This is a genomic window from Ketobacter sp. GenoA1, from assembly GCF_003671475.1.
In the GTDB taxonomy this organism is placed as follows: domain Bacteria; phylum Pseudomonadota; class Gammaproteobacteria; order Pseudomonadales; family Ketobacteraceae; genus Ketobacter.
In genome coordinates, this window is sequence record NZ_RCHM01000046.1 from 115,343 (window position 1) to 173,013 (window position 57,671).

Sequence of the window (57,671 nt, forward strand, 5' to 3'; positions counted from 1 at the left end):
CGGACTGGGTTTGTCCGCTGACAAATCCACCGATCCGGTTTCTTTGCCGGTGTAGAAGTAATTCACCGGTGAAACGGATTCTTCCCCGGGGAAGAGCGGGTTCTCAATGGAAACCACTGCTTCACCGAACGCACCAGCCGGTGCACGTACTCGAATATGGTTGCTGGAAATGACTCGCAGATCACCTGCGGTGGAACCAGCGAATTTTACTTTGGCCGCATAGGTAAAGCCGCGGCCATAAATGTCGACGCGGTTACCGCCTTGAGGCGGGCCAGTTTGCGGCGCTATATCGTCAATTTCAATTTGCGGCAGAATGGTGATTGCACCGTAACGGATGTAACTCAGATTCTGATCCGTGCGTACCACAGTAAGTGGCAGAGAAACCGCTGCATCCCCAAACAACATGGAGGGCATATTAATCTGAATCTCAGTATCGGACACCGAGATAATGTCAGCGTCGGACACCACCGAATCGCCAACAATAATCTGCAGCAGACTGCTGTCTACACCAAAATTACGCCCGTAGATGGCTGCCTGCTCGGTACCATCCCCATGGAAGAAGTGGCCTTGCAACCCTTGCTCGGTTACCCGCGCTATGGAAGTAATCTCGGGCTTGAATCCGGTTTGCAATGTAAAGGCATACTCTGCGGACTGAAGCAGCCCTTTACCCGCCAGATCAGTCAGGCCGGCGCCGATTTGCAGACGGATTTGCCCTGTATAAGCCAATTGGTCGGTAAAGGTCAGATCTATGTACGACCCATTCACCGCATTAATGCCTTCCAATTCAAACGCTGCTGCCGGTAATTCCGCATCATCATCCATTATGACTTTGATGTGAGTGCTCAGGTAGGCGGGATCTGTATTGATCAGATTATTGAACATCACCCGTACCCGGTCACTGCCGGACAAGATACTGCCGGCACCCGGCGAGACATCGCTGATGACCAGTTTGGAGCTGGTACGGGAGCGAATACCGTCATCATCACCGTAGAAGAGATAGCCTCCGTTGTGGAAGATCTCAGCTTCAGCCACTGAGTTTTCCTGCCAGTAAACGGTATCCCAGCTGTCGCCCCCTGCAGCGTATTCAAGCACCAGAATTTCCTGGGCGGTGGACAGCGTAATCTGGCCTTCCTGTACCAGGAAGGAGGCACCACTTATATCACTGTTACTGGCAGACACTATACCCCGGGCAACCGGGTAGACCGTATAGGCTGGAGTAGCACCAAAGCTGCTGATGGTCACCACCAGCAATTGATCGTCCCGTTTCAACAATACATACAACTGATCACCTTGCCACTGCACATCCAGTGGCTGGCCAAGCAATGCGTCTTCCGCACTGCTGTCCTCATTGAAATAGAGGGTGTTGTAGCCCGCTACCGCCTCGTATTCCTCGCCATCCAGGGCAAAGAAGCGAACAAACCCGGTACCCAAGCCGTTGGCAGCGGAGACTGCCAACACCCGGTTCACCGGATGGATGCTCACATCCGTTGCCTGATGGCCGGACAGCGGCAGGTTGGATACGGTCAGGGGGCGCGTGAGATCCGAGATATCCACTTTGACCACGCCGTTACCACCGTTCGCCAGGAAGGCCAGATCGTCGATCACATCCAGGCCGGTTACCGGCTGGTCAGACGGCAATTGCGACAAACGAACCGGGCGTTCCCAGATGCTGATGTCGTAAATCTCGAGCCCGCCTTCCATCAGGAAACGGTTACTGGAAGTGGGTTTGCTGCCTTTCTTAACCCCAACAAACAAATAAGGATCGATGGTTTTCGCCGCGCCGATTTCCATGGGCGGATAGTTCGGCAAATTGATGCCAAGGCCATCTTCAAGCGTATATGAGAAATCACCAATGTAGAGCTCTTCAATACCATCGGCGACTGGCACGCTGATATAAATACTGTAGAGATCCGGTGTTATCACGCCCGGCAGAATAAACGCGAATTTGGTCAGGGAAATCACGTTGTCTTTCAGGTCAATGGTGGGGCTCAGCGTACCCTCTAAATCACCGATACCTGTCTCAATGACCGTGTCACCGTTTCTGGCACGCAGCGAAACCCTGGAGCCAGGCAGGAACACCGCATCGGTACTGGTTACGCTGATCGGGTAACCACCGGACGCATCTCCGTTATCCGGCTGCAGCTGGAACGTTATCTCATCTCTGGCACGATCGGTGCCGGCCACCAGGGCGCCCATCCAGGTCGCGGTTATACCATCGTTGTCCACTTTAATATGATGCTGGCCAACCGCCATGGGGATCATTTCCAGCGCATTGGCGGGAATTCGCAGGGTATTGCTGTCGACAAATTCAGTGCTGACCGCAAACTGATCCACATAGATCTGGGAATCCACACTGAACCCGCTGCCCACGATGGTGATGACATCCTGTTCACCGAGGTAGAACACCCCATTCTGCACCTGCTCAATGGCCGGTACCGGTACGCTCTGCTCACTGACGCTGAAGTCGCGGACAAATGGCGTCCACAATCCCAAGCCGCGCTGATTACGGGCATCCAGCACGCTTAAGCGAATGTCTGCTCCCGGTGTGCGCTCGAACAGTACGCGGAAACGGGTAGCGGCTTCCGTTACTTCACCTTCCAGTATCGGTTCCACGGTCGCCGCCAGAGTTGTACTGGTGAGCGTATTGGGATCCAACTCTTCTACCAGTATCGCGTTGGCCTGCTGTAAGGATTCAACCGTCATCAACTCATTGAATTCAATTTCCAGCGCTTGATTGGTATCGGCGGACAGGATGCCATGTTGCGGAACCGTAGCCGATATGACCAGCGCAGCGGGCAGCGTAAACACCTGCAAGCCATCCTTGCGTCCGCCGGCAATCAGGCGATCACGATAAATATCGAGGGATTTAACCGTTTCGATATTACCCGCCGATACCACCCTGGGTTGCGCCAGATTACTGATATCAACCACCACAACCCCTTTATCCGCTGCAATGAACAGGGTGCTGCCATAGATGCGCAGCTGCCTGGCATCGCCGGCAAGTTGTTGCAGGGAGGCATCGATACTTATGCTGAAGCGCTCTTCCGGCCGTTCCACATGGAAATACTCCACTCCGGATCGGGCTACCGCTGCAAACAGGTAATCGCCATAGGTGACAACATCCGTCACAGTATTTTCGAACGCAAACTGACGGGTCAACGTCGGATCGAAAATATTCACCGCGGTCACCGTCGAGCTGTCCGCGCCGTTGATGGGTTCATCGTAGCCGTATTTAGGGAACTGTAAGCAGCCATAGGTGGAGACCATGCCGGCAGCAAAACCACCGCTGAACAGCCACTCCCCATCCACGTGCAGGGTTGCCGCGCCTTTCATGTTGTCCAACTGACCAAACGAGACCGGATCAAATGGATCGATATAGTTCAGAAGTTCTACACTGCCTGCACCGCCGTTGTTGGCAGCGACAATATCGCACTTCGGTTCTTCCGGCTCTTGTGCCTGTGGATCGCGCAAGCCACCGGGCTGATAACGGGTCGCGTACAGGGAATGCCCTTGTTTGACCACATCGGCTACCACCTGATCCTGGCCGAAGTTCACTTCATTGATGAACTGCAGACCATTCTGTTCGTCCAGGTTTAAGCGGCCGACACCACGGGCACCGGATGCTACGTACAGGCGTTTACGCCATACCCCTTCTTCCAGCTCCACCTGGGGCCATATGCGCACAGAATCACCGGTGTAGGTTGCCATACCAAACTGGGCAAACGCATCAGCTCCGGTATCGCCACCGTACAACAATTGCGAGGTGGCACGGGCTTCATCACCACTGGGCTGGAACCAATTACCACCCACATACAGGGGCTGATTCGGATCCTGAATATCAAAACTGGCGGCGCGTACCGTGTCGGCTGTGGAATCAACCAGTTTGCTGCCGCTATTGCCGTCCTGATCAATGGTTTCAAACAATTCGCCTTGGCCCTGAACCAATCCGACCTGAGCACTGCCATCCAGAATGAACCCGCCATTAGTTAACGCGACACCGGTTTCCTGGTCAATCCACACATCAGTTGGTTGCACCAGATCCGGACGCACCTGGGCCAGCCGCTTCAAGCCATAGCCGAAGCCATCGTCGCCGCTTAATTGAGTTTCATTGCCATAACGATCTTCACCATACAATGTGGCTTTGCCGGAACTGCCCCGGGGTGTCACCAGTCGCAATCGAGTGGTGGACAGTACTTCGATCTCACGCACGGGCAGCGAACCGATCTGTATCGACAATCCATCCATGACGGTATTGCCAGGCTCAAAACCGATACCGCTGACGTCCACCACCGTGCCGCCACTGATAGGCCCCCACTTGGGACTGATTGCATCAAAGCGTATGGGTTCATCCACAACCAGAGCACCCGCCAGTACCGCCTGTTGCCATACTCCGGACTGATTCACTTCAACCACGACATCATACTGCCCCGCCGCGGCGATGGCCGGTACTGAAAATTCCACAATTGCAGTCCGCGATTCATCATCACTGACCGTAATGCTTTCCAGCTCGGTATAGATGCCGCCGACCTGAATGCGCAGATTCTCAATCTCCGCCGGCAAACCCAATCCAGACAGCGTGAGAATAGCGGAGGTGTTCACCGGGACCCGGCGCGGCACCAATGCTTCCAGAATAATCTCGTCGGGACGGATACCCCGATAGGTAAAGTCAAAGCGTTGACCCTGCGCCAGGGTGTAAAGGCTGATCAGCTCATCGTTCTGCAGAGGTTTCACAGATTGCACACCGGCATCCACCTCCAGAGTGACCTGATCACCGACCGCAAGAGAGGAAACGGCAGACGGACTGAGGGTGACGATCGCATCATTATTGACGATCACCACATTACTGCTCAGATTTGATCCCTGCGCACCAACCAGGCGGAAGAGATTCAGGTTAGCGTCGTAAAGGTCAATAGCTTTATTGAACCTGACCCGGACCTTGACGTTACCATCCACATCCGTATCCAGAATGCCATTGATCGGATCTACCCGGAATATCTTCAGTACCACATCAGGAATAACCTGTACCACACTTTGCCCGTTCACCTGTGTACCCGAGCCCAGTGCGGAATAAGCGCTGGCCACGACAACATCGATATGATTGCCGGCATAGGCTTCCATTCCCGCCGACACAATCGGCAGTTCTGGATTGGTGATATCAACGGTGACAATGCCCTTGTCGCCCAAAGCCAGATAGGCGATATGCCCACTGACATCCACATCGTAGACATGACCAACATCGGATATGCGGGACACAATTTGCGGTGCGCGAACATCGCTGATATCAACGATTACCATGCCACCCATGCCAGCTGCCAGATAGGCGTACTGACCCTGCACCACTACACGACTGGCAGGAATATCCAATTGACTCAGTAAGGTGAGCCCTGCTTCGGGATTCATTTCGGCAAGATAGAATCCACCGCTACCCACGTACTCGGGCTGCACCAGTTTGAGCATGTCAAAGTCATAGGCACCACCCACGAATGCATACTGATCCGGTGTGGCTGTTTTAGCTGGTAATTGCGTTACGTCCAACAGCGGCAGATTTTCTTCAACTGCCAATTCGTTTGCCAGATATAACTTGCTGTGCAGGTAGGCATCAACAATACCGAGGCCACCATCGCCCATTGCAATGACCGCTTTGTTATTACGTACTTCAATACCCCGCGAGAAATCCGCCGGTAACTTCAGGCTGTTCACAATGGTTGAATTGGTAATATCGATACTGTCAAATGAAATGATAAACAGTTTGGCAGATACCGGATCGGCACCTGAGAACGTTGCGGCGGTCACAAATACCCGGTCAGCGCCATCTTCAAAGTAGGTGGCCACACCCAGTGCCTGATATCCATTGGGCAACGCAACGGTGGTTTCAATCCGGTCATCACGTCCGTTTCGATCCAGGTCAATCAACTGGCGCAGATCATCCGGGTTCAAAGGATTGGTTTGATCCCCGGTGTAGGTGGAAGCCGCCACATTGTAAATCACAACCCCTTCACTACCGGCGGCCGCAATGGCCCAGGTACCGGTGGGATCCAGCACCATGTCGTGAATACGACCTTCACCACTGATGTTGGCCTGAATTGGCTGTTGGTAGTCATACGCCGCGGCCAATGTGCCACTCTGACCATCCGCCAGATTAACCGTTACATCCACCTGACCGATGCTGCCCGGTGGTGTAATCACCTCCAGAGTGGTGGGATCCAACAGTTTGACACTGTCCTGCGGCGCCAGCACGTCGCCGAAATACACCTGTATTTCGGTATTGTTACCGCGGAACCCTTCACCTTTGATTCGCACCACGGTACCGCCGTTGACGCTGCCGGTTTGTGGCGACAAGTCACTCAACACCAGGGGCTCCACATAGTACAAGGCACCCAACAGGCGGTCCCGTGTGCCGTTACCGCTGATCACTTCCACGGGTGCAGGCCCGGGATTATTAACCGGCGCCTGTATCTGATAGCGAATGGTATTTTCATCAATCACTTCGGAGCCGAGCACCGGCGCATTGGTGCCCGCCACCAGGAATTGCGGAGAACCCGTTACTTGAGTGAGGGTCACCCATACCGGTGAGCCGGCCACATCCGCCGTTGCCGGTGTTACGCTTTCAATTTCAACGCCGGCGCCCGTGCCGCTGCCCGTAATGAAACGGATGGCATGATTCATCAGGCCGATCGTGCGGCGGCTGGACAAAACACCACTCAATTGAATTCGATAGTTGGTATTGGCTTTCAGTGCCGCACCCGGTTGCAGGGTGATGGTGCGTTGATCATCAGACAAGGTCAGTACCGCAGCCTGAATCAGACCGGCACTACTGCCGTCTTCTTCTATCAACTGCACGTAATCTGCCAGTTCCGCAACGGACAGGTTCAGTGCCTGGCTGAACGTCAGTACCAGGGGAGTATCCAGGGTGATATAGCGGCTGCCGTTACGGGGAGCACTGCGCACCAGCTCCGGCATCAGTGTGTCAACCAGATTAAAGGTGGACACCAGAACATTGGCCCCGGAGGGCTTGCGGTTAATCGCGAAAGCAATCAGGCCATCATCGCTGTACAGCACCGGATCGCGTCGAATGACATCGTAACCGGACATTTTCATGCAGCCCTGCTCAATGGATACCGCGTCCAGCAGGAGGATCTCATCATTGCGGCTCAGATCATACAAAGACAGATACGCACCTGCACTGCCCGGACGTTCAGGGTCCTTCGAACTGCCAGGATGATCCAGGTAATGGCCATGGGATGGTTCATAATAGCCTTCGCAATCCAATTGCCCGAAGCTGGCGGACCCACCTCGGGTCAGGTTGGCACTGACGGTGGACATGGCGGCAATACCGGACAAAGGCCCCGGCACACCAAAACCGTTGCCTTCGAACTGGCCGATATTTCTCAAGTACGCCGGCCGGCTGCTATCCAGCACCGTGGACACGTTAACACTGCCCTGTTTATTGGCGGTCGCCAGCTGGCCATCAGCATCCAGTGTTGCGCTATCCTGCCCCAGCTGGCTGGCGCCGATTTGCGGCAATGACGGTTTACTGAGATCAAATATGGCGCGCGCCAATGTCTCATCATAGGTGCCCGCTTTGGCCGCTTTGGTAACGAAGCTGACGTGTAACTGGTCACCCACCACATCCAGGTCCCGCACCTTCATGGTAACTTCAGAGCCGCTGCTTAAGCGTGCTTTCTTCAGCTGACTGATTACCGTGGGTCGCGTTGGATTGGACAGGCTTAACAATACAACACCCGACTCATCACCCCCTACGACCAACAGGTTATCTTTGCTGACGATTTTTCTCGGCGCATCACTGAACGGCAGCGGCAGCGCATAAAGGTAATTTCGATCCTCACCCTCCGGTTGCTCCGTGATGTCATCCGGCAGGGTTTTGTCACGTTCATAGACCAGCACCACGGACTGATTGTCAAAGGCAGTGGACACAAACGGGAAGCGGTAACCCTGCGCCGTGACATAGACATAATCCCGGGTCAGGGTCAGGTCCATGGCCACCAGATCCTGAGGCAGGTTGTAATAGCCCAACCCATGCATCGGAGCCGCATTACCGATATCGTCACGCTCGTATTTCACCAGCGCCAACCATCCGGGGGCGTAGTAATCTTTGATATAACTGTAATCCAGGACTTTATCGGGCTGGGTTACCCCCGGGCCCAACAGGCCCCGCCCCAGCACATAGAACATTTCCAGGTCGGGATCATGGGCCAGCGAGGTAATTTCACCGGGCGGTAATTTCAGGGCGTCCGGAACGTAGTTCGTGAACGGCCTTTCCCCTTCCAAGGCACTGATCTGATCTTTTATAAAGCTGGAGCCAAACACGTACTCCGTTTCCAGCGTTCGGTTCACCGCCAGGCGGCCATAGAACAGAGCGTTTGGCAGTACGAAACGTCTTCCCAGTTCATCGCTGATCTCAACATCGACGAATCCACGATAGGGCTGCCCGGTACCACCACTGAAATCGGGAACAACCCATTCCATCTGCTCAGGGCTAAGCAGCTTCAAGCGCCGTTGATCGATGGTGTCGGTAATAAACTCCTGGGGCTGGCCGTGTTTATACGCTTTCAGGGTGAGTCCGTTATGGAAACCCAGACCCACGATATTGACCTTGTCATTCTGGCCGGCCTGCAACGTGTTCACTACCGCCGGATCAATGAAGCTGATCTGCAGTGTATCCACATAGGTGAAACCGCCGATGACGGTGTCTTCCAATCCTGCTTTATTGATGACGGTCACCGCCGCGGGGCCTGGATAATTCGGTACGGTGGTGGCCAGAATGCGGTCATATTCGTCCACGGTTCCGGCCAGATCCACCTGCTCCACCACCAACGGTTGTCCACCCAGGATTAATTCCGGATCATCGGAGAAGTTAAAGCCGCGAATCAGGATTTCGGTGCCACCTTCAATACCACCGGTGGCGCTGCAGGTCCCTGGCTCCTGCCCATCCACCAGGGCGCAGATGGAAACAATATCCGGAGAATCCGCGCTGCCCGACACAGCCGTGGTGAAACCGAACAGGTAATCACTGCCCAGCGGATTACCGGTCAACGGCGGCAAGCCGGCCTTAAGTTTCACAAAGTAACGGGTATTGGCCAACAGCACCTGGCCATCCAGCAGTTCCAGCCGGATAACCCGGCGGTTGTCTTCAGCATTACGCTGCTCATAACCAATGCTGAAGCGGTCTGTTACCGGCGCTCCGATAAGCTCATCCCCTTCCAGCACTTCCACGTAGTCCGACAGCACCACGCCGTCAGCCAGCACTGCGGAAAGCTCAATGCGTATATCGGTCACATTGGTTTTTACATCGATTTCATCATAGGCGGGGCGATGCCCCAGCACGGTCAGTTCCGGCATATCTATGCGATTGATACCGGAGCGGCTGCCTGCTACCTGGATCGCGCCTCGCGCCAGTGTTACGCCACGGGCGGCAAAGTTATCTTCCTGGGCATCGCGATGAATCATGACCGGAACAGTGGCATCCAGCTTGGGCTGTTTCACTTTTATCAGGTCAACGACCTCAACCACGGATTGTGCCGGAACATCTTCCTGATCCGAATAATGCACCGTCGCATACGCCAGGTTACCGGAGACGAAGACATCGTACACGCCGTCAGACACCAGGTCAGGGCGCGCCGGGTTAAGGGACACAACATCAATGAGCTGCGGACGATAGGGGTCACGAATGTCGATCACATTAAACTGCGATGTCTGGCCATCACCGGACATATCCGCAACATAGGCTTTATCGCCAACAATGTGCAATCGATTGGCAACACCCAGGGTATCCAGTACCGCCACTATCGGTAAGGAAGGATCGGTTATGTCTGCAACCACCAATCCCTCATGAGAGGCAGCGATAAAGGCGTATTTACCTTTGATCTTCACATCACGGGCAAACCCATTGGGCTTGATATAACCTATCTTGTACGGAGCATAGAAGTTGCTGATATCAACAACTTGAACACCGCCGTTTCCATTTGCCACCAACGCCAGATCATCTTTACGGTCGATACCGTAGACATCCGGGTAAGGCAGATCCAGGCGCCCGGCCAACAGGTAAGGAATACCAAATTGGCCATCACCATTCTGGATGGTAAACAAGAGTAATTCACCGGCGGTGTTATCCAGATAAAGATTGCCGGTACCGGCCGTTGCATCCGCACCCTCGCCCCAATCGGAGGTTATTTCCTCCCGCAACTGGTTAACAAATCCGTTCTCGATGGATCCAATTTTTCCGGAGCCCGATTTAGCGGCAAGCACGACATTGGCATCCGCTTTGACTTCACCAATACGCCCGGCGAAGATTTCAGCAGCGCTGTTGAGCAATGACGAATACATAAAGTAGTCGCCATCCTCGTTGGTGCGGGTTTCATCCACGGCATCAAAAATCATCAAGCCGGAATACACAGGCTCATTACCCGGATCGCCCTGTAAAGAGCCGGGAACACCCAGCCCCTGCTCCAGTTGCATCGGATCACCGGAAGACCAGGCAGCAATCAAGGCACCATCGCGCAATTCTGACTGGAACTGATCCACTGCGGTGTAATGCACGTCATAAGGTAACGTTGATCCGGCTCCACAGCTTGCATCGCTGGCACAGGGCTGGATAAAGCGGCGTTCGCTGATCGGCAAGCCGATTTCATATACCGCCTCTTGGGTGGGCTGGTGACTTTCCGTTACAACCGTTGTTACCACTCTGACCCGTTCATTACGATCACCGCTCCTGCGCAGGATATTACCGGCGGTGAAGTCGGCCCAGTAGATGTAGTAGTAATTATCAGGGTCGCTCACCGGCGTGGCATCGCCTTCTTCACGGGTATCGTCGCGGAACAGATTCAGAGGCTGTGAATCCAGCACTACCCAGGCGCCACTTTCATCCTGGTATTCACGATACCAGTCCATGGTTACCGCTTCGATGGGGTCACCCCGGTCCACTACGCTGACAACGGCGCGTACCGTCTCTGCTGTGGTGAGTATCTCGCCATTCAAAGGCTGAATGATACTCAGCTTCGGCTCAATGGTATCCCGAATTCGCCCAATCAATACTTCTTGAGAGGCTCCGGACTGCCCCAGAACATCGTATGCGATCGCCTGAACATAAAAACCATCCACCCCTTGTGGCGCCGATAGTTCTGCCCGGTAGAGTTGCTCCTGCGCGAAGTTCCCTGTTTGCGAACCGTAGTTCTCAAACACCGTCATCACTGGCTGGCCATTGACATAAAAGACCACGTGGTCGACACCATCGGCCCCCAGATCATCGAAGACTTCCACAAAGACTTCAACGTTTTCACCATCAATAACCACCGAACTGTTGTTGTCCGGCTTCACAATGTTGGCAGTGGGCGGCTGATCTGCACTGATTGTCAGGCTACGCAGGATTTCCGATACCTCTGACTCGTAGCCGTCCACATCCCTGGCCATCGCTTTAAAGAAAATAGTCTGACCGACCTTGCCGGTTGGTATTTCAAACTGGAACTGGAACGGAGCAGCAGTATCTTCACCAGCTTTGATAAATTCCAGGCCCGCCTCGGCACTATCGCCAATGGCATAGTAGAGGGATGCAGCATCAACACCGACTTCAGGATCACGGGCAACCACATCCAGCACGACGCCACGTCCTTCGGTTACTTCAGTTGCGCCGCCCATACTGAACCCTCTCGAATCCAGCAATCGAATGTCTCTCACTTCCGGAGGCAGGTTCCGGGTCAATGTCACAGCACGGGCATCAACACTTTCGTTACCAATACCATCCACTGCCGTTACCCGGAATTCCATATCCAACTCGTCAGGCAGTGTTTCAGTGCCCGGCAGATAGGAGCCGATGGTTCCCATGGGAATACTGCCCCAGTAAGGCGGCGTTATCAGAATTCGCTCATGAATCAATTCCGAGCTGCTGAAACCGCTGCTGCCATCACGCTCGGCAAACACCTGCAACTTGACGGAGGCCACTCGCACGTTGTCATTAATATCCATGCGGTACGGCAGGGTGCGTGATTCAACCACGGTTGCATCACTCAGGGGTTCATACAGCAATATTTCCGGTGCCTCAGTATCTTTCAATACCTGGACCACCACCGGATTAATGGTGCGCACGGTCCTGGGCTCACCACCCAACCGACGTTCGGTGGTGGTAGCACTCAGAGTAAGATCATACCCCGCCTGACCGTAGGGCACTTCCAGCAGAAACTCGAACGGTGCCACTACATCTGTAAACGTGTAATCACCATCGCGCAGCCCGGCCACAGTCAGGTTGACCTGATCAATTCCCGCATCATCCACGGCATTGACCTGCACCAGCATCAAATCGCCTTCGATGACCGTATCACCGTTCTTGGGATAGCCGATGGTGACAACCGGCGGTTGGTCTTCCACAACTTCCACGCTGATGGTTTCCAACGCAGTATGGTTATCCGGATCGTTAAAGGCCGCGCCGTAGGTATCCAATGCTTCCACCTGGATATCCACAATATTGTTGCTGCCGTTTGACGGATCATAAGCCGGCATCGGAACCAGGTAATTATACGGCGGTTGACGCAATCTCATTTCATAGGCAGTTTGGCCGTTACGGTAGGTCGCCGTCAGTTTGACGTAATCCAGTCCAACGTCATCAAACGCGTTCACATTAACCCAAAGCTGGGTTTCCTCAACCGCCTTGTGACCGTCCAGCGGATCAATGATGTCGATAACCGGGCGTTCATCAACCCGGATCGGGAAACTTATTTCAGTGGATTCTTCATTGGCCACATCACGCGCCGTGACCCGAACCCAAATATCAAAACGCTGTATATCTTCCAGGGCCACCGCCGGGAACATATCCCGCACTACCTGCAGTCGCGGCACATTCAGCAGTTGCAGGTATTCCGGTGCATCAATGTTCACCGTCGACACCGGCTGGTAATCCAGGGAAGGGATGTCACTTACCGTGCGCACTGTTTGATAGGCGGTCTTCTGATAATTATTACCGGTGTCATTGATGCCGTAAGCGATATCCACTTCCAGCTGCTGTACCTTGACGTTGTCAAAACCGGAGAATCCCAGTGTGAAATCCGAATTTTCCACCGCACCGTAGCCCAGCTCCGGCCGGGTAATGACCGGCACAGGCTTGATGGTATCGGGAGCTACAGTGATGGTGATTTCGTGTATGCCAACCGAATTATCCGAGTCATAAACATAAGCCGTAATGGTGAGCGGTTCATCATCACGCACAACGCCATCGGGTATTGCCAACAGATAGCTCGTGCCCACCGCATAGGGTGAGTTTTGATTACCAAACTGATCCGCCTTATCGGGGCCGTAACTTTCCTCAAAAGCATCATAGATGGAAGCATACGCCTGCTCGATTGCTTCCTGACCGCCAGCGACGGCTTCACCAAACAAGCGGTCACCCGCCAATGATAACGGCACGCCATTGGCCAGAATCTTGATCGCCTGGCCATAAGCCGGCGCATCGCCATCCACTAGTTTGCGATCGTCCGATGCCACCACACCCACCTTGATCAGGAAGGTGCCGGCGGCAATCTGCTGGGCATCCGCCGGTGACGTGATACGGATCTCGGGCGCCATATTGGCCAGGGGGTGTACCAGGAATGTTCTGGTTTCGGTTTGCCCCACGGTATCGGTTACTACAACTTTGTATTCCGTGGGCTGGGCCTGAAGGAAGGGTATATTGATGGTGTTCTTGGCCGTATACACCGGCTTATTGGGACAGGTATTGTCATACTCTTGCAGATACTCCACCGCTTCATAGCTACCATCCCGAGCCAGGCGATACACCGCAACACTCTGCAGCCCGGCATCATCCGAGCTTTCGGTTTTCAGCTCAAAATCTTCACCAACACGTACCCAGAACTCACCATAGTTCAATCGCTGGGGACTGGTCAGTACAGTCTGGAACTTGCCTTGCACCTTGTAACTGCTGAACGATTTCATATCCAGCAAGGGGGGTTCATTCACCTCCACCGGATAGATATCGGAATACTCTGACAGATTGCCGGCAAGATCCCGCGCAATCACGGTCAGTCGCAATTCACGCTGCTGATAGTCGGCAGGCACGTTATAAGGGATGCTCAGTGATGTCTGGCCGTAACCAATACCAAGTTCGCGGGCAATCGTATTACCGTCTTCCAGTAACTGGATACTCTCAAGTACTGAGGTGTTATCAGAGAACTGCAAGCCAACGGGCACTCTTTGCCCGGGGATAACCGGAGTACCTGGCTGCGGTGTTGTAATATCAATGGACGGTGCTGCGGTATCGGAAAGCAACAGTTTTTGTGTCAACTCGCGTAACGGGATGCCGGCTCGCTCATGGCTCATGCGATCTGTGGCATGAGCCAGCACGCTGATCTTTTGCACGCTTTCTATATTGGGTGCGGGCACTGCAGTAGCCGCTCTTGCGACTGTTTTTCTGAGTTCGGACTCCGTGCCGCTGTGAATAATCGCAGGCTGGGCAGTGGCGTATCCGCCATCTTCCACGATTGCGGTAATGGAAACCGGCTTATCCACTTTGACTGAACCGGTGTCCAGCGCGATGGCGCCCAAATCTTTATTGCGATTATAGTTAATCCAGAGTTGCTGCAGGAATCCTGCCTGGGGAGAGGCAACACCAATTTTTACCGCTACCGTATTGGTATCCACCAGATTACTCAGATCCAACCAGCCATCGCCTGAGTCAATGGTTTGCGTTATTTTCTCTGCACTACAAGCATTATCAGAATACAGCGTTACGGTATAAGTGGCGCTTACGCTGGTGGCGGATACCAGGCCAATACCGGTAATACGTTCGTCATTTTCGGGCAAAGCGTGAATAAAGGCCTGGCCAGCTTCAAATTCCAGATACGGGGACCGGTTACCATTGCCCGCAATTGTGTAGGCTAACGACCCATTCCATCCCTGCGCTTCCGGATAGTTGATAGCAATAACCGGTTTGGCGGCGCTGGCATATTCGTCGGCACCAAGCTCTCTGCCCAGACCGGTGGGATCCCGCGAACCACCCGCACCCACTCCGGTGAGGGAAGTGTACAGTGCCAACAGCTTGTTCCTTCTGTTGTTGACAATATAGTCGTCTTCTACCAAAAACAGGGTTTTCGCCAACTGACCCTTGATCACGCTGGACTCCGGATCCTGTTTTTCAATGGACACCACAGGCGCCTGGTCGGGTTTGAGCACCAGCCGTTCGTTGTGAATGGTTTGGTTGCCGCTCAAATCACTGCTGGTCACCACCAATGTCAATGATCGCTCTTCCACCACCGGGGCATACTGCTCAAGATTCAGTTGGTTGTTTTCACCTTGATAGGGCCACTGCAACAGCGCCTCATTTAATCCATTCAAGCTGCCCAACTGGGAGCGGTTACCCTGATCATCCAGTAGTTCCACCAAGTAGGATGCCACCGCCACATTATCACTTATGGTCAGTTTTACCGCTGCGGACTGACGATCGTACAATGTCTTCTCTGGTGTCACCAGAACCACTTCCGGACCTTCGTTATCAGCCAGAATGGTGATCGGGATCGCGACGCTGCGGGCCTCATTAACCCCCATATCTTCCGCCTGGAACACCAGATCAAAGGTTTGCCCCCCGTAATTCTGACTGAACTCTGCCGGTATACGGACGCGGCCCTTGAACTCCGTAGCAAACCGTTTCGCCACTACAATGCTGCCCAGCGAACCCGGATTGGCCACCCGCACTTCGTCCTGGCGATCATTACGGGCAAACATCTCCCAAGCCAGCTCGATTTCACTGCCATCTTCCGCTACCAGAAGCGGTTGCACCGCATTCACGTATATGTTGTCAGCAGCGGACCCTGCCACCGTAAAGGCATTGCCGGGCAGTATCGAAAACGCTGTGTTGGGGTCGGTCACACTGACCGTGGGCGCTTCCTGGTCGTCCAGAATCTCCATATCAAGTAGCGCTGTGGTTACCTGATCCGACGAGTCAACAGCGCTTACGCCAATTTCCAACTCACCGGTTTCTGGCCTGGTGGGTACATTAAGTACCGCGCTGACATACTTACCGGCATCAACCAGTGCCGCCAACGCCGCCCCGGTAACGGTTTTCTGTTGCAGCACCGCCCCATCAAGGCGCACAAAGAATGTCACACCCGTCACTTTGCGATCATCCGCTACCAACGCATTAAGGGTGATGCTTTCCCCTTCGGTCAGGCGTGATCCGGCTGCAGGCGTGCGAATGGATACGGTTGGGGGCAAATCGGAAGACAACTCATAACGCCAATTGGTGACCGGGGAAGTATTGCCATAAATATCCGTCGCTGATACTTCCAATACCAACTCTGTACCGGTGTCCGGAATGGTGACGGTAAAGTTTTCTTCGTGTTGATCCGTAGCTTGTGCGGCAAGATTACGTGCCAGCACCGAGCTGCCTGAGCTGGTAACACTCAGTGATTGCAACAGGCTGTTATCAATAGCCCTGATTCGAAACACTTTAGCTTGCCCGTGATACAGCGTACTGCCCTGGGGCGGGGAAATCAGTGCCGCTTTCGGCGGTTCCAGATCCGCCTGAATTTGACTGTTCAGCACAAACCACTGGGACGTTTTCGGTGTCACACTGGCATCGGCCACCTGAACTTCGATACGCAGGTCGGCATCCGTATTCGGCAACGCCAGGGAAGCAAGGTCAAGCTCCGTGCGATCCACAAAGTCCGCGGCAGGTGCCAGCCCGGTACCGGCATTTTTCACCACGGTGAGTGCCGGTTCAGCCGCGCCACCAATGTAGGCGTTAACGGTAAGCGCTGACACCGCACGATCATCCTGGGCAACGGTTTCAACAACAATTGTGTCACCAACAAAGTAACGCGGCTTATTGGCAGAGACCTTTTTGATCTCCGGGGCGCGATCTGCATAGACACCCACCACAATATCCAGCTGACTGCTGTTACCGGCTTCATCCACTGCGGTTACCCGCACTTCGTAGCTGTCGTACTCAACACCCTCAAGGTTCTTGAAGGCGGGCGCTGAAACCAGCTTCAAGGCAGAAAACGCATTCAATGCCCCGGGCACGACCTGTGGCACAAAATCTTCAGCCGGAACCTCATTATTATCCGGATCACCGGTGAGCACGTAGCCCTGGCCATCAACTTTTCTGACACCCTGCAGGCGTAATGAAGCCACGCCAACATTATCGTACCCCGTTACTTTGAGTACGAACTCAGACTCTTCCAACACGGATGCGACATCGCTGCCGGCATCAGTGCTGTCGATAAACGGTGATGCCAGGTTGAGTACGGGAGCGGTTTCATCTTTACCCAGAGTTACGTTGACCGGCTCACTGGTGGCACTTTTGCCCTCGCTGTCCGTGGCAACCGCGACGATCGCCAGCGGTTGTTCATTGGCAATTTTTTGTGGTGTCTGGTAGATAGTGGCAAAGGGTGCACGGGAATCCGAGCCCACCAATTGATCGTTGACAAAAAAGTCCACGCGCGCCACACCCAGATCATCACTGGCGTTGGCCCGTAATTCCACCGGCAGGCCGGATACAAGGCTGGCGCCCTCAGCGGGATAACTGACCGCCACGGTGGGTGCCTGGTCTGCTTTCACCGGCAAGCGTCGAATTTCGGACCGGCTGAGCTTTTCGTGGTAGTCCGTCACCTGAGCTTGCAGCTCCAGGGTTTGACCCAGCATAGATTCGGTAATCGGCAGACTGAACACGTGCTGATGGGAGGCGTACTGGTAGATACCCTCATTACGGCGGGCCGTATCCCGATAGGTGGTGCCATCCACCACAGCGCCGTTGACCATCAGCTCGATGGTGGTACCGGCAGCCAGGCTGTCATCCACCGCTTCAACCTTGACATCCACAACCTGGCCCACCGTGGCAAGCGCTCCGGCGACCGGTGTCAGTACCCGGGCCACCGGTGCTGAATTTTTCACGATGCGAATCTGCTTGCCACCAGACTGCGTACTGTTGGTACCGGCAAACAGTGTGGCGGAAACCACCCTGCTGGTTTCATCGGTGCTGATTTCAGGGGCAACACTGTTAATGCGCCAGGTTTCTACCAGATACTGCTTGCTCTCTTCCTGGCCGGTATCTTCATTAACCACTTTGACGGATTTTTGCTGCAGAATCGGATAACGGACATCACCGATCTTTTGCCCATCGGCATAGAACTCAACTCGCGATACACCGCTATAAGGATCAGCATCAGGCAGCTCTCCCAACACAATATCGATGGAAGCAACAAAAGGTGAGCCCTCCACAATACGGGCACCATCCACCGGCAATACCATTTCGTGTTCGGGGAATTCAAACTGTCTCGGCCCCACCACCGAAACCGGAAAGTCTTCTGTTTGCGCAGACTGGCCCTTGGTGTCTGTGGCCCGGGCGGCCACATAGATGGTGCGCCCCTTCAGCTCCTCGCTCAGAGGGATGGAAAGCTCATATGGGGCGGCTTCACGCCGGCCGACCACATTGCCGTCAAGCACAAACTCTACCGCGCCGATTCCCACATCATCCGTTGGGGTGGCATTCAGCACCAGGGTACTGCCCACTTCAACCCGGGCCGGTACTTTCATTGAGATTTCCGGGGCAACATCCGTCGCCACCACGGGCATTTCCAGGGTCACATCCGGATACCGGTCCAGGCTCAAACTCACGGGCAGCCCCTGGGGTAACTCAGATGATGCAAACAGCCCTTTCTTGGCATCATAGCGCAGCACGCTTTCCGAACCCTGAGGCAGGGTCACCACCACCCCAACAGAACGGTTCAGGGGCGCAGTACTGCCATCATCAAACACACCGAACAGCTCAGGCAACCCATGGTATTGGTTCAGGCCCAGCAGTTCGAAACTGCCGCCGGCGCCATCCCAGGTTAATCCAACCAGGGTTTTGGAATAATCGACTTCCACCGGGATCTGAATCGCATCGGTTCCCGGGTAGCTCACCTGCAGAAAAACCGGCGTAGCGCCGGTTTCCTTAATGGGATAGACAAATCCATCCGGGGTGACCTGGACAAAGTCCGGCTCGGTGGAGACATAGGTCACACCGCTCCCATACCCCGGGAGCGGCGTTAATCCTCTGAACTGAAATTCGACACTGGGTATTATTTGAGCAATTTCTAGGGCGGAATTGAAGATCAGGTTCTCTGGTTTGACGGTCAATCCGAGAACATCCTCTTTGACACTGTCACCGGTCAGGGCAATCTGGCTGATGCTTCTCTGATTGCCACTGCTGTCCACCGCGGTGACCTCCACCAGGACAACACCGTCACTGGCAATCTCCGCCGCGGATAACGTCTCGGCTAAGGGTACAACCAGGTCAAACAACTCCTGGGTATCTTCCATCGGGAAATAACGTGCCGCCCGTTCAGTGCGGGCAAAGGCCGATTCTCTTGCCTGGTCCACCACCCCGCCAAAGCGCTGCAGCTGAGATCCGCGCAAACCGACAATATCGTACGCCAGATAACTTATGTCGCTGTCATCAACCGCCTTGACCGTTACCACTAATTGCTGCTGTTCTGTTCCCGCAATGGCCACGGATTCCACGCTGAGCGCCGGACGAATGCTCTCTTCTGCAAACATTTCCTGATGAAAGCGGGATGTTCCGTCAACGAAACTGACCGTAAGGCCGGGGTTATACTTGTCAGAACCCGAAAGTGAGAAAGCGACTTCACAACCCAGCGCGGTTTGCAACGAACGCTCGGCATCGCTGGCGGCCAGTGTGAGGATCACTTCACTGCCACCCCCCACACTCAGCTCGGAAACCTGACTACAGTCGGAAACAAAGCCGATGTAATCAACCGTACCCGCCCCTGACACAATGGGTGACGCGGTTCGGATATCCAAGCTTACTTCTGCAAAGGCTTTCCCAAAAGCTGACACACAGCAAAGCAAGAGCAGTGCTCTGGCCCAAAAAAGAACTGACTTCATAAACAACAGCAATCCGTTGAAACTAATCCATTACAATTTCGGAAGTTCCACAAGCAGAATAGCCAGATCCATCTGGGCCCCAAACTTGTTTCAATAATCCCCAATCGCCTTCCTCATAGGAGGAAAAAGCGCTTTTGTGATCCCACACATACTACATCCACTTTATAACCAGATAGAGACCTATTGTGAAAACAGCACTTCATCGAAACGCTGAAGTTGCCTCTGAATATGTTTTGAATCACATGTACAGCACCCAGAATAATAGCAGCGTTTCTTTACAAGTGTGTTTAGGTTTTCTTTAAAAAATGTAACTGGCTTCTGGCTTTGTCAGTTTCCAGAATTGTTCAACACCTGACAAATTAATAAGACGCTTGTATTAAGCGCGTACTCAACGGGGGCACTGCTAAGGCAACAACCCCAGCTCCATCTTGCGCGCGGAGCTCACACCGGCCCGGGGATTGGAGAAAGATTTTTCCTTCACCACTTTCAATCCCAGGCGGCTGTACAACGCCTGCCCTCGGGGGTTGGCCACGGACACATCCAGGCCGAACAGTTCATAGCCCTGTTCACGGGCCTGCGACAGCTTGTGCTGAATCATACGGGTGCCAATGCCCTGGCTGCGGCAGCGGGGGCTGACACCAAAATTGGAAAGATAAAGCTCACCGGGCTTGGGTGCCCGCATGACACTTTTCAGGTGACGTGATCGCAGCATCACCGGCACCACCCCCAGATAACCGAAATAAGCCGTCATATTTTTGATGGTGCCCTGCAACAGGTGATCGTAGTGCTTGCGATCGTAAAAGCATCCGGTACCCACCACCTCCCCTTGCTGTATTGCCACGGTAACCTGGGGGTAACCGGCAAAACCCTTACCGGAGGCAAACTCATGGCGCAAAAAATCCAGTGTATCGGTTCGGTAAAGGTAATCGTAGAGGTCAGAGCCGGAGCTGTACATCAATTCTGCAATGGGGCCCACATCATCGGCGCGGGCGGTTCGAATTTCAAGATCCATGGTGCTGTGTCCTGTGGGTCAACGTCCTGTCAATACTGGTTCCGCCATGAATGGTACACAGGAATTTTCCCCAGCAACAGATTTTATTCCGCCGCTCGATTACGGCCCTGATGCTTGGCCCGATACAACGCATCGTCCGCCGCTTTGATCAGCTCTTTGGGTGATTGCGCCGGGCCGGGAATACAAATGGCCAGGCCCAGGCTTACCGTTACGTGATCGGCGATGGGGGAATCCTTGTGTTCTATGTTCAGGCTGCGCACGGTTTGCAGAATATGTTCCCCGGCCTGATGCAGATCTTCCATGGACACATTGGGCAACAACACAGCGAACTCTTCGCCTCCCACCCGCGCCACCAATTCACCGGATCGATTGGCCCATTGCATCACCGCGGCGGCCAATTTACGCAGGCATTCATCCCCCTGCACGTGACCGTAGGTGTCGTTGTAGCGCTTGAAGTAATCGATATCCAGCATGATCAGGCCCAACGGCGTTTCATTGCGGGCAGCGCGATTCCATTCCTGGTGGATCGATTCATCAAAGCGGCGCTTGTTGGCGGTTTGGGTCAAAGCGTCTGTATAGGTGAGCTGTTCCAGCTCGGTGTTGGCTTGTTGCAGTTGCGCGGTAATGGTTTTCAGCTGGTGGGTCCGCTCTTCCACCGAGGTTTCCAGATCCCGGTGATAATTGGCCACTTTGTGGGTCATGGCCTGAAAGGTACGCGCCATTAAACCAATCTCATCCCGTCGCCGTACCGGCAAGGTATCCTGGCCGGAGCTGAAATCCCCTTCTGCAATACGATCGGACACCGACACAAAATGGGACAGTGGTTTAATCACCTGGCGCCGCAGCACCAAATACAACATCAACAGTTCCACCACCAGAGAAAACAGGCTCACCGCCAGAATGAATTCCGCCGTACTCCTTGCAGAATCCACCAACAGCGCCTTGGGGTACACCGTGACAAAGAACCAGTCCGGACCATCAATCATGGCATGGGCAATAAATGCATCACTGAGGGCGTGGGTGAATATATGACTGGATGCCTCACCCTGCTCGTGGTTTAGCAGCAAGGTCTGGTAGATGGACAGCAGCTCCGGATCATCCAGATCCCGCACGTTCAGTTCGCCTTTGGCGGCATCCAGTTCTGCCCGCTTGTCCGGGTGGGCGATCACCCGGCCGTCTTTGCGTAATATAAAATTGTAGGCCCCTTCGATACGGTCGTTGAACACCCGCTCGAACAGTTCCTGCAGTAGAATATCGTGGCCTATGGTCACCAGGTGACGGCCTTGCCAATCCACCGGTGTTTCGCAGGACACCATCCAGTTCCGGGCGGTAGGATCAAAATACAATCCGGTCCAACGGGTTTCACGGCCGGGATTGTTTTCCTGAAATGCAATGGTCATCCATTCTTCGCGGGTCATGTCCAGATCGGTTTTCGCTTCCAGCCCCCAGGGAAACCCAGGCCAGTACACCAGATTTACGTTTTCCGGCATATGCAGATAGAGATTGGCAAACTGATTGCGGTAGCTGGCGCCATAGCGCTCCAGCATCAGAAACGACAGCACCAGGCGGGAACGGAAATCAGGATCTTCTATGGGCGCCCGCGGACTGACAAAGCCGGAAATGGAATCCGTGATCAGCCCCTCGGCATTGAAATCGCCATCAAACCAACGCTGATGGGTACGCACTTCACCATCTCCGCCCAAGGTGAAGTAGCGGGTGAACTGCTGATTGGCGCTGTCTTTTGAATGTTGCCACGATTGCAGAAACATGGCTTTCAGATTGCGCTGACTGGATTCCGCCAGTTGGAAAATAATGCTTTCCTTTTGCGCCCGTTCCACAATGTATTTGCTTAATTTATCGCTGGTCTGGTCTTCCAGTGTTTTCACGATGTGGCAATAGCTGAGCAGGGTTACCGCCAGTACCACCACCGTTACCCGTATGCCCATCTGGATCAGGGTTACGGTGGACAGCGAACGTTGAACATTTTGTGGTGATGAGCGATACAATGCCTGTTAGCCTGCAGAACTGGAACACGGGTCGTGTTTCAATTCTAGCCCAAATCGTGCCACCCAGCGTTGATGTGGCCATTATTTATGACACTTTAATGACGGCACTCAGCCGCCCTCGCAAGCGGCTGAGTGGGCCTTAAGCCCGGTCAGGAGGCCTGTTTCTGCGCCTGCCCTTCGATGCGGCCAGTGAGGAAATACTGCTCGTTCAAGGCCAGGTGAATGTTGTTCAGCTCAATCTGGATATGATCAATAAAATCATGCAGCATGGTTTGGTCATAGGCGTGCAGCTCCGCCCCCTGAATCAGGCGTTTGGCCTGATGAATGCGGCGCAGGCTGTTTTCATAATCGGGCAATGCCTGCACACTGCGCTCCATCTGTTGAACACAAAACAGGATCGCACGGGGGAAACGCTGGGACTGGAACAGGAACTTCACCACATCGCTGCGCCGCACCCGGGCCTGCATGGCCTGTCGGTACATCTGATAGGCCGTGAGAGATTTCAGCACGCTCATCCATTGAATATTTTCAAAGGGGCGCAATTCCATGCTCTCTTCAGTCAGCAGATTGGCAGAGCGTACATCAATGATGCGGGAGGTCATGTCCGCCCGTTCAAGATTGCGGCCCAGGCGTATGAAGACGTAGCCCTGATCCCGGTTAACGGTGCCGGACAACAAACCCACGATGGTCTGGCTGCGCAGAATGATTTCGTTGAGATAACTGAAGCGGCCCCGCTTGGACATGGCCACGTTGAGCTGATCCTTGGCGTAATGATTGAGGGCATTGATCTGCTCCCAGGCTTCCCGGGGAATCACATCACGTACGGTGCGCGCGTTCTCTCGTGCCCACTTCAACGAGTTGGCGATGGAAACCGGGCTGTCGGCATCGCTGATCAGGTATTTCATCACCGAGCGCTCTTCAAAATTGTTGTGACGCTCCACATAGATTTCCCGGGTGCCGGTAATATCGATCAACGGCTCCCAGCCCAGTACAGTCTTTTTCGGGATATCCAGAATCAGGTTGGCATTAACGTTGATCAGGCGCGCCATGTTTTCCGCCCGCTCCATGTAACGGGCCATCCAGTACAGAGTTTCAGCGACTCGAGCCAGCATCAGGCTTCCTCCTCCACAATCCAGGTGTCTTTGCTGCCACCCCCCTGGGAGGAGTTGACCACCAGCGAGCCTTTACGCAGGGCCACCCGGGTTAATCCGCCCATGGTGACCGAGGTAGTGTCGCCACTCAGGATAAAGGGGCGCAAATCCACGTGCCGGGGTTCCACGGCGTGATCCACAAAGGTGGGAACCGTGGACAACCCCAGGGTAGGCTGCGCAATGTAATTACGGGGATCTTTCTTGATTAAGTGGGCGAATTTTTCCCGTTCTTTCTTGCTGGCCATGGGGCCGATCATCATACCGTAACCACCGGACTCATTGGCCGGTTTCACCACCAGTTCATCCAGATGCTGCAATACGTAATCCTGTTCATCCTGGAACATGCACCGGTAGGTGGGCACGTTGGGCAGCAACACCTCTTCGCCCAGGTAGTATTTGATGATTTCAGGCACAAAGGCGTATACCACCTTGTCGTCCGCCACGCCGGCACCCGGTGCATTGGCCAGGGCCACCTTGCCTTTTTTCCAGGCCCGCATGAGCCCCGGCACCCCCAGCATGGAATCCGGGTGAAACGCCTCCGGATCCAGGAACAGGTCGTCGATACGGCGGTAGATCACATCCACCCGCTGCAGGCCTTCCACGGTGCGCATGTACACGCAATCGTCATCCTGCACCACCAGATCCCGGCCCTCCACCAGCTCGCAGCCCATTTGCTGCGCCAGGTAGGAATGCTCGAAATAGGCGGAATTGAAGATACCCGGCGTCAGCACCACCACTTCCGGATAGTCCGCCGGGCGCGGCGACAGGGATGCCAGCATGTCAAACAGTTGCGAGCAGTAATCGTCCACCGGCTGGATGTTGTAGCTTTCGAATAATTCCGGAAACACCCGCTTCATCACAGAGCGGTTTTCCAGCATGTAAGACACGCCGGACGGCACCCGCAGGTTATCCTCCAGCACATACATGGTACCGTCGCTGTCGCGCACCAGATCCGATCCGCAAATGTGGGCCCAGATATCCAGAGGCGGTGACACCCCCACGCACTCCTTGCGAAAGTTCACCGAATTGGCCAACAGCTCTTTGGGGAAGACGTTATCTTTGATGATTTTCTGTTCGTGATAGATATCATTGATGAACAGATTGAGTGCCTTGACCCGCTGCTTCAGGCCCAGCTCGATCTTGTCCCATTCCGATTTCGGAATCATGCGGGGCAGGATATCGAAGGGCCAGGAACGGTCAATGGAGCCTTCTTCTTCGGTATAGACGGTGAAGGTGATGCCCATCTCCTTAATGGACAGTTCCGCCACCGCCTTGCGGGTTTCCAGCTCTTCGTCGCTGTGATCGGCCAGATACTTGGCCAGGTTTTTGGCGTATTTCCTGGGCTTACCCTTGGTTTTAATCAATTCGTCGAAGAACTTGCCTGGGTCGTACTCGTTCCAGCTTACAGACATATAATCGCTTCTTATCTAGTGCAAAATGCATTTGGGGTTAGAGCGTTTATTCTTCAATTCGACGTACATCCACGGACACTTTCAGTTCGTGATCGTCACCGCCGTATATCACCCCTTTTAATGGAGTGACATCTGCAAAATCTCTGCCAAAGGCCAGGGTAATGTGCTGGTCACTGGCCAGCATGTTGTTGGTGGGATCGAAATGCATCCAACCGTAATCCAACATATACACAGCAAACCAGGCATGGGAGGCGTCCGCGCCTTCCAGCTTTTCCTGTCCGGGTGGCGGTAGTGTTTCAAGATAGCCGCTAACGTAGCCGGCGGCCAGTCCCGTGGCCCGAATGCAGGCAATGGCCAAATGAGCAAAATCCTGGCACACGCCACGGCGGTGCTTCATCACCGTATGCAAGGGTGTGCTGATGGTGGAAAAACCGGGATCGTATTTGAAGTCCTTGTATATCCGTTCCACCAGATCACGAATGGCTTCCAGCACCGGCCGGCCGGGCTTGAACGATTCCTCGGCGTAGGCCGCCACCTCATCAAACACCGGGATCAGCGGCGACGGTAAAATGTACTCCCGCACGGTGATTTGCTCCGGGTCAGTGCTGCTGCGCAGGCTGTCACGTACGAATTCCCAGGGGTAATCGGCCGAAAACAGGCCCTGCTGGCTGTGATCCAGCACCTGCACTTCACTGTAAACCGTAACCGATAACTCCTTGTGGGGCTGGAGAATATCGAAACTGGTGACCTGGTTGCCAAAGTAATCAAAGCGCTTGTGGAGCGATTCTGGTGCAGGGTGTATGACGAACCGATTGCGCGCACAGGTTTGGTGCGCACTGTTCACGGGCGACATGCGTGCCTCGTTAAAGCACATACTGACCGAGGCGCTGTACTGGTAATGGGTGGTGTGCTTGATGCGGTACTTCATGCCGGCAGCTCCAGCTTGGTGGGAGCCAGCTGACGGGCGCTCTGGGTATGGGTGAAGTATTTCTGATGCAGCAGTTCAGAGACTTTCTCCAACCGCCGCTCCACGCTGTCCAGCAGTTTGGCCAGCGAGCGGCGACTACCCTGCTCATCACTGATGTTGGCCAGTTTCTCCACTTCCGCCAGCTTGATCTCGGTACTGGCCTGCAGAATCAAACGCTGCTCGCGGCTCAAATGGTGAGACGGGGTGAGTTGGGGCAGCTCCGCCATGAGAGCCATGATTTTATCCACCTGATACGCCAGGGAACGGGGATGGCGGGTGTCCAACAACATCAGATCCAGGACCGTAAACATATGCTGTACCGAGCGATAGCGCCGACGATGGGTGATCAGGCTTTCGTGGTTCACCAGGGTGGCTTCCAGCATCAGGTGCTCCGGCACTTCCCCGGAATAGCGCACAAAACAGGTACGCACAAAGGTAATCAGTTGCAGGGCCCGTTCCAGCCGGCGGCCGATGTTGAGCAGGTACCAGCCGTGCTCATGAGGCAAGCTCTCCTGGGTCTGTGCGGTAAAGGCCATCAGTGACGCCAGCAAGCTGTCCAACTCCGTTTGCAACACCGAGAAGCGGGTTTTGTTGGAGCTCAGATACTGCAGGTTTTCATCGATGTCATCCACTACCCGCCAGGTATCCACCGACCACAGGTCACGCACATTGTAGGCGCTCTGCAGCAGGGCATTGAGGGTGCCGATGAGGCTGCTGCGGTGCTCTTTGTTGAGCACCATATCCATAATGTGAAGGCGCGGGCGCTGCAGTTTTTCCGCCGCCTCTTCGCCGGTAAACCCGGGATAAACCCAGGTAAAGTGGGTCAGGGATTCCAGCAAATGCTGCAATACCACCTGATCCGACTCGTCCCGGTAGTCGTCATAATCCGCCAGCTTGTTGAGCACGGTGCGGATCAGCCGCAGCAACCCCTCTGCCCGTTCCGTGTAGCGCCCCACCCAAAACAGGTTTTCCCCAGAGCGCGAAGGCAACACACCCTCGCCGGTCATCAGGCTTTCCATATGCCGGATACTGGGCCAGAGGCTGGCCTGATGCACCGGCTTGTCCGCCAGTATCCAGGTATCCTTGGACAAGCCGCCGGTCTGGTTGGTGACAAACAGAACATCTTCATCCTGCGCCACCCGGGTCAAGCCGCCGGGCATAACATCGTAGTCCCCCTGGTGGGCGGTGAGGTAGGTGCGCAGCAGCACCCGCCTGGGCACCAGCTTGCCGTTGCGCAGGGACGGCGCGGTGGAACAACTCAGGACCTGCTGCCCCACAAACCGGTAAGGGGCATGGTTGATGCGGTCGCGCAGTTCCAGCAGTTGCTTGTCGTTGAGCTGGGAACCGAACACCGAGGGGCCGCGCCGGTCAATGGGCTTGATAACCAGGCTTTTCAGATTGGCCAGCACATAATCACGCTCTTTCTTTTGCCCGCACCACCAGGTGGCGGCGGAAGGCAGGAGGATGTCTTCCCCCAACCAGTGTTTGGCGATATTGGGCAGAAACGGCATCAGCGCGGGGCTTTCCAGAATACTGGAACCCAGTGGATTGGCGATGATGACATTGCCCAGGCGCGCGGCCTGCAGCAGGCCGGGCACCCCCAGATGGGAATCTTCCCGCAACTCCAGCGGATCACAGAAGGTGTCATCCACCCGCCGCACGATGATGTCCACCTGTTTGAGGCCATCCAGGGATTTCATCCATACCTTGCCGCCGCGCACGGTGAGGTCATCCCCCTGCACCAGGCTGTAACCCAGGTAGGAGGCCAGATAGGCGTGCTCAAAATAGGTTTCGTTGTGCGGGCCGGGGGTCAGGATCACCACCCGTGGATCGTCTTTGCGGTGGGGTAGCAGACTGGCCAGCATGCTGCGCAGGTGGCGAAAGAAAATGGATAAACGGTGCACCTGGGTACGGCGGAATTCTTCGGCCATCACCCGGGTCATGGCCATGCGGGTTTCCAGCGCATAACCGGCGCCGGACGGTGCCTGGCTGCGGTCACCGATTACCCACATGCGGCCATCGGGGCCCCGGGCCAGATCGGCGGCGTAAAGCAACAGGTGAGGCAGATCCTTCACCTGCACCTGATCGCAGGCCCGCAGGAAGCCCTGCTGGGCGTAGATCAGCTCCGCCGGAATCAGGCCTTCCTTGATCAACCGGCGCGGGCCGTATATATCACGCAGGATCATATCCAGCAGCCGTGCCCGCTGTTTCAGCCCCACACTGATGGCGGCCCAGTCCTGACTGTTGATCAACAGGGGCACCGGATCCAGCTGCCAGGTCCGTTTTTGTCCCTTGGGATCACTGTAGATGTGGTAGGTTACACCGTTTTCCCGCAACAGGCGGCGGGCATCGGTACGACGGCGTTCCAGCTCGGTATCCCCCAGATTGGTGAGATCCTTCATGAGCCGGCGCCAGTGCGGGTTGACGGCGCCACCCTTCGCCCACATCTCGTCGTATCCACTCAGGTTACGCGGATAATGCTCCAATATCTGCTCCAGGCTCGGGGCCGGTTCCGCAGTTTTCTTTTCTTCTGTGTTGGTTGCCATACAGCCTTGATTTGCACCCTTCGCCCGTTATCAGCCGTGAGTATAACGGTTTCAGGAGAGCGTGCGCAGTGGCCGGCGCAAATCCAGGGTATAAGGGTACTCCCGATTCACCTCTTCGGCCGGTGGTTGCATGGGGCCTACGGCACTGCCGTGGGGGTAGAATCGGTCTTCACTGTGCATGAAGGGACGCACCTCGGGCGGCACCGTGATCGGCCCCTGGGTGTGTCCGTGGCTCCAGAAACGGCTGATACGGCGCCCTTCCGCCTCATAGGCGTTGACCGGGAAGGTATCGTAGCTGCGCCCGCCGGCGTGATGCACATGGTAGGTACAACCCCCGATGGATCGGCCGTTGAAGGTGTCGATCAGATCAAACACCAAGGGCGAATGCACACCAATGGTGGGGTGCAGGGCGGAGGGTGGCTGCCAGGCGCGATAGCGAATACCGGCCACGTACTCGCCGTGGGTGCCGGTGAACTTGAGCGGTACCCGGCGGCCGTTGCACATCAGCACATAGCGCCCTTCGCTGAGGCCACTGAGGCGCACCTGCATGCGTTCCACCGAAGAATCCACAAAGCGGGAGGTGCCGCTGCGGGAGACCTCCTCACCCATCACGTGCCAGGGCTCGATGGCGGTTTGCAGCTCAATCTGGATATCCCGGATGTTCACCCGGCCATAATGGGGGAAGCGGAATTCCAGAAACGGCTCCAGCCACTCCAACTGGAATGGGTAGCCTTGCAACTGCATGAATTCACACACATTACGCAGATCCTCCCAGACATAATGGGGCAGCATAAAGCGGTCATGCAACTCGGTGCCCCAGCGCACCAGGCGATGCTCATAGGGCTGCTTCCAGAACATCATCAACAAGGTACGCAGCAACAGCATCTGCACCAGGCTCATGCGGGGGTGGGGCGGCATTTCAAAGGCCCTGAACTCCAGAATCCCCAGGCGGCCGGAGGCAGAATCCGGCGAATAGAGCTTGTCGATACAAAACTCGGAACGGTGGGTGTTACCGGAGATATCCACCAGCAGGTTACGCAGCAGGCGGTCCACCAGCCAGGGCATGGCCACATCCCCCTTGGGCATCTGGCCAAAGGCGATCTCCAGCTCGTACAGACTTTCGTTACGGCCCTCGTCCACCCGCGGCGCCTGGCTGGTGGGGCCGATAAACAGCCCGGAAAACAGGTAGGACAGGCCCGGGTGATGCTGCCAGAACGTAATCAGGCTGCGCAACACATCCGGGCGCCGCAGCAATGGGGAGTCCACCGGGGTGGCCCCGCCCATGGTGACGTGATTGCCGCCGCCGGTGCCGGCATGGCGGCCGTCCACCATAAATTTCTCGGTACCCAGGCGGCAGCGGTGGGCCATCTCGTACAGATCCTGGGTGTTCTGTTGCAGTTCATCCCAGGTATGGACCGGATGCACGTTCACCTCGATAACGCCGGGGTCTGGGGTCACCATGAATTTCTCCAGCCGGTTGTCCTTGGGCGGTTCATAGCCTTCCAGCACCAGCGGCATGTTCAGCTCATGGGCGCTGGATTCAATGGCGGCAATCAACTGGATAAACTGATCGCCGTGGGTGAGCGGCGGCAGGAACACATACAGGCAACCGTCCCGTACTTCGGCACACAGAGCGGTCTGCACAAAGGATTCGGTTTCGTTCACTTCATCGTTCTGGGCGTATTCGATGGGCGCCAGATTGGGGGGGTAATAAGGCAGGGCCGGGGCCGATTCAAACAAGCTGATGGGCTGATGATGCTCGCGTTTGTCCGCCGGCAACCAGTTGATCACTTCCAGCGGCAGGCGCATGCCGATGGCGGAATCCCCGGGCACCAGATGCAGATGGCCACGGCGGAAGCTCCAGGTACAGCTGTGCCAGGCCTGCTGGTGCCAATCCCAGTTCATGGGCAACACAAACCCCACCGGCTGATCCAGGCCACGCTGCAAATGGGCCAGCAGGCGCTTGCGCTCTGCATCCAGCTTCAGGTCATGCTCCAACGGATCGAACTGGTCCGGTAGATTGCCTTCCTGCCAGAGGTAGTAAATGGCGTCTTCGTAGGCCGGCAAGACGAAACGATCCGGCAGCCGCAGGCGTTTGCACAGGGCCACCATAAAGCGTTGCGCATCGTCCACGGCAAAACCGTAATCACGATTGGGGTCGGCCAGCAGATTAGGATAATGCCACAGGGAGTGGCTGTCCTTGCGCCAGTAACAGGCATACTGCCAACGGGGCAGCGGTTCCCCCGGATACCACTTACCCTGACCGTAATGCTTGATGCCACCGGCGGCAAAATGATCCTGCATGGCCAAAAACAGATTGTGGGCCAACGCCCGTTTCTGCGGGCTGTCTGCCGTGGTATTCCACTCCGGCGATTCCATATCGTCCACCGACACGAAGGTGGGTTCACCCCCCATGGTGAGACGCACATCATTGGCCATCAGTTCTTCATCCACCTGATAACCCAGCGCCTGAATATTCTGCCACTGGTCTTCGGTGTAGGGTTTGGTCACCCGGGGATCTTCATGAATACGGTCCACCCGGTTTTCAAATTCGAATTCCACCTCGCACTTGCCGGTGGCGCCAGTCACCGGCGCTGCGCTCACCGGGTCCGGCGTGCAGGCCAGGGGGATATGACCCTCGCCGGCAAACAAGCCCGAGGTGGGATCAAGCCCGATCCAACCGGCGCCGGGCACGTAGACTTCGGTCCAGGCGTGGAGGTCGGTGAAATCCGCTTCCGGGCCGGACGGACCATCCAGGGATTTCACGTCGGGCTTGAGCTGCACCAGGTAACCGGAAACAAAGCGCGCCGCCAATCCCAGGTGACGCAGAATCTGCACCAGAAGATACGCCGAATCCCGGCACGAACCGATCTTGCGTTCGAGCGTTTCCTCACAGGTCTGCACCCCGGGCTCCATGCGGATGGAGTATTCAATGTCCTTGAACAGCAGCTGATTCAGCTCCACCAGGAAATCCACGATGTTACGCTCGGAACGATCCACCTTTTCCAGCCATTCCAGCAGGCGTGGACCCTGCTCCTTGACCTCCAGATAGGGCACCAATTCTTTACCCAGCTGTTTTTCATACTCGAACGGATAATCGTGGGCGTACTCTTCCAGAAAAAAGTCGAAAGGGTTGATCACCTTCAGATTGGCGATCACCTCTACATCCACCTGCAGTTCCGTGGCCGGCTCGGGGAACACAACTCTGGCCATAAAATTGCCAAATGGATCCTGTTGCCAGTTGATGAAGTGATTTTCCGGTTTGATTTTGAGCGAATAGCCCTCGATTGGCGTCCGGCTGTGAACCGCCGGGCGCAAACGAAACACATGGGGAAACAGCTTTACATTGCGATCATAGGTGTATTTGGTGTGATGACGAATGGCAACTCGAATGGACATAACAATCCTTGCAACGAAATGGTACGCATGGCGAGGTTAATATCACGAAGCGACCTGCCGATGACAGCAAAACTTCGCCCTCTACTTGGCTGTACTACCGTGGCACAACACTTGGCACGACTACCAAGCGCAAGTTCCGTGCCAGTCAAACAGGCCGACCCGTCTGCAGGAAATCGAGGCTCTATAACGATCGCATGCGCCATTTCGAGTCATGAAAATTTGCGCGTGCTCAGACTTGGCGCTGGCCGGGTGATCCCTGTTGCCACTACTGTAGGTGGACATAAGGATAATAGCCAGCGGGATAAGGTATGTGAGGTCAGTGCGGGCTAGAGACAGGGGCCGCCCTGCTGCCAGCCTTCACCCACCCAGGGGGCAAGATCCTGTGCCAGATACTGCAACAGGCAACCGTACTGATGCTTGGGCGCATCCAGATCAAAGGCCACATGATGTCCGTCACCATCGGGCCGATGGGTGTTCTCGTAGCGCACCACCACCGCGGTGCGATTGCCTTGCCCCGGTACCGCTGCATTTGCCCGCACCGGGTAAGGTAATGCCCGGCTACCGGCAATGGCCATGTGGGGGAACAAGGTACTGTCGTAATCGTCGCCCAGGTCGGGGCCCGCCAGGTCCAGCCCCAGTGCCATCAGCAACGGCCGTTGCGTGGGTTCATAGCCGCCTTCATCATTAATGCCGGAAACCGCCAGGATATGGGGCGCCGGTTTCACAGGGTTTTTCAACACCGAATCCATGTGCACCACCGGGTCCACTCCAGCCAGCGTCCATTCCAGCAGCATCATGAAGGGGTTGGTATCGTCGATGGGGTTAATGGGCAATTGATTAATAACGCCGGTGGAGATGGCCAGTTTTAATTCGTCACGATTGCTCATCAGGCGAATCCAGGTACCTGCCACACCGGTCAACACGGCTCCGGCAAAAGGATCCGGATCAACCGCCATCTGCAAGCTCGCAGTCCAGTTGCCCAGCGATTGCCCCATCACCACATAGTGATCGGCATCGAACCGAAAGCCATTGACCACCGGATTGGGAATCGCTTCCGGACACAATTCCGATGGCAGCTCCAGCTGGTTGAGCACCCGGCGGAAATACACCCGTTCCCATACCATCTGGTGGTAGCTGTTCAACATCGCCACCGGGTTATAGAGGTTATAGGGAAAGGTTCCAAAGCCCAGAATCACCCCCATATGATCAACCCCGAGATGGCCGCCAAAACCCGCACTGGCCCAACCCCGCTCGGCGGCGATCTGGGATGGCCCATTGCCCACCTCTTTGATGGACGGGGTGAGAGTCTCGTCAATGATGTCCACTCCGGTGCCCAGGTATTTTCCCCGCGTGTACACCTGATCGGCATCGCCGCCGGCACCGTGATGGTAAAACAACATGGGAAAGCCGGCCGCCGGCATGGTCTGGTTTTTGGGAATGGTCACCACAAATGACCCATCACGGGTGTACTGTTGCACCGGCTCGCCGGATGCGTTCCACTCAATGTCCCCACTCACCAGAAGATAGGGCGCAATGCCTTTCTGGAAGCCCGGAATTTGCACACTGCCTTCGATAATGCAGTAATCCGGGTATTCGCTCAGCAAACGCAGATCAGTGGGGGCAGCCGCAGGCAGGGTTGAAACGTATTGCGCGCCCTGTCGCAGCGGCTGGGTCGGGTCCCCGGTGGTCCACACCGTAGCCGCCATCACCTGTTGCGCAGCAATGCCCTGTTGTTGCAGATAGGCGCGCAGTTGTGCAAAACGCTCCCTGGCTTGTTGCGGTACCCCGGTATTGGTTAAACCCGGGCTGAGTAACGCTTCCAGCTGCCGATTCTGTTGCCAGGTATAACCCGAACGCAACGGTGCGGCCGCCGTCACAAACGCGGCATAGGTGGTGTTGGGGCGCAACGTGACACCCAAGGTGGGTAAAATCTGCAACAGGTCGGCAGGACGGTAGGGATCCACCCGCGTGGTGAGGCTCACCTGCAGCGGAAAGCGGCGCCCGAATTCCACGGAATCGGCATCCACATCCACCACTTGAATGGGGGCAGACGCCAGTGTGTAATCACGGTCGGCACCGGGCAGCGCCGCCACGTCCACAGGCCCGGTCAGGGGCAGATACACGGGCATTACCGTGGGGTAGCCCGTGGGCCGGATGCGGTTTTGGATGGCATCCAGGTAAAGGGCGGTGAACGGATGCAAACGGCGGGGGAAATCAGACAGGTCTATGCGACCGGTCTGTGCTGAACGCCTGAGATCCGTGGGAAAACCATTGTGGAAGAAACGGCCGTCATTGAATGAGTTCAGCGTGGGGCTGCTGTAAGGATTACCTCCGCTCAGGTCCATTTTCATTTCCACCGGGCGCACATCCGTGCCGCCACAGGCTGCCAATACCAAGGCCAGCGCCAGCGCCAACAGCGCCGGCCCCTTCATCCCTGTTGATCTCATACTACTGCCCCCAGTGTGCGTAACCCGGCATCAGAAACAGCGGCGGTTTATCCCTATAGGCAGGGCCCGCCCTGCTGCCAGCCTTCACCCACTACCGGGGCGCGGCCTTGTGCCAGGTGCTCCATAAAACATCCGTATTGGTGCTTGGTTTCTTCCAGATCGAAGGTCACATGGTGGCCATTTCTATCCGGCAGGACATAATTCTCGTAGCGCACCACTACCGCAGTACGTGGCCCCTGGCCGGGTACCTCCACGTTATTCACCACCGGGTAGGGCAACTGAGTGGCGCCACCGATTTCAAGATGGGGGAACAACGTGGTGTCGTAGGTATCACCCAGATCCGGGCCCGCCAGATCCACTCCCACCGCCAGCATATGTGGCCGCTGGGTGGGCTCGGCGCTACCGCCATCGTTGATGCCGGAGATGGCCAGCACATGAGGTGCCTCTTTCAGGGGGTATCGCAAAATAGTGTCCATATGAGGCACTACATCAGCACCCCCCATCAGCCACTCCATCAACATCAGGAAGGGATGCGCTTCATCCAGTTCCTGGCCGGGCAACAGATTCACCACCCCCGCTGACATGGCCAGGCGGAACTTGGCGCTGTCGGTAAACAGTTTGATCCAGGTGCCGGACATGCCGGTAAACAACACACCTTCAAACGGGTCAGGGTCCGCTGCCAGTTGCAAACTGGAAGTCCAGTTGCCCAGTGACTGCCCCATCAACATCTGCATATCCGGGTTGATGCGGAATGCGGGGGCACCTGCGGTATCCGCAGCCGGACACAGCGCCGGATCCACTTCCAGTTGATTAAGAAAACGGCGGAAATAGGTCCGTTCCCACACCATCTGGTAATAGTTGTTGTGCAGCGCCACCGGATTAAAAACGTTATAGCCGAACATACCAAAGCCCAATACCAGGCCCAGATGATCCAGTGACATATGGCCACCGAAGCCGGAACTGGCCCAACCGCGCTCTGCGGCAATCTGTGAAGGCCCGGCACCGCGCTCCAGCACCTTGTAGGGCACAACGATGTCGATGGCGGTGCGCAGGTACTTGCCCCGCGTGAACACCTGCTCGGCATTACCGCCGGCACCGTGATGGTAGAACAGCATGGGGAAGCCGGCGGCCGGCATGGGCTGGGTTTTGGGAATGGTGACAACAAATTCGGCGTTGCGGGTGTACTGCTGGATGGGATTGCCATTTTCATCCCATTCCACCTGGCCGCCGCTAAGAATGTAAGGCGTAATGCCGCGCTGGAAACCGGGAATCTCAACAAACCCCTGCACCACACAATACTCCGGAAACTCTTCCAGCAGTGTCATCTCAGTGGCCGGTGCGATGGGCAGCGAGGCGGCGTACTCGGCGCCTTTGCGAATTTTGACCGTAGGATCGCCGGTGGTCCACACCGTGGCGCCAATGATACTGGCCGGGGCCATGCCCTGTTGCGCCATGTAATCACGCAGCGGCGCATACACCTCGATGGCTCGGGTCGGCAGGGGCATCTCAGCCTGTGCCGGGTCCAGCAGGCCCGCCAGCTGTCCGTTCTGTTCGATGGTGTTGCCTGCAGGCAGCGGCACCTGATCGGTGACAAACGCCGCGTAGGTGGTATTGGGGCGCAGGTTAACACCCAGGGTGGGCATAATCTGCAGTAAATCCATGGGCCGGTAGGAATCCGCTTTTTCCGTCATGGTCACTTCCAGCGGGAAGCGGCGACCGTATTCAGGTGAACCCGGATCCACATCCACCACCTGAATGGGTGACTCCGCAGTGGCGTAATCCAGGCCCCACTGGGGCAGGCCGGTCACATCAATGGCACCGGTAAAGGGGATATAAATCGGTGATACCGTATGGTAGCCGCCGATATTGATGTACTTGCGGATCCCATTGACATAGGTGTTGGTGAGAATATGGAAGCGGCGCGGAAAGTCATCGATGTCGATGCTGCCATCGGCGTTCAGGCGCAGATCCGTGGGAAAGCCATTGGTGTAGAAGTTTCCTGCTGTGGGTGAATTGGTGGTGGCGCTGTTCACCGACGCATCCGTACCGGCTACATTCATTTTCATGGCAACGTTACTGGAGGTGGTTGATTTACAAGCAGACAAAGTACTTGCAGACAATACTCCCAACGCTACCCAAGTGGCCAATCCCAAGGCGGCCGCAGCATGCTTCTTGAACGACATCTCTATCCCCGAATTCTTGTTTTCGTTTTATCGTTTTCTAAGCTTCCGTGCTTACTTTTTTTCAGATTTCAGACGGACTTAATACAACCAGAATACGCTTACTTTTCGCATACTATAGCGATATTGTGTTGTGCTGGGTTGAATTATTGTAACTGGTTGTCATTGATGGAATTATTAATGGCTGAATGTGGCCAACAAACCGGTAAGGGAATCCCTATGGAAAGCCTTACATCACCAACCCAGGGCAACACAGGAGGTCAACTCATGAATGCGCTGCAGGAAACCGAGATCACCTGCCCCTATTGTGGGGAGTATTTGAGTGTATTGCTGGATCCATCAGAAGCGGACCAGGAGTATATCGAGGATTGCCAGGTCTGTTGTCGGCCCATTGTGTTCCACACCGTGGTGGATAAGGAAGGCGATATTCAGGTGACAGTGCGTACGGAAGATGACGCTTACTAGATTAAATTAAAGTCCGGGCCGGGTACTGCCCCAGTGATGATCAGGTCCCAAAAAGCCTCCCCCGGAAGGGGGAGGCAACGATCAGAACAGGGCTTTCAATAAACGGACTTGCAATAAGAGTTGATCAGCTTCAGGCCGCCGCTTCCGCCTCGGTTTTGTCCTTCACGGTTTTGCGGGCATAGAAACGGTAATCCGACGCCTTCACTCGAAACGTTTCCAACCAGAATCGCCAGGTGGACTTGGGCCAGATGGCAAAGTTGCGGCCACCGGCATCCTGGTACCAGCTTTGACAACCGGTGCCCCACACAGTGGTTTTAATCTGTTCCTGCAGAGCATCATTGAACTCGGTCTGCACGTCGGCTTTTACATCCATATAATCGGCGCCTTTTTTCTGCAGCAGCTTCATGCTTTCCAGAATGTAATGCACCTGCGCTTCAATCATAAAAATAATGGAATTGTGGCCCAGGCCAGAATTGGGCCCCACCAATTGCCACAGGTTGGGGTAACCGGAAGCGGCCGTGCCATAGTAACACTCCACGTTTTCTTTCCAGTCTTCACCCAGGCTGCGGCCACCCAGCCCCACCACCGGAAAGTTCTTCATGTAAATACGGGGATCGGTAATGAAACCGGTACCCAGAATAATGCAGTCTGCCTGGCGCTCTTTACCGTCTGCCGTGATCACACTGTGCTCTTTGATTTCCCGGATGCCATCGGTGACCAACTCCACATTGTCACGATTGAACATGGGGAAATATTTATTGGAAATCAAAATACGTTTGCAGCCCAAGACATAATCCGGGGTCAGTTTTTCCGCCACCACCGGATCTTTCACCTGCAGTTTGATAAACGCTTTGGCCAGCTTGCTCAGACCCTTGGCCAACACCGGATTGAAGATGGGCCAGACGCGGGATTCGTTGGTCCAGTACAGGCGATAGCGGTGTAACAAGCGCGCGCCGGGGACGTTTTTGAAAATGGATTTTTCCAGCCCCAAATACTTCCGTTCATCCCGCGGAATCACCCAGGCCGGAGAGCGCTGCATAACGTAGAGTTGTTTTACCTCGGGGGCAATTTCCGGGCAGTACTGAATGGCACTGCCACCGGTGCCGATGGACACCACGGTTTTGCCTTTGAGGTCGTAATCGTGATCCCACTGGGCTGAATGGAACAGCTTGCCCTTGAAGGTATCCAGCCCCTTGATGTTGGGCACCTGCGGCACATGCAGCGGGCCTGAAGCCAACACGAAATGATTGCATACATAAGTATCACCGTTGGCCGTGCCGACGGTCCAGGTGCCGGTGTCCTCATCAAACACCGCTGAATTGACTTCCACGCCAAAACGGCAGAAGGGACGAATACCGTATTGCTCGGTGGTATCCAGAATGTATTGTTGAATCTCGTTCCAGGGCGCATAGCGCTTGGACCAGTCGTGTTTGGGTGCAAAGGAATAGGAATACATGTGGGATTGCACATCACAGGCACAACCGGGATAGCTGTTATCGCGCCAGGTACCGCCCACATCCTGGCCCTTCTCCAACACAACAAAGTTCTCGTTGCCCGCTTCCTTCAGTTTGATGGCCATGCACAAGCCACCAAAGCCGGCTCCGGCAATGACGACATCCACATGTTTGGTGTTGGGGTTAATGGGGGCCCGACTGGTCATGCTTCACCTCTGCGATCTTGTTTTTGATGTAGTGTGTTTTGTCGATGGAGTCACTATAGACGCCATTCTGACACAGGGAACAGGTTGTAAACCCCTCTTGAATTAATATTTTCGGCCAATGCCTACCAAAGGGGGCCATAACTTGACATGGATCAATGGAATGGTTGTGTATTTATTAGCCTAATAAGATTTTATTCAGCGGTCGAAACCATTGACGAATTAACCCTTTATTCCCACACTTGATGAATTCGGCCGCGCAGATTCCGTCCACCCCATGAGATACCCCCATGAGCAAACGTGCCATTCTCGGATTTATCTATACATTGCAGGCACTTGAAGCCCATGGTGCCGACCTCTCCATGCTCGAGGAACGGTACGGGCTCAATGTCGATAACCTGTCGCCGGACGGGCACATCGAGCGTGCCCTGGAGTTGCGTGTCTACTGTGATGTGTTACCCACCATCAGCGATCCCCTGGTGGGCCTGCGCATCGGACAAACCATGAGCCTGGCGGGCTATGGCCCGCTGATCATGCTGCTGATGACCTGCCAAAACGCCTGGGAAGCGTTTAATACCGGGGTACACTATCAGGCCCTCACCTACCTGTTTGGGGAGCTGCAGTTTGAAGCCGGCGAGCAAGAATCCATACTGCGCCTGAAACCCTCCACCCTGCCCCCCATCTGTCAGCACTTTCTGATGGATCGTGATATCTCCGGCACCTACCAGTTGATACAGGATCTGCAGACCAATATTGGCGTGAATTTCAAACCCAGTTACGTGCGCCTGCCCTACCCCAAACCCAAGGACGTTCGACCTTATGAGGCCCGGTACCAATGTCCGGTGGAATTCGGCAGCGAATACGCCGATATCGGTATTCCCACCGACTATCTGGCCACCCAGTTTCCCGCCGGCAACAAAATGGCCTACAGCCTGTACCAGAAACAGTGCGACAGCCTGCTGCTTACCCTGGGCAGCAACGCCACCTCCATCGCCCAGGAGGTACGGGATTATCTGCACTTGTTTGTGGAACACTATCCCTCCATTCAGGAAGTGGCCGCGACCTTCGGCATGGCCGAGCGCAGCTTTCGGCGCAAGCTGAGTGAAGACAACCTTTCCTACCGCGGCCTGCTGGATGAAGTGCGCTTTGCCAAAGCCAAACAACTGCTGCTGCATTCCACCCTGCCCATCGAAGCCATAGCCAATCAACTGGGCTACACCGAAGCGGCCGCCTTCATCCATGCCTTCCAGCGCTGGGCCAACGCAACGCCGGCCAAATACCGTGCGAACCGATAAGTTTGGACTAAGCTTAAAAACAGAACCAACCCATGGAGGGAATCCCGATGATACGCATGTTGTTCATGGCTTTGCTGCTGGTTTCGCCGCTGTCTTATGCTGAACTGACCCAAGAGGACCTGAAAGAGATCCTGGCGCCGAGGATTGAAGGACTCAAGTTCCTCACCAAGAACGGTATGCTGCTGCAGGCCATCCGCGAGCAAAACCGCCAGGAGCAAAGCCTGGATGAGATCAAAAAGATCGATGCCGAATGGAAAGCCGGAACCTCCCCCTTGATCAAGGAACTGCAGGAAAACAAAGCCGGAAGCTTCCTTAAGAACATCATTATTCAGCAGGCGGATGTGTACAGTGAAGCCTTTCTGACGGATGCCCAGGGGGCTAACGTGGCGGCCTATCCGGCCACCAGCGACTACTGGCAGGGCGACGAGGAAAAATTCACCGCATCCTTTAACGGGGGCCAGGGCAAGGTGTTTATCGGCCCCATTGAGATGGATGAAAGCACCCAGACCAACGCCGTCCAGATCTCGGTGCCGATGGAGTACAATGATGAAACCATTGGCGTACTGGTGATTGGTGTGAAAGTGTCGGTGCTGGAAGCGGAGAAACTCCAGGGCCAATAACCTGGCTACCCAGACAAAACAAACACTTATAATCCAATTAAGCGCTGCGGCACAAAACGGACGTGAACTAAGTCTCATTTTTTTGCCTGACAATTTAATTGGGCAATTTCCTGCACTTTGGGAAACTGTCTCCAGACCAAGCAGTTAAATAGAACGCACTCTGGAGCAACCCCATGAAATGGTTATTTGGTAATTCCAACACAGCACGGCACGCTCAATCCAAGCAGCCAGCCACCGTCGATTCCATTCGCAACAAACTGGCCAGTTACCAGGCGAAAGAAGGTAAATCCGTGTTTATCGGCCCCTCCACCGCCCAATGGGGTGACTTCTTCGAATACGAAAAGGTAACCATCGACCCCGATTCCTCGGGCTTTCACCGTATTCCGTTCCACTGCTGAACAGGGCTGGCTGCGGTGTTGCCAACGCTCGTCCGTGGCGCACCAGAATGCGATTCTCCGATTGCCTGCCGGTACAGTGCCCTGCGTAGTGCAGAAGGGCATTTTTTCACGGCATCCCTTCTTTTGTGCCGCATCCTTCTTTAGCATGGAGGGATAACCTGAATGGATGGGATAAGCCTCCAACATGCTCATGGCACGACCGATCATTGTATATTTACTGCTGGCCCTGATAGGCGCCTGTGGCGGCGGTAGCGGTAGCGGCGGCGGTAACGATGACGACCCCAATCAGACTGACAATCCGGCGTCCGGCCTGCAACAGCGCCCGGTCACCGCAGACTTCGCATTGCCGCAAAGCCGCTCCTCCGGCCCCATCAGTATGGTGGATGCGTTTCCCGACCTGCCTGACTTCAGCCAACCGGTGTACCTGACCAATGCCGGTGATGGCAGTAACCGCCTGTTTGTGGTTGAACAGGCCGGCCGGATTCAGGTGTTTTCCAATAGCCCTGACGCCAACGGCTACAGCACCTTTCTCGACCTGCGGGACCGGGTCATCAGTGGTGGCGAAATGGGGCTTTTGGGGCTGGCCTTCGATCCCGATTTTGCCTCCAATGGTTATTTCTACGTTTACTACATTGGCGCCGGACCACGCTCCGTTGTGTCCCGCTTCAGCGTTTCCATCAACGACCCGAACGTCGCTGACCCCGCCACGGAAACACCCCTGCTGAGCATCGACCAGCCTTATGACAATCACAACGGCGGCACCCTGCAATTCGGTCCCGATGGCTACCTGTATTTCGGGTTGGGTGATGGCGGCTCCGGTGGTGATCCTGACGGCAACGGGCAAAATACCCAAACCCTGCTGGGCTCGCTGCTGCGCATCGATCCCGCCGGCACAGGCTACAACGTCCCCGCCGACAATCCGTTCGTCGGCAGTAACACCAGCCTGCCGGAAATCTGGGCCTACGGATTCCGCAACCCTTACCGCTTTTCCTTTGATCGCGACACGGGAGACCTCTGGCTGGCGGACGTCGGCCAGGATCAGATCGAAGAAATCAACGTCGTCACCAAAGGCGGTAACTACGGCTGGAACTGGTATGAGGGCAGCCAGGTGTTTCGCGGTGGGGCCCCCCAGGGCGATTACCGGATGCCGGTTTACGAATATGATCACTCCCTGGGGCAATCCGTCACCGGGGGCTATGTCTACCGTGGCAACTCGGCCCCGGACCTAACCGGGCAGTATATCTATGGCGACTTCATCAGTACGCGGATCTGGTCTCTGAGTGTGGACAGCCAGTTCAATGTCGTGCGCAACGACAGCCTGGGCAACGCCCCGCAAAATCCCGCCGGTTTCGGCGAGGATGAACAGGGCGAGCTGTACATTGCCGGCTACGGGGGCCGCCTCTATCGCTTTGAAAGCGGCAGCGGCGCGGACCCCATTGATGACTTTCCCGAGCGCCTGTCGGACACCGGCTTGTTTAGCGACACCAGCAGTCTGATACCGGCCAGCGGTTTGATCGAATACGCTGTCAATGCCCCCCTGTGGTCTGATTACAGCGTCAAACGCCGCTGGATTGCCATCCCCAACGGACAACGCATCACCTTCGCCGCCAACAGCCCCTGGCAGTTTCCCGTGGGCAGTATCCTGGTGAAGCATTTTGCCATGGAGATGATTGCCGGTGATCCGGATTCTGCCCGGCACCTGGAAACCCGCGTATTGATCAGGCAATGGCAAGGCTGGTTTGGTGTCAGCTATCGCTGGAATCAACAACAAACGGACGCGGACCTGGTGCGCACGGCCAGCACGGAAACCCTCACCGTTGCCGATGCCGATTTCAGCAACGGGCAGCGGCAGCAGGCGTATTTCTACCCCGGCCCCAACGACTGCCTGAGCTGCCATGTCTCTGCTGCCGGAGTCATATTGGGAGTGAAAACAACACAGCTGAATGGCAGCTTCGACTATGCGGCAGGCGGTGACACCCGGCGGGCCAACCAGCTCACCACCTGGAATCACATCGGGCTGTTTTCCTCTGACATCGGTGCCGCCGGTCAGTACCTGAAACTGGCGGCGTTGGACGACAGCAGCGCCAGCCTCAGCCAGCGCAGCCGCTCCTATCTGGACAGCAACTGCGCCTTCTGCCACCAGGCGGGCGGCACGGCGCCGGTGAACATTGATCTGCGCCACGCCCTCAGCCTGACCCAAACTCAAACCCTGAACCAATTGCCCCAGGCCGGTGATCTGGGGATTACCGATGCCCGCATCATCGCCAGTGGCGATGCCCAACGCAGTGTGTTATGGGCGCGCATGAACCGCACGGACAACAACCGCATGCCGCCCATTGCCAGCAGCATGCCGGATCAGGAAGCCTTAACCCTACTGCAGCAATGGATCGATTCCCTGTAGCAACATCCTAGGACTCGATCTCCAGATCGACCGTTTTTGCACTCTGCAACGCCTGCTCCTCAAGCTCATCGGCAAAGTGCTGTATCAGGGCCTGGACAGTGGGATAACGCAACAGTTCGATGGCGGGGATCACCCGCCCGATACGGTCCTGCAGTCGATCCACCAATTCTACCGCCTCCACCGAGTCCACACCCAGTTCAGAGAACGTTACATCCAGATCGATATGATGGGGGTCAATGTCCAGCTTGTCGGCCACCCACTGCTGCAGATCACCGTACAACTGATCGTAAAAGTCCAGATGGTCCGCAGCGCTATCAAAGGCTGGCCCCGCTTGCACGGCTTTGGTTTTACTGGCTGCCTGCCACAGGTGCGCCGGCACCAGTTTGCCTTCCTGGTACAGGCGTTTGGCGTCTGCCCGCTGAATCTTGCCACTGGACGTTTTCGGGATGGAACTCCCGGACAGCAGCACCAGTTCCGCCGGCGTCACGCCGTGACGACTGGAAATTGCTTTTACACCCACCGCCGCCAGGGCGCGGTAATCGGTTTGATCCGCGGCGGCGCGGCTGACTTCCTGCAGCACCACCAGTTCTTCCTTGCCATCGATGGTAACCGCAAAGGCCGCACCACCGCCGGTGCGGAAGGTGGGATTGGCGCTTTGCAAAGTACGCTCGATATCCTGCGGATAGTGGTTACGGCCGGCCAGGATAATGACTTCCTTGATGCGGCCGGTGACATACAGCTCATCATCCAGCAAAAAGCCAAGATCGCCACTGCGCAGGTAATGTCGCCCGCTGTCATCTCCCTCAATGGTGGCATTGAATACGCTAACGGAGAACTGGGGCTTGTTCCAGTACCCACGGGCCACTGACGGGCTGTGTATCCAGATTTCGCCCACTTCGCCAGGCTGACACTCCCGGCATTCACGGGGGTGAACAATTTTGATTTCTGAGCCCCGGGCAACCACGCCGGAACTGACCAGATCGGTGGTGGTTGCCGCCGCGGCTTGCTCCGGTGCTGCTTCGTAATGCCCCTGCTCAAGCCGGTCCAGCTTTGCTTTCAGGGTTTGTGCGCCGCGTCCGGAGGGGGAGCCGGCCACAAACAGGCTGGCTTCCGCCAGGCCGTAACAGGGCAGAAACGCCTTGGCGTCAAAACCACTCACCCGAAAGCGTTCGCTGAAAGCATCCAGTGCAGCCGACTGAATCGGCTCGGCACCATTGAAGGCCACATGCCAGTTGGATAAATCCAGTGTTGCGGCCTGTTCTTCAGAGATTTTACGCACACAGTATTGATAACCGAAGTTGGGCCCGCCGCTGACATGGGCTTTTTGGTCCGACAATGTTTGCAACCACAGTAACGGACGCTTCAGGAACGTCAATGGTGACATCAGCGTCACCTGTGCACCGGCGAATATGGGTGTCAACACGCCGCCGATCAATCCCATGTCGTGAAACGGCGGCAACCAGATCACCACCCGCAGATCCTCCAGTTTATCCAGGCGTTCGTTGCCGGCGAAAAAGCCATGCAGAATCTGATTGAAGTTGGCCAGCAGATTGCCGTGGGTGACTTCGACCCCCTTGGGATGGCCGGTGGAACCGGATGTGTATTGCAGAAAGGCAACCTCATCCGCTTGCGCCTGGTAAGGCTGAAAGCCGCTGTCCAGGGGCTGATTCAGCAGTTGATCCAGAGCCAGACAGGGCATGCGGTCACCGTATCCCAGCTGTTGGACCCAGTGTTCGATTACCGGCGCCAGCGCCTGATTGGTAACAATGGCACCGGCATCACAATCCTTGGCCACTTTCTGCAAACGATCCAGATCACGAGCGCCCATAGGGGGGTAAGCCGGTACCGGTACGCAGCCCGCATACAGGCAGCCAAAAAACGCCCGAATATAATCAATGCCCGGGGCAAACAACAACAGCATATTGCGCCCGGACAATCCCTTCTCCTGCAGGGTCATGGCAATGGCGCAGGCCGCCTCATGCAATGACTGGTAACTCGCCGCATCATCCTGCGCGCCGTTATCTTTCAGAAAAGTTGCCAGGGGTGCGGCATTGCGCTGGGAGGCCTGTTGCACGGCCATATCGACCAGATTATTGAACTGCGGCAGGTTATACATAGGGACAGCATCCTGTGATGAATTCATTATTATTGGAATATTGGCATCATCCATGATGCGATCTGGTTTTATTAAAACAACCTGAGATGAATTCGGTAAGGTATTAACCGTGTCAATTTGTTTCGGGATGTAGTGCCCGCTGCGGAAGTGCAACCAAATGCATCAGGCAGCGGTCGGCACCAAGGTACCGACCGGCCCGGTTTCAGTACGCTGCAGCCTGTGTTAGCGCCCATTACACTGGGTTGATGTGTTCACTATTGAACACCTCCTGGTGCTTTGGTTCATATTCCCGCCACAACAAGTACGCCAGTGGTACCAACGTACCTAAAGCAAAAGTGGAGACCACCCAGGGCCAGGGGTTCACACCCCGCTTACGCGCATCCACCACCATCCACCAGCAGATCATGCCACCGGCGATCACCAGATCAATGAGCACTTGCCAGGCACCGGGAGACGCCATACCCGCCGCCCAGATTCCGAAGTAACCCACCTCCCACATCACCCAGGCACTGAACACACTGAAATCAATCAATACCATCCACAAAATCCATCGTTTTACTGTTCTCGCTTTCATCACCCTAATCTCCGTCATTAATCTCTGTATAGGTTGCTGTGTTTGCCAACTCGCGCGGACGACAACCCAACCATCCGACCATCACAGTCTGGCTTGCCATATTTCGCCAAACAATTACCTTAGAGGTAATCGCCACCGGCACAGCAAACAGTGACAATGGAATCATGAGCACAACAACCCTCACTCAAAAGCACGACAATGGATTCGGCCGTTTATTGCGCTCCTGGCGTGAACGCCGTAAACGCTCACAACTGGAATTATCGTTGGAAGCCGATGTATCCCAGCGTCATGTCAGCTTTCTGGAATCCGGCCGCGCCAAACCCAGCCGGGAGATGATTCTGCAACTGGCGGAGGTGTTGGATATTCCGTTGCGGGATCGCAATCTGTTGCTCAACAGCGCAGGCTTTACGGCCGTCTATCCGGCACGGCCGCTGCACAGTGAAGAGATGTCCGCAGTCAGGCAGGCCTTGGATCTTACCCTGCAACATCACAATCCGTATCCGGCGATGGTGGTGGATCGGGCCTGGAACCTGTTGTTGCAAAATACCGCCGCCATGCGCTTCATCAACCTGCTGGGGGATGCCGAAGCCAAGTGGCAGGCCGTGGATCCCAGTGGCCTGCGCAACGTCATGCGCCTGACCTTTTCCGCTGACGGTATGCAACCACTGATTAGCAACTGGCCGGAGGTGGCCGGTTTGCTGCTGTCCCGTCTGCAACGGGAAGTGGCTGCCGATCCGGATCATCAGCAACTGTCTGAACTGTACGACGAACTGTGCCAGCTGCCCAGCATCCCCGAGCGTTGGCGAAGTGATTCCATTCTCACCGCACCGGAGCCTGTGTTACCGCTGGAACTGCAATGGAATGGTGCGACCCTGCGCATCTTCAGCATGATCTCCACCTTTGGTACGGCCCTGGACATCACCGCGGATGAATTGCGCGTGGAAACGTTTTTCCCGGCCGATGACTTTTCCGCGCAGTTTTTTCAAAGCCTGGCCGTTGCCAGCTAGTTGCCCGGCATTCTATGATCATTACCCGTACCCACCAGCAACGGCCGATAAACCATGACCACGCAAATGGACCTGCTTGCCACCCATCACAAGACCACCACCGAGCTGGAGTCGCAGCTCAACCACATACAGGGCTCACCCAGCCTCAGCGGCACCGTGGAGATGGTGGTCTGTCGACCCGACGTCGGCAAACGCCGGGAATTGACTGAGGCCGAACTGTGCCCGCAACGGGGTTTACTGGGGGATAACTGGCTGGCCCGCGGTTATGCCAAAGGCCCCGGTGGCCACGCTCACCCGGAGATGCAACTGAATCTGATGAATGCCCGCGCCATCGCCGCCATCGCCCGGGATCGACAGCACTGGAAACTGGCCGGCGATCAGTTTTTCGTGGACCTGGATTTAAGCCCGGCGAATCTGCCCCCCGGCACCCGCTTGCAGATCGGCACTGCCCTGATCGAAGTGACGGCTGAACCCCATCTGGGTTGTAAGAAGTTTCAGTCCCGATTCGGCAGGGATGCCGTGAAGTTTGTCAATTCCGCGGCAGGCAAAGCGCTGAATCTGCGCGGCATCAATGCCAAGATCATTCAAGCTGGCATGGTTAAGCCCGGTGATAGCATAAAAAAGTGTTAGTGTTCACCCAACCGGGTATAACCGCTGTTCATTACACCTGATGCTTAGTATTCCAAACCGGGAAGCCATTACGTTATAAAACAATTCCGTGGTTATCCATAAGCGTTTGAAGTTGAACCTGTAACCCATAAATCCCCGTACATTTTCAGAAAAATAAAATCCATGCCAGCAAAATAAATGTAGATTGAAAAATTTGGCGTTGTTCACAAATGCAACCAAAGGCACAACTTGTTTTTGATGAACCCTACCGTTGAACCTACCCTTTACTTTACCCACATCAGCAAGGAAAAAGGAAATGGCAGATATATCAGGATTAGAGGAACTTGAAGGATTCATCGGTGGTTGTCTGGTGGACAGTTCATCCGGTTTGGTAATGGGCAAACAGGGTGCGGATAAATTTGATCTGGACACCGCTGCAGCGGGCAACACGGAAGTGGTGCGGGCCAAGATCAGAACCATGAGAGCACTCGGCATCAAAGGCGGCATTGAGGATATCCTGATCACACTGGATGACCAGTATCATCTTATTCGCCTGTTAAAAACCAACATGGAAGTGTTCTTGTACGTGGTCATCGACAAGAAAAGAGGCAACCTGGGCATGGCCCGATCCATTGCCAAGAAAGTGGAAGAAAGCCTGGATTTATCAAGCCTGGCCAAAAGTGCATAAACGCTAACATCGTGCTCAACCACAGGAATGTTCTGCGCCGGCAGCAAACCCGCTGCCGGCGGCATGATCCTTACCCTGGCCCTCGCAATTGCGCCCATAATTCTATATATTTTCAAGTACCATACCGAAAGCGCATATGTACCGATACAACCCAAGGCCAATAAGGACGCAACATGAAAAAGATACCTGGAATTAAGTTATTCGCAGCCGCCTCTTTGGGGCTTAATCTGTTGGGGCTTAATCTGGCCTATGCCGGGAGCGCGGACGACAAGCGTTTTCTCGACAGCTACAAGAGTTCCTTTATGGATTCCTGTATAGAATCCTCCGGTGGCGAGCAATTCAAAAGCACCTGCAGCTGTGTTTTGGATGACGTAATCAAGAACTTTTCTGTGGCGGATCTCAAAGAGGGCAGCAAAGTATCCAAGTACATCGAAAACGTTGCCATGGATAAGTGTCAGAAATAGCGTTTAAATAATGTTTGCAAGCGCTGTTTCCAAATCCCCGTCCTGAAACCGATAACCGGCTTGTTGTAACAGGTATGGGTACACACGTATGCTGGAAAGCAGAAGCTGGTCGGCCATCTCACCAAACGCCAGCCGGGCCGCAAAAGCAGGCATGGGGAGCAGCGCAGGGCGCTTGAGCGCGCTCCCCAGAGTGCGGGTAAATTCCCGGTTGGTGACTGCCGTGGGCGCCACCAGATTCACCGGGCCACTTAACTCTTCGTGGGCCATCAAAAAACGGATCATGGCCACCACATCCCGCAAACTGACCCAGCTCATATACTGCTGACCACTTCCCACCACGCCACCCACGCCTAACTTGAAGGGCAGCAGCATTTTCTGCAGGGCACCGCCCCGGTCACTGAGCACAATGCCGGTACGGATGAGTACCGTGCGGATGCCCGCGTCCAGCGCCGGTTTCGCGGCTTGCTCCCAGGCGTAAGACACCTCCGCCAGAAAGTCTGAACCGGCCTCGTTCATCTCATCCACCTGCTCGGCACCTGTATCGCCGTAAAAGCCGATGGCGGAGCCGGAAATAAACAACCCGGGTCGATGGGGCAGGCGGGACAGCGTTTTAGCCAACAACTCCGTGCTAATAACCCGGCTGTCCCTGATCTCCTGTTTGCGTCGCTCATTCCAGCGCCGGTCGGCTATGCCCGCACCGGCCAGGTTAATCACTACATCAACCGGAATCGAGTCATCAAAGTGGATATGGCCGGCTGGGGGCCACCAGTGGAAAGGGGCATCCGATGACGGGCTGCGCGGCATCCCGTACACCTGGTGGCCATCAGCCCGCAACGCGCTGGAGAGGGCAGTGCCGATCAACCCAGAGGCACCGGTAATCACGATATTCATGCTTTCAGCCCTGCAATGGGAATACGCTCAGGGTATCTCCAAGCCAGGCCCACGTACAGGATTCAGAGTGAGGGTCTACTAATTGTCTGCAGTTTTTCTGTCATTTATTGCAGCACATGGGCGGTACTGGCCAACTGGTTACCGCCATCATCTATGAGCTTGAATTTATTCCAGGCCAGGCGCACCACATCACCGTCCACCAACCGTTCACGCTCATTAACGCTTTGTTCATTGATGAAAGTGCCGTTCTTACTGCCTTTGTCCACAATAAAAAACTCCAGCGCGCCATCCAGGTATTTACTGGACACCACTTCGATCACCGCATGATGACCACTCACGGAAATATCATCAATCATGACATCGTTATCCGGATGACGGCCGATGGTCAGCTGCCCTGGCTTCAGATCAAATTTACTGACCACCACATCATCGACCAGTTGCGCTAATATGGCCATATTGTTTACTCCTGCTTGTGGCATCTTGTTTTAGTACGATCACAGAGACGTTGTCCTGTGCATTATGACGAACGCTTTCCCGAACCAACGCCGCCGCGGTTTCCTGCGCTGACAACCCGGAATGCATCCAATGATCGATCACGGCACCAGGCAGCGTGTTATACAATCCGTCCGAGCACAGCAACCAGGATTCATCGGGCTGAAAATGGTGTTTGGCAAACGAAAACTGCACCCGGTTATCCGGCCCTATGGCCCGTGTCAGCATATTGCGGAACGGTGCCCGCTCGGCCTCCTTTTCGGAGATGCTGCCTTTATCCAGTAATTCCTGCACCAGACTGTGATCCCGGGTCATGGGTTGCAGGCCATCACCACTGGCACAATAGCAACGGGAATCACCGGCATGCATCAGCCAGTATTCTTCATCCATCACCAGCATGGCAATCAAGGTGGTGCCCATTTTCTGGTAATCCGGGTGGTTGGCGCGCTCCTGACGTACCGCATTATTGGCCAACGACCCGGCATCCGACAGGATACGCAGCATATTTTCATTGCTGTACTCGGTGAGAAACTCCAATGATGACAGGACGCATTTGGTGAAATACTCCACCGCCAGTTTACTGGCCAGGGCACCGCCACCGTATCCACCCATGCCGTCCGCCAGCACCGCCAGGTAGCGACCTTCACCGGGCAATGCCTGCCAGTGAATGGCGTCTTCATTGCGCTTGCGCACGCAGCCTATATCCGTGACACCAAAGATATCCATCAACTTGCCTTCCGGTTATCACGGCGACATTCACGATTCAGCAAACTCCGCACCGCATCCGCCATTTCAACCGCACTGTGGTAGCGTTTGGAGGGCTCTTTCTGTAGGGCCTTATTCACCACCCGTACCACACCGGCGGACAGCTCCGGCCTCAACTCACGCACACTGACGTACTTTTTATTCAGTATCTGGTAGGCCAGATTGGCGATGCTGTCGCCGCTGAAAGGCAACACACCGGTAAGCAGCTGATAAAACGTCACCCCCAGACTGTAGATATCGCTGGCCCCGGAAACCCGGGTGCCCTTTAATTGCTCCGGCGACATATAAACGGGGCTGCCCAGCATGTCTCCGGTTTTGGTCTTGGAATCATCGACAATGCGGGCGATGCCAAAATCCGCCACTTTTACCTGTCCGCTATTCTGGTCATACATGATATTGCCGGGTTTGATGTCCCGGTGCACGATGTTCTGCTGATGGGCATAGGCCAAGGCATCCGCCACGGCGATGATGATTTCATACACCTCCTGAATGGGCAGCAAAGCGGTTTCCGAAACACAGCGATCCAGGGATTTGCCTTCCACATAATCCATGGCGATGAAGGCCAGATCGGCTTCTTCGCCCACATCGTACACGGTGACAATATTGGGATGATTGAGGCGCCCTGCCGCTTCCGCCTCGCGAAAGAAGCGCTCTTTGATAACATTAAGTTGGGCCGTGTCAAACTCACGATAGTTGAGGGTCTTAATGGCCACCCGGCGGGCGATTTTAGGATCCAGCCCCAGGTACACCACACCCATGGCACCGCGGCCCAGTTCCCGCTCCACTTCGTAGCGGCCCAGAACCGGTTTGTTCACTTCCTGGGATGGCAACACCAGGCTGTGGGTGGCTGAGAAGTCCGACACCACCTGGGCAGGTTCTGACAACTGTTGCAATGCCTGAGTGCGTTTGCGGGCATCCTTGAATTTGGGTTTGCGGTCCACCACCAACTGGTAAGTGCGGGCGGCTTCCTGGTACTGACGCTTACGCTCCTGCTGCACGGCAATGTCGTACAGCAGGGTAAGCACGGCGGCAGTGGAGCGACAGGGGCGTAACGCCGCCAGCGCTTCATCCAGCCGGCCCTGCTGATACCACTGCTGCGCCAGTTGATAACTGATGTTGTGGTGCTCCCATTGCAGTTGCTGCCACTGGCGCTGACGTTGTTTCCAGAACAGCATCAACAAGCTGCCTGCGGTAAACCACAGCATGATCAGCGGCAGGGGCAGGATCTGCTGATAGCTGAGTTGCCAGGCCACCTGCACCACGCTGCCGGTCACCACAAAAAACGCCCCCATCATGATGGCCATGGAGGTACGGAACGCAGGCTGCACCCACAATAAATACACCACCCCCAACAGCGTCAGCGCGGCAATCAGCCAGTGACGCCAGGCGGGTTGCACCAACACCTGCCGGGTCTGCAGGGCCACCACCGTAGACGCCAGCGCGGCTCCCAAACCGGGATCGCTGGCCAGTATCCAGAGACGTTCTGCAGGCGCTTGTGCCAGGGCTTCTGCCTGACGGTAACGGGAAAGTTGCCCGGCATTCAGGGCCGGTATCCAGACCCGGCCCTGACGACTGATGGGCTGGCTGACATGGGCCATCTCAATGCGGTAATCGAGGCCCGCGGTAATGGTGGGTTCTTCATCGATATTGAGGTTGCGGGCCAGCTGACGCAGATACAGCGCCAGTGCCAGATCCGGATGCAGTTGGGATTCCTGCTCCCAGATCAGTTGCCTTGGCCCATCGGCGGGTGCCGTATCCAACGCCCGGTAAGCCGGCCCCTGCAAGCGCGGGTCCACCGGCCAGGTAGCTGCCTGCAGGCTGTTGCGCTGTTGCAACCCATCCCGCAATGACTGCACCACCGTGTTGGGCAGCCAGTTAAGAGCCCCCCAGGGCAGGCGCTCCAGCTCGACTACGGGGTAGGCCTGTTCAGGGAATGCGGATACGCCGGAATCGGTCAATCCCAGTAAAATACTGCCCTCTTGCAAACGCTGCTGCAGTTCGGTGAAGCGTTGGTTCTGCCGCCGCCAGGCCTGCACCGTTTCCGGGGCGGTGGCGGATTTTTCCAGCCAGTCCAGCAACCGTTCGGCCGCCACTTCCTGTTCCCGCAATGGCCGGTCCAGCACCAGCGCCACCAGAGCATCTTCCTGCAGCAATAATGGTAACAGTTCGGACTGACCGGGGTCGCGCTGCAACTGCAGCAGATCTTCCTGCTCCAGTTCAATAAGGGCAATGTCGGTGGCAACGGGTGCAGGGGAGGACAGGCGCTGTCCCAACTGGTAATACCAGCGTTCCAGCACCAATGCGGTATCGGGCCTGATGAATCCTGAGAGCAACAGTATCGCGCTGATCAAGAGCAAACCCCGGAGGCTGATCAGGCTCTGTAGCCACTTGTTTAATAACGACATAGTTACACTATAGCCGGTATTCGGCGGATTCATCCCCGGCCATGAAGGTAATTTGTGGATTGCACCGCAAATACGCCTTAAGCACGTTAGGGGTTATTTCTTTTCACTGATCCACAGCTTAATGACCCCCACCACTACCGGGGTGCCATCGGTGGTGCAGGCGGTCACGGTTACATCCAGATCGCCGGGTTTCCAATCCTCAGGGTTGATCTCCGCGGTACCGGTAATGTCGGTGTCGGCCTTGGCGGTGTAGTCCACCCGCATGCCCTTGGGAATCCAGCGCAGATGCTTGGGAATCGAGGCTTCCGCGCACACCCCCATGGCCATCTCCAGTAGATTACAGATGGCAATCACGTGCACGGTACCGATGTGGTTCTGCACGGCCTTGCGCTTTTTCATGGTGGCGCGGGCATAATTGGGGCGCAGTTCCTCTATGCTGGCTCCGGCTGTCTTGAAATACGGTGCCTTGCGGGAAACCACTTGGGAAAACAGAAACTTACCCCCAGGGATGGGGGCTACTTTTTGCCACATTTCCAGGACGGAGTTACCTTTGGACATCAATCTGACCTCTCACGCTGACTGCTACAAATCTCGTCTATACTGCTGAAACAAGAATCACAATTTGTTTCGCCTAACCTTCTGACTGCGAACCACCACCATGCACTGGCGCTTTCAGCGAGCATGCTCGCTTCACAGTTTATCCAGGCTGCTGCTGGCAGCCGTTGTGCTGTGCTGCCTCAACCCGGCGGCGGCAGAGCCCGTGGTCATGAATCAGCACCACATGAGCCTGAACCTGTCACAGCAGATGGTGCTGCTGGAGGATCCCGACTCGGCACTGGATCTGGAGGGTGCCAAAGCCGCACTGGCCCAGGGCCGGTTCCAGCCGGTGGCAGACGCCCCCCTGCAGCTGGGTTACAGTGACAGCGCCTACTGGCTGCATTTCCAGGTACACAACGGGCTGCTGGAGCATACCGCAAATAACCGCGAAGATCGTTTTTATCTGACCGTGGATTACCCGCTCCTGGACAACGTGGAGTTTTTCCATATTCGTGACAGCGGTACCCAGACCATGGTCAGTGGCGATATCTACCTGTTTGATCAGCGCTATTTTAGCCTCAACACCTATGTGTTTCCCTTAGCCCTGCAGCCCGGCGAGACCGGCGATATCTACATTCGCGTTTTCTCCAGCAGTTCATTACTGATTCCCATCACCCTACAGACCGAACAGGCCTTTATTGATGCACGCTTTACCCTGGACACGCTGGACGGCATTTATGTGGGCATCACCATCGGCCTGGGTATCTACAATCTGTTTTTATGGCTGGGTATTCGCAACCGGGTTTATGGCCTGTACGTGCTGATGGTGTTCAGTATCATGCTGTTCAACACCAGCATCAACGGGCTTACCTTTCGCTTCTGGCCGGAGAGTCTCTTCTTTCAACAAATCACGGTTTACTTCTTCAGTTTCACCTCAGGCATTCTGGTGATTCTGTTCGGCATGGAGTATCTGAAAACCCGGGACAGCCTGCCGGTTTTCCACCGTCTGTTTCAATTCCTGATTGCAATTTGTCTGGTGTTTCTGGTGCTGCTGTTTTTTATGCCGATTACCCTGTCGGCCAAGCTCACCGCGGGCATTACGGTGTTATCCGCTGTCTTGCTGATCGTGGCTGCGGTGATTCGGTTGATGCAGGGTTATCGCCCCGCCGTCTATTATTCCCTGGGCCAGGGCGCGGTGATTGTCAGTGTGCTGTTTACCGCGCTCACCTCGCAGAAAATTATTCCCCTCTACCATATTGCACCGGTGGTGATGAAATGGTGTTCCGCATTTGAACTGATCCTGTTTTCCATCGGCCTCGCAGACCTGGTGAACAACGAGCGTCGTTTGCGGGAGCAGGCGCAACAGGAGTCTGCCAGAGCGCAAAGCGCGCTGCTGGATGCCCAGATCAAACTGAATCAGGATCTGGATGTACTGGTGACCCAACGCACCCAGGAACTGGAGCAGGCCAATCAACTGCTGCGCGACATCAACACCCACGATGAACTCACCGGGTTACGCAACCGCCGCTATCTGAATGAAGCCCTGGCCAATGAGTACCGGCGGGCGTTTCGGGAGAAAACCTCGCTGGCGGTACTGATGATCGATATCGATTATTTCAAGCAGCTGAATGACACGTATGGCCACCACTTTGGTGATCACTGCCTGGTGCAAGCGGGCCAGCTTCTTACGGCCTGTATTCGGCGTCCGCCGGATATTGCTGTGCGTTACGGCGGCGAAGAGTTTGTCATTGTTCTGCCCAATACCGATCTGCAGGGCGCCGTGGTGGTGGCGGAAAAAATTCGTCAGTCCTTTGATCATACGGAAATCCGCTACGGTGAGCACAGCACGGCAATCACCATCAGCGTGGGCGTGGCCAGCGAAATACCCTCGGCACGGGATGAGCATGAATCGTTACTGCGCAAGGCAGACGATCTGTTGTACCGGGCCAAATCCCGGGGCCGCAATCGGGTGGAAGCGGGCACACGGGAATCCGGGGTCGCCCAGCAAGCACTCTAAACCGGATTGCCCAGGTAGGTTCGCTGGCGATGCCGAGCCACCACACCGTCACGCCAATCCAGCACATCCTCATACCGGGTTACGATCCCGTCACAGGTGTTGGCCCGCTCGTAGGCAGTGGGCGCCGGGCTGCCGGCTCTGGGGACCGGTTTCACCATCGCCATGGCGGCCACGACGGTCATGTCCGCATAACAGAACCCGCGGTCCAGTAAATACGGCTTGCCATCCAGCTGTTCACGCACCCGCAGCATAAAGCCGTCCAGGCGCTGCTGATACTCCGCCAACGACACCCCCGGTTCACCGTACTTCTTGAGTAACATACCGAAGGTACGGCGCATCACCGGCAACATAGGCCGTCTGCTCCATTGGGGAAACAGATCGGGAAACGCCTCCAGCAGTGCGTCTTTATCCTGCAGGGCCCGGTTCACCATCAGCATGCGCGCTGCATTGAAAATGGATTCGCTCAGTTGATTCATGGCCTGCACCTGGTCCAGGCACAGGGTGGGGATCAAGCCGGCCAACGGCTGATCCTGATTTACCTGCAATGCGATGTCCCAGGAGTCCAGCAGGCACAGGCCACCCTCCCCCAGCAGCACCGGAACCGAGATCGGTCCGCGCCAGCGACGGGTGCGCAAACGCAACCAGGGTGTGCTGATCTGGGGGAGGTATTCTTCAAACTGGTAGGCCACTTCTGCGTAATCCAATGCCCACAAAGCGCGCTGAGTTGCCACCGACAGTGGCATTCCGATTAGGCGGTACGTCATGATTGTATCCCTGTCCTGCGTCCATACTGACCAAATTGCTCGCCCCACTTGACCAAACGGTCATGTCGTTCTCCCCCTGCTCTGGCTACACTGGAACCAATGAGTTCCCAAGCCGACCCCTTCCCTGCGGAGAAAACAGTGACTTACAGTACACGAGACGTCAGCCAGCTGCAAAAATCCATCGCTCCCGCTGTATACGGTGCACTGGACCTGGACATCACCCCGGAGCGCTTTCGCACGCAACTGGGGGAGAACAGCATCATCAAGGATAACCCACGAATTCAAACCCTGCTGGCCGATACGGAAAAGGTTGAGTTTTTCCGCCAGCTGACCCTGATGGGGGATCCGCTGGCGGACGCGTTTGCGGCTGTTATTCCGACATTGGGATACAAGACGGCGCGGGCCATGCTGGACAAGGCCGCCGCCGAGGGGATCGACAGGGTTTCCGATGCCCCCCCGGAGCTGGTAGCCCTGATGCGTTCGGTGGAAACCGTGCCGGATT

The 57,671-nt window shown here is 55.7% G+C and carries 30 protein-coding genes (2 of these 30 running past the window's edge); 11 read left to right on the top strand and 19 right to left on the bottom strand.

Annotation, left to right across the window (positions count from 1 at the left end):
- From D9N13_RS23140 to D9N13_RS23185, 10 genes are all read right to left on the bottom strand, one after another.
- Positions 1–19,800: the beginning of an Ig-like domain-containing protein gene (locus tag D9N13_RS23140; RefSeq protein WP_290594357.1), read on the bottom strand. 25,140 nt of this gene lie to the left of the window's left edge; 19,800 of the gene's 44,940 nt are visible here — the first part of the coding sequence; it begins with the start codon at positions 19,798–19,800; its stop codon lies off the left edge, out of view.
- Positions 19,801–20,287: 487 nt separating this feature from the next.
- Positions 20,288–20,896, bottom strand: a complete 609-nt coding sequence (locus tag D9N13_RS23145; protein WP_290594358.1) for a GNAT family N-acetyltransferase — start codon at positions 20,894–20,896, stop codon at positions 20,288–20,290.
- An 83-nt stretch (positions 20,897–20,979) separates the two neighbouring features.
- Positions 20,980–22,902, bottom strand: coding sequence for a diguanylate cyclase domain-containing protein (locus D9N13_RS23150; RefSeq protein WP_290594359.1), 1,923 nt, complete (start codon positions 22,900–22,902; stop codon positions 20,980–20,982).
- A gap of 149 nt (positions 22,903–23,051) precedes the next feature.
- Positions 23,052–24,014 carry an alpha-E domain-containing protein gene (locus D9N13_RS23155; RefSeq protein ID WP_290594360.1) on the bottom strand — a complete coding sequence of 321 codons (963 nt, stop codon included), beginning with the start codon at positions 24,012–24,014 and terminating at the stop codon, positions 23,052–23,054.
- Positions 24,014–25,465: a circularly permuted type 2 ATP-grasp protein gene (locus D9N13_RS23160; protein ID WP_290594361.1), complete on the bottom strand. Its 1,452-nt coding sequence runs from the start codon at positions 25,463–25,465 to the stop codon at positions 24,014–24,016. Before D9N13_RS23160 ends, D9N13_RS23155 begins: the two co-directional genes overlap by 1 nt.
- Before the next feature lie 46 nt (positions 25,466–25,511).
- Complete coding sequence (locus tag D9N13_RS23165; RefSeq protein WP_290594362.1) at positions 25,512–26,393, bottom strand: transglutaminase family protein; 882 nt, start codon at positions 26,391–26,393, stop codon at positions 25,512–25,514.
- The gene (locus D9N13_RS23170; RefSeq protein WP_290594363.1) at positions 26,390–28,978 is read right to left on the bottom strand and encodes a circularly permuted type 2 ATP-grasp protein; all 2,589 of its coding nucleotides are present in this window, start codon (positions 28,976–28,978) and stop codon (positions 26,390–26,392) included. Before D9N13_RS23170 ends, D9N13_RS23165 begins: the two co-directional genes overlap by 4 nt.
- A 51-nt stretch (positions 28,979–29,029) precedes the next feature.
- Positions 29,030–32,377 carry a DUF2126 domain-containing protein gene (locus D9N13_RS23175; RefSeq protein WP_290594364.1) on the bottom strand — a complete coding sequence of 1,116 codons (3,348 nt, stop codon included), beginning with the start codon at positions 32,375–32,377 and terminating at the stop codon, positions 29,030–29,032.
- Between the two features lie 326 nt (positions 32,378–32,703).
- Positions 32,704–34,824: a hypothetical protein gene (locus tag D9N13_RS23180; RefSeq protein WP_290594365.1), complete on the bottom strand. Its 2,121-nt coding sequence runs from the start codon at positions 34,822–34,824 to the stop codon at positions 32,704–32,706.
- Between the two features lie 53 nt (positions 34,825–34,877).
- Positions 34,878–37,007, bottom strand: coding sequence for a hypothetical protein (locus tag D9N13_RS23185; RefSeq protein ID WP_290594366.1), 2,130 nt, complete (start codon positions 37,005–37,007; stop codon positions 34,878–34,880).
- A 216-nt stretch (positions 37,008–37,223) separates the two neighbouring features.
- Between D9N13_RS23185 and D9N13_RS23190 the strand changes: the two genes are divergently transcribed.
- Positions 37,224–37,469, top strand: coding sequence for a CPXCG motif-containing cysteine-rich protein (locus tag D9N13_RS23190; RefSeq protein ID WP_411268208.1), 246 nt, complete (start codon positions 37,224–37,226; stop codon positions 37,467–37,469).
- Between the two features lie 130 nt (positions 37,470–37,599).
- Here D9N13_RS23190 and D9N13_RS23195 read toward each other — a convergent pair whose 3' ends face one another.
- A complete protein-coding gene (locus D9N13_RS23195; protein ID WP_290594367.1) occupies positions 37,600–39,129 on the bottom strand; it encodes a flavin-containing monooxygenase in 1,530 nt (509 codons plus the stop codon).
- A gap of 287 nt (positions 39,130–39,416) precedes the next feature.
- On the opposite strand from D9N13_RS23195, the gene D9N13_RS23200 reads away from it, so the two are divergent.
- The 4 genes from D9N13_RS23200 (at position 39,417) to D9N13_RS23215 (ending at position 43,840) form a co-directional block, all read left to right on the top strand.
- Positions 39,417–40,421: an AraC family transcriptional regulator gene (locus D9N13_RS23200; RefSeq protein WP_290594368.1), complete on the top strand. Its 1,005-nt coding sequence runs from the start codon at positions 39,417–39,419 to the stop codon at positions 40,419–40,421.
- A 47-nt stretch (positions 40,422–40,468) separates the two neighbouring features.
- Positions 40,469–41,041, top strand: a complete 573-nt coding sequence (locus tag D9N13_RS23205) for a PDC sensor domain-containing protein (protein ID WP_290594369.1) — start codon at positions 40,469–40,471, stop codon at positions 41,039–41,041.
- Between the two features lie 173 nt (positions 41,042–41,214).
- The gene (locus tag D9N13_RS23210) at positions 41,215–41,439 is read left to right on the top strand and encodes a hypothetical protein (RefSeq protein ID WP_290594370.1); all 225 of its coding nucleotides are present in this window, start codon (positions 41,215–41,217) and stop codon (positions 41,437–41,439) included.
- A gap of 184 nt (positions 41,440–41,623) precedes the next feature.
- Positions 41,624–43,840, top strand: coding sequence for a PQQ-dependent sugar dehydrogenase (locus D9N13_RS23215; protein WP_290594371.1), 2,217 nt, complete (start codon positions 41,624–41,626; stop codon positions 43,838–43,840).
- 7 nt (positions 43,841–43,847) lie between these two features.
- Here the strand turns inward: D9N13_RS23215 and D9N13_RS23220 are convergent, their stop codons facing one another.
- Both D9N13_RS23220 and D9N13_RS23225 read right to left on the bottom strand, forming a co-directional pair.
- The gene (locus D9N13_RS23220) at positions 43,848–45,956 is read right to left on the bottom strand and encodes an AMP-binding protein (protein ID WP_290594372.1); all 2,109 of its coding nucleotides are present in this window, start codon (positions 45,954–45,956) and stop codon (positions 43,848–43,850) included.
- 232 nt (positions 45,957–46,188) lie between these two features.
- Positions 46,189–46,530 (bottom strand): hypothetical protein, encoded by a 342-nt coding sequence (locus D9N13_RS23225; RefSeq protein ID WP_290594373.1) that lies wholly within the window; start codon positions 46,528–46,530, stop codon positions 46,189–46,191.
- Between the two features lie 164 nt (positions 46,531–46,694).
- Here D9N13_RS23225 and D9N13_RS23230 point away from each other — a divergent pair, with 164 nt between their 5' ends.
- From D9N13_RS23230 to D9N13_RS23245, 4 genes are all read left to right on the top strand, one after another.
- Complete coding sequence (locus D9N13_RS23230; protein WP_290594374.1) at positions 46,695–47,537, top strand: helix-turn-helix domain-containing protein; 843 nt, start codon at positions 46,695–46,697, stop codon at positions 47,535–47,537.
- A gap of 54 nt (positions 47,538–47,591) precedes the next feature.
- Positions 47,592–48,167 (top strand): MOSC domain-containing protein, encoded by a 576-nt coding sequence (locus tag D9N13_RS23235; protein WP_290594375.1) that lies wholly within the window; start codon positions 47,592–47,594, stop codon positions 48,165–48,167.
- Between the two features lie 295 nt (positions 48,168–48,462).
- Entirely contained in the window at positions 48,463–48,834 is a 372-nt protein-coding gene (locus tag D9N13_RS23240) for a hypothetical protein (protein ID WP_290594376.1), read from the top strand.
- A gap of 173 nt (positions 48,835–49,007) precedes the next feature.
- Positions 49,008–49,298, top strand: a complete 291-nt coding sequence (locus D9N13_RS23245; protein WP_290594378.1) for a hypothetical protein — start codon at positions 49,008–49,010, stop codon at positions 49,296–49,298.
- A 3-nt stretch (positions 49,299–49,301) separates the two neighbouring features.
- Here D9N13_RS23245 and D9N13_RS23250 read toward each other — a convergent pair whose 3' ends face one another.
- The 5 genes from D9N13_RS23250 to D9N13_RS23270 form a co-directional block, all read right to left on the bottom strand.
- Positions 49,302–50,189 (bottom strand): TIGR01777 family oxidoreductase, encoded by an 888-nt coding sequence (locus tag D9N13_RS23250; protein WP_290594381.1) that lies wholly within the window; start codon positions 50,187–50,189, stop codon positions 49,302–49,304.
- Positions 50,190–50,293: 104 nt separating this feature from the next.
- Complete coding sequence (locus tag D9N13_RS23255; protein ID WP_290594383.1) at positions 50,294–50,644, bottom strand: FHA domain-containing protein; 351 nt, start codon at positions 50,642–50,644, stop codon at positions 50,294–50,296.
- Complete coding sequence (locus D9N13_RS23260; protein WP_290594385.1) at positions 50,616–51,407, bottom strand: PP2C family protein-serine/threonine phosphatase; 792 nt, start codon at positions 51,405–51,407, stop codon at positions 50,616–50,618. The genes D9N13_RS23255 and D9N13_RS23260 overlap by 29 nt, the downstream gene beginning before the upstream one ends.
- Entirely contained in the window at positions 51,407–53,851 is a 2,445-nt protein-coding gene (locus D9N13_RS23265) for a serine/threonine-protein kinase (protein WP_290594388.1), read from the bottom strand. Before D9N13_RS23265 ends, D9N13_RS23260 begins: the two co-directional genes overlap by 1 nt.
- 93 nt (positions 53,852–53,944) lie before the next feature.
- On the bottom strand, positions 53,945–54,409 hold the full coding sequence (locus tag D9N13_RS23270) for a hotdog fold domain-containing protein (RefSeq protein WP_290594390.1): 465 nt from the start codon (positions 54,407–54,409) through the stop codon (positions 53,945–53,947).
- Positions 54,410–54,617: 208 nt separating this feature from the next.
- Here D9N13_RS23270 and D9N13_RS23275 point away from each other — a divergent pair, with 208 nt between their 5' ends.
- Positions 54,618–56,405 (top strand): GGDEF domain-containing protein, encoded by a 1,788-nt coding sequence (locus tag D9N13_RS23275; RefSeq protein ID WP_290594393.1) that lies wholly within the window; start codon positions 54,618–54,620, stop codon positions 56,403–56,405.
- On the opposite strand, the gene D9N13_RS23280 is transcribed toward D9N13_RS23275, so the two are convergent.
- Positions 56,402–57,169, bottom strand: a complete 768-nt coding sequence (locus D9N13_RS23280; protein ID WP_290594396.1) for a glutathione S-transferase N-terminal domain-containing protein — start codon at positions 57,167–57,169, stop codon at positions 56,402–56,404. The genes D9N13_RS23275 and D9N13_RS23280 overlap by 4 nt on opposite strands.
- Before the next feature lie 138 nt (positions 57,170–57,307).
- On the opposite strand from D9N13_RS23280, the gene D9N13_RS23285 reads away from it, so the two are divergent.
- A protein-coding gene (locus D9N13_RS23285) for an oxygenase MpaB family protein (protein WP_290594398.1) crosses the window boundary here: on the top strand, positions 57,308–57,671 show its beginning. 932 nt of this gene lie beyond the right edge of the window; 364 of the gene's 1,296 nt are visible here — the first part of the coding sequence; its start codon is at positions 57,308–57,310; its stop codon lies beyond the right edge, outside the window.

What these genes read in the sequence shown, in the direction of transcription:
- D9N13_RS23185 (WP_290594366.1), bottom strand. Translation starts at nt 37,007, where the DNA reads ATGTCGTTCAAGAAGCATGCTGCGGCCGCCTTGGGATTGGCCACTTGG.
- D9N13_RS23250 (WP_290594381.1), bottom strand. Translation starts at nt 50,189, where the DNA reads ATGAATATCGTGATTACCGGTGCCTCTGGGTTGATCGGCACTGCCCTC.
- D9N13_RS23230 (WP_290594374.1), top strand. Translation starts at nt 46,695, where the DNA reads ATGAGCACAACAACCCTCACTCAAAAGCACGACAATGGATTCGGCCGT.
- D9N13_RS23195 (WP_290594367.1), bottom strand. Translation starts at nt 39,129, where the DNA reads ATGACCAGTCGGGCCCCCATTAACCCCAACACCAAACATGTGGATGTC.
- D9N13_RS23175 (WP_290594364.1), bottom strand. Translation starts at nt 32,377, where the DNA reads ATGTCCATTCGAGTTGCCATTCGTCATCACACCAAATACACCTATGAT.
- D9N13_RS23145 (WP_290594358.1), bottom strand. Translation starts at nt 20,896, where the DNA reads ATGGATCTTGAAATTCGAACCGCCCGCGCCGATGATGTGGGCCCCATT.
- D9N13_RS23280 (WP_290594396.1), bottom strand. Translation starts at nt 57,169, where the DNA reads ATGACGTACCGCCTAATCGGAATGCCACTGTCGGTGGCAACTCAGCGC.
- D9N13_RS23255 (WP_290594383.1), bottom strand. Translation starts at nt 50,644, where the DNA reads ATGGCCATATTAGCGCAACTGGTCGATGATGTGGTGGTCAGTAAATTT.
- D9N13_RS23265 (WP_290594388.1), bottom strand. Translation starts at nt 53,851, where the DNA reads ATGTCGTTATTAAACAAGTGGCTACAGAGCCTGATCAGCCTCCGGGGT.
- D9N13_RS23170 (WP_290594363.1), bottom strand. Translation starts at nt 28,978, where the DNA reads ATGGCAACCAACACAGAAGAAAAGAAAACTGCGGAACCGGCCCCGAGC.
- D9N13_RS23225 (WP_290594373.1), bottom strand. Translation starts at nt 46,530, where the DNA reads ATGAAAGCGAGAACAGTAAAACGATGGATTTTGTGGATGGTATTGATT.
- D9N13_RS23245 (WP_290594378.1), top strand. Translation starts at nt 49,008, where the DNA reads ATGAAAAAGATACCTGGAATTAAGTTATTCGCAGCCGCCTCTTTGGGG.
- D9N13_RS23260 (WP_290594385.1), bottom strand. Translation starts at nt 51,407, where the DNA reads ATGGATATCTTTGGTGTCACGGATATAGGCTGCGTGCGCAAGCGCAAT.
- D9N13_RS23205 (WP_290594369.1), top strand. Translation starts at nt 40,469, where the DNA reads ATGATACGCATGTTGTTCATGGCTTTGCTGCTGGTTTCGCCGCTGTCT.
- D9N13_RS23220 (WP_290594372.1), bottom strand. Translation starts at nt 45,956, where the DNA reads ATGTATAACCTGCCGCAGTTCAATAATCTGGTCGATATGGCCGTGCAA.
- D9N13_RS23215 (WP_290594371.1), top strand. Translation starts at nt 41,624, where the DNA reads ATGCTCATGGCACGACCGATCATTGTATATTTACTGCTGGCCCTGATA.
- D9N13_RS23240 (WP_290594376.1), top strand. Translation starts at nt 48,463, where the DNA reads ATGGCAGATATATCAGGATTAGAGGAACTTGAAGGATTCATCGGTGGT.
- D9N13_RS23190 (WP_411268208.1), top strand. Translation starts at nt 37,224, where the DNA reads ATGGAAAGCCTTACATCACCAACCCAGGGCAACACAGGAGGTCAACTC.
- D9N13_RS23180 (WP_290594365.1), bottom strand. Translation starts at nt 34,824, where the DNA reads ATGAGATCAACAGGGATGAAGGGGCCGGCGCTGTTGGCGCTGGCGCTG.
- D9N13_RS23165 (WP_290594362.1), bottom strand. Translation starts at nt 26,393, where the DNA reads ATGAAGTACCGCATCAAGCACACCACCCATTACCAGTACAGCGCCTCG.
- D9N13_RS23270 (WP_290594390.1), bottom strand. Translation starts at nt 54,409, where the DNA reads ATGTCCAAAGGTAACTCCGTCCTGGAAATGTGGCAAAAAGTAGCCCCC.
- D9N13_RS23210 (WP_290594370.1), top strand. Translation starts at nt 41,215, where the DNA reads ATGAAATGGTTATTTGGTAATTCCAACACAGCACGGCACGCTCAATCC.
- D9N13_RS23235 (WP_290594375.1), top strand. Translation starts at nt 47,592, where the DNA reads ATGACCACGCAAATGGACCTGCTTGCCACCCATCACAAGACCACCACC.
- D9N13_RS23160 (WP_290594361.1), bottom strand. Translation starts at nt 25,465, where the DNA reads ATGTCTGTAAGCTGGAACGAGTACGACCCAGGCAAGTTCTTCGACGAA.
- D9N13_RS23200 (WP_290594368.1), top strand. Translation starts at nt 39,417, where the DNA reads ATGAGCAAACGTGCCATTCTCGGATTTATCTATACATTGCAGGCACTT.
- D9N13_RS23155 (WP_290594360.1), bottom strand. Translation starts at nt 24,014, where the DNA reads ATGCTGGCTCGAGTCGCTGAAACTCTGTACTGGATGGCCCGTTACATG.
- D9N13_RS23275 (WP_290594393.1), top strand. Translation starts at nt 54,618, where the DNA reads ATGAATCAGCACCACATGAGCCTGAACCTGTCACAGCAGATGGTGCTG.